Origin of the sequence: Evtepia sp. (assembly GCF_034090835.1) — a bacterium.
GTDB lineage: Bacteria > Bacillota > Clostridia > Oscillospirales > Oscillospiraceae > Evtepia.
In genome coordinates this window covers 1-55265 of sequence record NZ_JAXDRS010000050.1, presented here as the reverse complement: position 1 = coordinate 55265, position 55265 = coordinate 1, and the positions used below count along the sequence as shown (strand labels likewise).

The 55265-nt window shown below is 62.9% G+C and carries 53 protein-coding genes and 2 tRNA genes; 31 read left to right on the top strand and 24 right to left on the bottom strand.

Going from position 1 to position 55265, the window contains the following annotated elements:
• Positions 1–279: 279 nt before the first annotated feature.
• Positions 280–2865 carry a cation-translocating P-type ATPase gene (locus SOR61_RS09085; protein ID WP_320612339.1) on the top strand — a complete coding sequence of 862 codons (2586 nt, stop codon included), beginning with the start codon at positions 280–282 and terminating at the stop codon, positions 2863–2865.
• Between the two features lie 58 nt (positions 2866–2923).
• On the opposite strand, the gene SOR61_RS09080 is transcribed toward SOR61_RS09085, so the two are convergent.
• Genes SOR61_RS09080 through SOR61_RS09070 form a run of 3 tightly spaced genes read right to left on the bottom strand, consistent with a single transcriptional unit; the run spans position 2924 to position 6945 of the window.
• Positions 2924–4171 carry a competence/damage-inducible protein A gene (locus SOR61_RS09080; RefSeq protein ID WP_320612338.1) on the bottom strand — a complete coding sequence of 416 codons (1248 nt, stop codon included), beginning with the start codon at positions 4169–4171 and terminating at the stop codon, positions 2924–2926.
• The gene (thiI, locus tag SOR61_RS09075) at positions 4168–5376 is read right to left on the bottom strand and encodes a tRNA uracil 4-sulfurtransferase ThiI (RefSeq protein ID WP_320612337.1); all 1209 of its coding nucleotides are present in this window, start codon (positions 5374–5376) and stop codon (positions 4168–4170) included. The genes SOR61_RS09080 and thiI overlap by 4 nt, the downstream gene beginning before the upstream one ends.
• Positions 5377–5424: 48 nt before the next feature.
• Positions 5425–6945 carry a YifB family Mg chelatase-like AAA ATPase gene (locus SOR61_RS09070; RefSeq protein ID WP_320612336.1) on the bottom strand — a complete coding sequence of 507 codons (1521 nt, stop codon included), beginning with the start codon at positions 6943–6945 and terminating at the stop codon, positions 5425–5427.
• Between the two features lie 199 nt (positions 6946–7144).
• Here SOR61_RS09070 and SOR61_RS09065 point away from each other — a divergent pair, with 199 nt between their 5' ends.
• The gene (locus SOR61_RS09065; protein ID WP_320612335.1) at positions 7145–7996 is read left to right on the top strand and encodes a patatin family protein; all 852 of its coding nucleotides are present in this window, start codon (positions 7145–7147) and stop codon (positions 7994–7996) included.
• A gap of 11 nt (positions 7997–8007) precedes the next feature.
• Positions 8008–8886 (top strand): MaoC/PaaZ C-terminal domain-containing protein, encoded by an 879-nt coding sequence (locus tag SOR61_RS09060; RefSeq protein WP_320612334.1) that lies wholly within the window; start codon positions 8008–8010, stop codon positions 8884–8886.
• A gap of 60 nt (positions 8887–8946) precedes the next feature.
• On the opposite strand, the gene SOR61_RS09055 is transcribed toward SOR61_RS09060, so the two are convergent.
• The 6 genes from SOR61_RS09055 to SOR61_RS09030 form a co-directional block, all read right to left on the bottom strand.
• Positions 8947–9468 (bottom strand): GtrA family protein, encoded by a 522-nt coding sequence (locus tag SOR61_RS09055; protein WP_320612348.1) that lies wholly within the window; start codon positions 9466–9468, stop codon positions 8947–8949.
• A gap of 5 nt (positions 9469–9473) precedes the next feature.
• Entirely contained in the window at positions 9474–9896 is a 423-nt protein-coding gene (locus tag SOR61_RS09050) for a hypothetical protein (protein WP_320612333.1), read from the bottom strand.
• Positions 9897–10043: 147 nt separating this feature from the next.
• Positions 10044–11114 (bottom strand): 3-isopropylmalate dehydrogenase, encoded by a 1071-nt coding sequence (leuB, locus tag SOR61_RS09045; RefSeq protein ID WP_320612332.1) that lies wholly within the window; start codon positions 11112–11114, stop codon positions 10044–10046.
• Between the two features lie 5 nt (positions 11115–11119).
• Entirely contained in the window at positions 11120–11614 is a 495-nt protein-coding gene (gene leuD, locus SOR61_RS09040) for a 3-isopropylmalate dehydratase small subunit (RefSeq protein ID WP_320612331.1), read from the bottom strand.
• Positions 11615–11619: 5 nt separating this feature from the next.
• Complete coding sequence (gene leuC / locus SOR61_RS09035; RefSeq protein ID WP_320612330.1) at positions 11620–12879, bottom strand: 3-isopropylmalate dehydratase large subunit; 1260 nt, start codon at positions 12877–12879, stop codon at positions 11620–11622.
• 18 nt (positions 12880–12897) lie between these two features.
• Positions 12898–14586: a 2-isopropylmalate synthase gene (locus tag SOR61_RS09030; RefSeq protein ID WP_320612329.1), complete on the bottom strand. Its 1689-nt coding sequence runs from the start codon at positions 14584–14586 to the stop codon at positions 12898–12900.
• A 327-nt stretch (positions 14587–14913) separates the two neighbouring features.
• Here SOR61_RS09030 and SOR61_RS09025 point away from each other — a divergent pair, with 327 nt between their 5' ends.
• From SOR61_RS09025 to hisIE, 10 genes are read left to right on the top strand one after another with little or no spacing between them, the layout of a single operon-like run.
• The gene (locus SOR61_RS09025) at positions 14914–15069 is read left to right on the top strand and encodes a hypothetical protein (RefSeq protein WP_320612328.1); all 156 of its coding nucleotides are present in this window, start codon (positions 14914–14916) and stop codon (positions 15067–15069) included.
• A gap of 52 nt (positions 15070–15121) precedes the next feature.
• Complete coding sequence (locus SOR61_RS09020) at positions 15122–16240, top strand: ATP phosphoribosyltransferase regulatory subunit (RefSeq protein ID WP_320612327.1); 1119 nt, start codon at positions 15122–15124, stop codon at positions 16238–16240.
• Complete coding sequence (hisG, locus tag SOR61_RS09015) at positions 16237–16887, top strand: ATP phosphoribosyltransferase (RefSeq protein WP_320612326.1); 651 nt, start codon at positions 16237–16239, stop codon at positions 16885–16887. Before SOR61_RS09020 ends, hisG begins: the two co-directional genes overlap by 4 nt.
• Entirely contained in the window at positions 16884–18176 is a 1293-nt protein-coding gene (hisD, locus tag SOR61_RS09010; protein WP_320612325.1) for a histidinol dehydrogenase, read from the top strand. The genes hisG and hisD overlap by 4 nt, the downstream gene beginning before the upstream one ends.
• The gene (hisC, locus tag SOR61_RS09005) at positions 18173–19240 is read left to right on the top strand and encodes a histidinol-phosphate transaminase (protein WP_320612324.1); all 1068 of its coding nucleotides are present in this window, start codon (positions 18173–18175) and stop codon (positions 19238–19240) included. Before hisD ends, hisC begins: the two co-directional genes overlap by 4 nt.
• Entirely contained in the window at positions 19237–19821 is a 585-nt protein-coding gene (hisB, locus tag SOR61_RS09000) for an imidazoleglycerol-phosphate dehydratase HisB (protein ID WP_320612323.1), read from the top strand. Before hisC ends, hisB begins: the two co-directional genes overlap by 4 nt.
• A complete protein-coding gene (hisH, locus tag SOR61_RS08995) occupies positions 19818–20438 on the top strand; it encodes an imidazole glycerol phosphate synthase subunit HisH (protein WP_320612322.1) in 621 nt (206 codons plus the stop codon). The genes hisB and hisH overlap by 4 nt, the downstream gene beginning before the upstream one ends.
• A 1-nt stretch (position 20439) precedes the next feature.
• Positions 20440–21168 carry a 1-(5-phosphoribosyl)-5-[(5-phosphoribosylamino)methylideneamino]imidazole-4-carboxamide isomerase gene (gene hisA, locus SOR61_RS08990; protein ID WP_320612321.1) on the top strand — a complete coding sequence of 243 codons (729 nt, stop codon included), beginning with the start codon at positions 20440–20442 and terminating at the stop codon, positions 21166–21168.
• A complete protein-coding gene (gene hisF / locus SOR61_RS08985) occupies positions 21165–21920 on the top strand; it encodes an imidazole glycerol phosphate synthase subunit HisF (RefSeq protein WP_320612320.1) in 756 nt (251 codons plus the stop codon). Before hisA ends, hisF begins: the two co-directional genes overlap by 4 nt.
• 13 nt (positions 21921–21933) lie before the next feature.
• Complete coding sequence (gene hisIE, locus SOR61_RS08980) at positions 21934–22581, top strand: bifunctional phosphoribosyl-AMP cyclohydrolase/phosphoribosyl-ATP diphosphatase HisIE (protein ID WP_407066531.1); 648 nt, start codon at positions 21934–21936, stop codon at positions 22579–22581.
• 92 nt (positions 22582–22673) lie between these two features.
• Here hisIE and SOR61_RS08975 read toward each other — a convergent pair whose 3' ends face one another.
• Positions 22674–23765, bottom strand: coding sequence for a hypothetical protein (locus tag SOR61_RS08975; RefSeq protein ID WP_320612319.1), 1092 nt, complete (start codon positions 23763–23765; stop codon positions 22674–22676).
• 520 nt (positions 23766–24285) lie between these two features.
• Between SOR61_RS08975 and aroF the strand changes: the two genes are divergently transcribed.
• The 8 genes from aroF to aroQ are packed head-to-tail and all read left to right on the top strand — an operon-like array spanning position 24286 to position 32379.
• Positions 24286–25293, top strand: coding sequence for a 3-deoxy-7-phosphoheptulonate synthase (gene aroF / locus SOR61_RS08970; RefSeq protein ID WP_320612318.1), 1008 nt, complete (start codon positions 24286–24288; stop codon positions 25291–25293).
• Positions 25290–26126, top strand: a complete 837-nt coding sequence (locus tag SOR61_RS08965) for a prephenate dehydrogenase (RefSeq protein WP_320612317.1) — start codon at positions 25290–25292, stop codon at positions 26124–26126. Before aroF ends, SOR61_RS08965 begins: the two co-directional genes overlap by 4 nt.
• Entirely contained in the window at positions 26123–27181 is a 1059-nt protein-coding gene (gene aroB, locus SOR61_RS08960) for a 3-dehydroquinate synthase (protein ID WP_320612316.1), read from the top strand. Before SOR61_RS08965 ends, aroB begins: the two co-directional genes overlap by 4 nt.
• Positions 27178–28449 (top strand): 3-phosphoshikimate 1-carboxyvinyltransferase, encoded by a 1272-nt coding sequence (gene aroA / locus SOR61_RS08955; protein WP_320612315.1) that lies wholly within the window; start codon positions 27178–27180, stop codon positions 28447–28449. Before aroB ends, aroA begins: the two co-directional genes overlap by 4 nt.
• 16 nt (positions 28450–28465) lie before the next feature.
• Entirely contained in the window at positions 28466–29560 is a 1095-nt protein-coding gene (aroC, locus tag SOR61_RS08950; protein ID WP_320612314.1) for a chorismate synthase, read from the top strand.
• Between the two features lie 2 nt (positions 29561–29562).
• A complete protein-coding gene (gene pheA / locus SOR61_RS08945) occupies positions 29563–30708 on the top strand; it encodes a prephenate dehydratase (RefSeq protein ID WP_320612313.1) in 1146 nt (381 codons plus the stop codon).
• On the top strand, positions 30708–31940 hold the full coding sequence (locus SOR61_RS08940) for a shikimate kinase (RefSeq protein WP_320612312.1): 1233 nt from the start codon (positions 30708–30710) through the stop codon (positions 31938–31940). The genes pheA and SOR61_RS08940 overlap by 1 nt, the downstream gene beginning before the upstream one ends.
• On the top strand, positions 31921–32379 hold the full coding sequence (gene aroQ / locus SOR61_RS08935) for a type II 3-dehydroquinate dehydratase (protein WP_320612311.1): 459 nt from the start codon (positions 31921–31923) through the stop codon (positions 32377–32379). Before SOR61_RS08940 ends, aroQ begins: the two co-directional genes overlap by 20 nt.
• 28 nt (positions 32380–32407) lie before the next feature.
• Here aroQ and SOR61_RS08930 read toward each other — a convergent pair whose 3' ends face one another.
• The 4 genes from SOR61_RS08930 to SOR61_RS08915 form a co-directional block, all read right to left on the bottom strand.
• Entirely contained in the window at positions 32408–33013 is a 606-nt protein-coding gene (locus SOR61_RS08930) for a cytidylate kinase-like family protein (protein ID WP_320612310.1), read from the bottom strand.
• A 225-nt stretch (positions 33014–33238) separates the two neighbouring features.
• A complete protein-coding gene (locus tag SOR61_RS08925; RefSeq protein WP_320612309.1) occupies positions 33239–34249 on the bottom strand; it encodes a helix-turn-helix transcriptional regulator in 1011 nt (336 codons plus the stop codon).
• 149 nt (positions 34250–34398) lie between these two features.
• Positions 34399–34483 (bottom strand) — tRNA-Tyr (locus tag SOR61_RS08920).
• Positions 34484–34492: 9 nt separating this feature from the next.
• A tRNA-Thr gene (locus SOR61_RS08915) sits at positions 34493–34568 on the bottom strand.
• Positions 34569–34656: 88 nt separating this feature from the next.
• On the opposite strand from SOR61_RS08915, the gene SOR61_RS08910 reads away from it, so the two are divergent.
• From SOR61_RS08910 to SOR61_RS08870, 9 genes are all read left to right on the top strand, one after another.
• Complete coding sequence (locus SOR61_RS08910) at positions 34657–35049, top strand: hypothetical protein (protein ID WP_320612308.1); 393 nt, start codon at positions 34657–34659, stop codon at positions 35047–35049.
• Positions 35030–35404: a sigma-70 family RNA polymerase sigma factor gene (locus SOR61_RS08905; RefSeq protein WP_320612307.1), complete on the top strand. Its 375-nt coding sequence runs from the start codon at positions 35030–35032 to the stop codon at positions 35402–35404. Before SOR61_RS08910 ends, SOR61_RS08905 begins: the two co-directional genes overlap by 20 nt.
• Positions 35405–35463: 59 nt before the next feature.
• The gene (locus tag SOR61_RS08900) at positions 35464–36084 is read left to right on the top strand and encodes an HD domain-containing protein (protein WP_320612306.1); all 621 of its coding nucleotides are present in this window, start codon (positions 35464–35466) and stop codon (positions 36082–36084) included.
• A 319-nt stretch (positions 36085–36403) separates the two neighbouring features.
• Positions 36404–37264: a DUF2520 domain-containing protein gene (locus SOR61_RS08895; RefSeq protein ID WP_320612305.1), complete on the top strand. Its 861-nt coding sequence runs from the start codon at positions 36404–36406 to the stop codon at positions 37262–37264.
• Positions 37261–38142, top strand: a complete 882-nt coding sequence (gene panB, locus SOR61_RS08890) for a 3-methyl-2-oxobutanoate hydroxymethyltransferase (RefSeq protein WP_320612304.1) — start codon at positions 37261–37263, stop codon at positions 38140–38142. The genes SOR61_RS08895 and panB overlap by 4 nt, the downstream gene beginning before the upstream one ends.
• Before the next feature lie 10 nt (positions 38143–38152).
• Entirely contained in the window at positions 38153–39010 is an 858-nt protein-coding gene (panC, locus tag SOR61_RS08885) for a pantoate--beta-alanine ligase (RefSeq protein ID WP_320612303.1), read from the top strand.
• A 1-nt stretch (position 39011) separates the two neighbouring features.
• On the top strand, positions 39012–39407 hold the full coding sequence (gene panD / locus SOR61_RS08880; RefSeq protein ID WP_320612302.1) for an aspartate 1-decarboxylase: 396 nt from the start codon (positions 39012–39014) through the stop codon (positions 39405–39407).
• 33 nt (positions 39408–39440) lie between these two features.
• Positions 39441–40643 carry a bifunctional phosphopantothenoylcysteine decarboxylase/phosphopantothenate--cysteine ligase CoaBC gene (gene coaBC, locus SOR61_RS08875; RefSeq protein WP_320612301.1) on the top strand — a complete coding sequence of 401 codons (1203 nt, stop codon included), beginning with the start codon at positions 39441–39443 and terminating at the stop codon, positions 40641–40643.
• Positions 40644–40652: 9 nt separating this feature from the next.
• The gene (locus SOR61_RS08870; protein ID WP_320612300.1) at positions 40653–41438 is read left to right on the top strand and encodes a type III pantothenate kinase; all 786 of its coding nucleotides are present in this window, start codon (positions 40653–40655) and stop codon (positions 41436–41438) included.
• Between the two features lie 79 nt (positions 41439–41517).
• On the opposite strand, the gene ftsH is transcribed toward SOR61_RS08870, so the two are convergent.
• From ftsH to SOR61_RS08835, 7 genes are all read right to left on the bottom strand, one after another.
• Positions 41518–43539: an ATP-dependent zinc metalloprotease FtsH gene (gene ftsH / locus SOR61_RS08865; protein WP_320612299.1), complete on the bottom strand. Its 2022-nt coding sequence runs from the start codon at positions 43537–43539 to the stop codon at positions 41518–41520.
• Between the two features lie 42 nt (positions 43540–43581).
• Entirely contained in the window at positions 43582–44121 is a 540-nt protein-coding gene (hpt, locus tag SOR61_RS08860; protein ID WP_320612298.1) for a hypoxanthine phosphoribosyltransferase, read from the bottom strand.
• A gap of 7 nt (positions 44122–44128) precedes the next feature.
• Entirely contained in the window at positions 44129–45532 is a 1404-nt protein-coding gene (tilS, locus tag SOR61_RS08855; protein WP_320612297.1) for a tRNA lysidine(34) synthetase TilS, read from the bottom strand.
• Entirely contained in the window at positions 45516–46868 is a 1353-nt protein-coding gene (gene dnaB, locus SOR61_RS08850) for a replicative DNA helicase (RefSeq protein ID WP_320612296.1), read from the bottom strand. Before dnaB ends, tilS begins: the two co-directional genes overlap by 17 nt.
• Positions 46869–46911: 43 nt before the next feature.
• The gene (gene rplI, locus SOR61_RS08845) at positions 46912–47361 is read right to left on the bottom strand and encodes a 50S ribosomal protein L9 (protein WP_320612295.1); all 450 of its coding nucleotides are present in this window, start codon (positions 47359–47361) and stop codon (positions 46912–46914) included.
• 71 nt (positions 47362–47432) lie between these two features.
• Positions 47433–49430, bottom strand: coding sequence for a DHH family phosphoesterase (locus tag SOR61_RS08840; protein WP_320612294.1), 1998 nt, complete (start codon positions 49428–49430; stop codon positions 47433–47435).
• 99 nt (positions 49431–49529) lie between these two features.
• A complete protein-coding gene (locus tag SOR61_RS08835) occupies positions 49530–50447 on the bottom strand; it encodes a YihY/virulence factor BrkB family protein (protein WP_320612293.1) in 918 nt (305 codons plus the stop codon).
• Positions 50448–50464: 17 nt separating this feature from the next.
• Here SOR61_RS08835 and spoIIP point away from each other — a divergent pair, with 17 nt between their 5' ends.
• The gene (gene spoIIP / locus SOR61_RS08830; protein WP_320612292.1) at positions 50465–51469 is read left to right on the top strand and encodes a stage II sporulation protein P; all 1005 of its coding nucleotides are present in this window, start codon (positions 50465–50467) and stop codon (positions 51467–51469) included.
• Between the two features lie 58 nt (positions 51470–51527).
• Here spoIIP and SOR61_RS08825 read toward each other — a convergent pair whose 3' ends face one another.
• The 3 genes from SOR61_RS08825 to SOR61_RS08815 form a co-directional block, all read right to left on the bottom strand.
• Positions 51528–53309 carry a peptidoglycan DD-metalloendopeptidase family protein gene (locus tag SOR61_RS08825; protein WP_320612291.1) on the bottom strand — a complete coding sequence of 594 codons (1782 nt, stop codon included), beginning with the start codon at positions 53307–53309 and terminating at the stop codon, positions 51528–51530.
• Between the two features lie 45 nt (positions 53310–53354).
• The gene (gene pgeF / locus SOR61_RS08820) at positions 53355–54209 is read right to left on the bottom strand and encodes a peptidoglycan editing factor PgeF (RefSeq protein ID WP_320612290.1); all 855 of its coding nucleotides are present in this window, start codon (positions 54207–54209) and stop codon (positions 53355–53357) included.
• A gap of 35 nt (positions 54210–54244) precedes the next feature.
• The coding region (locus SOR61_RS08815) for an SEC-C metal-binding domain-containing protein (protein WP_320612289.1) at positions 54245–55265 on the bottom strand (1021 nt) is incomplete at its 5' end.

The following is a 55265-nucleotide window of genomic DNA, read 5'->3' as shown; positions in this document are numbered from 1 at the left end:
TCATTTAAAAAAGAATAGCAAGTATTTTGTCCTCCGGGGCGGAAGACCCGGGGAGGGAATCGCCTCTTGACAAGGGGGGAAAAATAGGATATGATGCCCCATAGAAAAAGGGAGTAGCTGCCACAGATATGTGGATCCGCGGCGTCAATACACGGGCCCTGCCCCGCTTCGGATTGAAATGGCGAGACTTTTGCAGCAATGCATGGGAGCATTGGCGCAAAAAGGCTCGCTTTTTTGCGTTTTGCCTCCTGTACCGTTAGGAAAGAAAGGACGAGGTGAATGGACAAGACGAAAGAGATCTGGCAGCAGAGCGCCGAAGAACTCCAGCAGAGCCTGGGGAGCACCCCCCAGGGCCTCACCGCTCAGGAGGCGGCCCGGCGGCTGGAGCAGTACGGTCCCAACGAACTGCGGGAAGGCGGGAAGAAAAGTCCCCTGCGGATCTTCCTGGAACAGTTTGCGGATTTCCTGGTGATCATCCTGATCCTGGCGGCGGTGGTGTCCGCTGTGCTGGGAGACGTGGAGAGCACCGTGGTCATCCTGGCGGTCATCACCATGAACGCCGTGCTGGGTACCGTGCAGACCTTGAAGGCCGCGGCCTCCTTGGACAGCCTAAAACAAATGTCAGCCCCCACAGCCAAAGTGCTGCGGGACGGTAACATTCTTCAGATCCCCGGCCGGGAGGTAGTGCCGGGGGACGTGGTGGTGCTGGAAGCCGGGGATGCCGTCTGCGCCGACGGCCGCCTGCTGGAGTGCGCCAGCCTGAAAACCGCTGAGAGCGCCCTCACCGGAGAGAGCCTCCCGGTGGAAAAAATCGTGGAGACCATCCCCGGAGACGCCCCCCTGGGCGACCGGAAGAACATGGTCTTTTCCGGCAGCTTCGTGACCTATGGCCGGGGCCGCTTCCTGGTGACCGGCACGGGGATGGAGACCGAGATGGGCAAGATCGCCACCCTGCTCAAGTCCACCTCCGAGAAAAAGACCCCCCTCCAGGTGAGCCTGGACCAGTTCGGCAAGAAACTCTCCATCGGCATCCTGGTGCTCTGCGCCATCCTCTTTGGCGTGAGCGTGCTGGTGCGGGGGGAGAACGTGATGAGCGCCTTCCTCTTTGCGGTGGCCCTGGCTGTGGCCGCCATCCCCGAGGCCCTCAGCTCCATCGTGACCATCGTGCTCTCCTTTGGTACCCGGAAGATGGCCAAGGAGCACGCCGTGATCCGAAAGCTCCAGGCCGTGGAAGGCCTGGGCAGCGTGTCGGTCATCTGCTCCGATAAGACCGGTACCCTCACCCAGAACAAGATGACCGTCCGCCAGCTCTATGTGGGCGGACGAGTGATCCCCGCCGGAGAGGCCAACTTCCATGATCCGGTACAGGAGCCCCTGCTGCGGGCCGCCCTGCTGTGCAGCGACGCCACCGTGAACGAAAAGGGAGAGATCGGTGACCCCACCGAGACCGCCCTGGTGCGTCTGGGCGAGACCTTCGGCACCGACGAAGAGGACGTGCGGGCCCGCTGGCCCCGTCTGGGAGAACTCCCCTTTGACTCCGACCGGAAGCTCATGTCCACCGTCCACCAGTTCTCCGGCGGCCTGATGCTCATGACCAAGGGCGCTGTGGATGTGCTGCTGGACCGGGCCGTGCTGGGTCCCGGCGAGCGGGAAGAGATCGAGAAGGTCAACCAGGACTTTTCCAACCAGGGCCTGCGGGTGCTGGCCTTTGCCTGCCGCCGCCTGACCTCCCCGGAGGTCACCCTGGAGGACGAAAACAACATGCTCTTCCTGGGCCTCATCGCCATGATGGACCCGCCCAGAGAGGAGTCCAAGGCGGCAGTGGCCGACTGTATTGCCGCCGGCATCCGTCCCATCATGATCACCGGCGACCACGTGGTGACCGCCTCTGCCATCGCCCGGGAGATCGGCATCCTGACCCCCGGCACCAAGGCAGTGGAGGGCGCTGTGGTGGAGACCATGACCGACGAACAGCTGCGGGAGTTTGTCCCGGACGTGTCGGTGTATGCCCGGGTGTCCCCTGAGCATAAGATCCGTATCGTCCGGGCCTGGCAGGACCGGGGCTGCCTGGTGGCCATGACCGGCGACGGCGTCAACGACGCCCCCGCCCTGAAACAGGCCGACATCGGTGTGGCCATGGGCATCACCGGAACCGAAGTGGCCAAGGACGCCGCCGGTATGGTCCTCACCGACGACAACTTCGCCACCATCGTGCAGGCGGTGAAGAACGGCCGGAACGTGTACGCCAACATCCGGCGGTCCATCCAGTTCCTTCTCTCCGGCAACATGGCGGGGATCATCACCGTGCTCTATGCCTCCCTGCTGAACCTGCCGGTCCCCTTTGCCGCAGTACACCTGCTCTTCATTAACCTGCTCACCGACTCCCTGCCCGCCATCGCCCTTGGCCTGGAGCCCCACAACGACCGGGTGATGCAGGAGAAGCCCCGGCCCCGCAGCGAGGGCATTCTGACCAAGCCCTTCCTGCTGAGCGTAGGCCTGGAGGGCCTGGTGATCGCAGCGGCTACCATCACGGCCTTCTACCTGGGCCTGAACTACGGCGGCCAGAGCGCCGGGGCCACCATGGCCTTTGCCACCCTGTGTCTGTCCCGTCTGTTCCACGGCTTTAACTGCAAGGCCGCAGAGCCGGTGCTCTTCACCAGGAAGTTCTGGAACAACAAACCCCTGCTGGGTGCCTTCCTGGTGGGTGCCCTGCTGCTGGCAGCGGCCCTTCTCATCCCGCCCCTGGAGCGGGTCATGCAGGCCGTGGCCCTGCCCCTGTCTCTGACGTTGGCCATCCCCGGCCTGGCCCTGGCCAACATGGTGGTCATCCAGATCTTGAAGGCCATTCGCACCAAACTGAAGTAAACCAAAAAATGGTGACCGGAATCTTCCGGTCACCATTTTTTTGATGCATGAGAAGGGGTTAGAGCAGGCCGGTCAAGTGGCGGCGGACCAGATCCAGAGCGGTCTGGGCGCTCTGGCGGCGGATGCGCTCCCGGCCCACCTTGCCGCCCCGGTACTCGGCTACGATGCACTTGTCCCCAAAGGCCAGGCCCAGATAGACCAGTCCCACGGGAGTGTTCCGGTCGTCGGAGTCCGGACCGGCAATGCCGGTGGAGGACAGGGCAATGTCACAGCCCAGGGCCTTCTTGGCGCCCCGGGCCATGGCCTCCGCCACCTGGCGGGAGACGGCACCGTACTGGTCAATGAGTTCCTGGGGGACCCCAAGGACAGAGGTTTTCACCCCGTCGGTGTAGCTGACGATGCCCCCCCGGAACACCTGGGAGGAGCCGGGCAGGTCGGTGAGAAGCTTGGCGATGAGACCGCCGGTGCAGGACTCGGCGGTACCCAAGGTGAGGCCCTTTTCCTTCAGCAGGTTCAGGCACACTTCTTTCAGAGAGGAGACATCCACCCCGATGACCTTGTCCCCCAGGATCTGTACCACCTGCCGCTCCACCGGGGCGATGAGGGCCAGGGCCTCCTCCTCGGTCTGGGCGTGGGCGGTGATACGAAACTCGGTGCCCGTAGGCTTGGCGTAGGGGGCCAGGGTGGGGTTTTGCAGGGTGTTCATGTAGTCCCGCAGCAGGGCCTCGGCGGCGGACTCGCCGATGCCGAAGGTCTTGACCGTCCGGGAGACAATGACCCCGTCGGACAGAGATTGCAGGTAGGGGACCGCCCGGTGACGGAACATCATTTCGCATTCCTTGGGGGGACCGGGGAGCATGATGACGTGGGTCCCCTGGGCCTCAAAGGCCACGCCGGGGGCGGTGCCCCAGTCGTTGTCCAGGACGGTGCACCCCTCAGGGAGCATGGCCTGCTGGTAGTTGTTCTCGGTGAGGGTGTGGCCCATGGCGGCGAACCGGTCCCGGATGCGCTGGGCGGAGGGCTCATGGAAGAAGAGCTCCTTGCCGAAGGCCTGGGCGATGGCCACCTTGGTCAGGTCGTCGCAGGTGGGGCCCAGACCGCCGGTGGTGATAATGATGTCCGCCCTCTGCCGGGCGATATCCACCGCCTGACGCACCCGCTGGGGGTTGTCTCCGACGACGGTGTGGTAATAGACGTTGATGCCCAGCTGGGAGAGCCCCTCGGAGATCATCTGGGCGTCGGTGTTGGCGATGTTGCCCAGGAGGAGCTCGGTGCCCACGGCGATGAGTTCAGCGGTGTGGCTCACGGCTCCAGCACCACCCTCTCAATGCCGGCGACGGCCTTTTCCACCAGGGTGTCGATGTCCAGCTTGGTCTCGGCCGCCTGAATTTCCTCCTGGGAGGGGGGGGTCTTGGGATGGCGGGGGGTGAAGACGGTGCAGCAATCCTCGTAGGGGAGGATGGAGGTCTCGAAGGTGCCGATCTTCCGGGCGATGCGGATGATCTCGTCCTTGTCCATGCCCACCACCGGGCGGAACACAGGCAGGGAAACCACCTGGCCGGTGACTGCCATGGCATCCATGGTCTGGCTGGCCACCTGGCCCAGGGACTCACCGGTGACCAGGCCGTGGGCGCCGATCCGGTGGGCCACCTGCTGGGAAATGCGCATCATGAACCGGCGCATGAGCAGGGTGAAGAGGGCCTCGGGGCAGCTGCGGCGGAGTTCTTCCTGGATCTCGGTAAAGGGGACCACGTGGACGGTGAGGCGGCCGCACCAGGGGGTGAGGAGCCGCGCCAGCTCCAGTACCTTCTCCTTGGCCTCAGGGGAGGTATAGGGATAGCTGAAGAAGTGGACCATCTCCAGGGCCACGCCCCGCTTGGCCATCATCCAGGAGGCCACAGGGCTGTCGATACCGCCGGAGAGCAGGGAAACCGCTCTGCCGCCCATGCCCACCGGCAGACCGCCGGCGCCGGGGGCGGGGTTGGCGTGGACGTAAGCAGCATAGTCCCGGACTTCCACGTGGACGGTGACTTCCGGGTTGTGCATATCCGGCTTTAAGTGGGGGAAGGCCTCGTCCAGCTCGCCGCCCACAAACTGGGACAGCTGGATGGAGGACAGGGGGAAGGCCTTGTCCGATCGCTTGGACTCCACCTTGAAGCTCTGGGCGGCCATGAGGTCGTCCCGGAGGTAGGTCTTGGCGGTCTCCAAAATGGCTTCGGGGGTCTTTTCACAGGCCTTGGCCCGGGAGACGCCCACGATGCCGAAGAGCTTCTGGAGGGTGTCGAAGGCCCCGTCCAGGTCGCAGCTCTCCTCCAGGGGCTCCACGTAGGTGATGGACTGGCGGGAGCGGATGCGGAACTTGCCGTACTTTTGCAGGCTGCGGCGGGCGTTGCCCATGAGGCGCTCCTCGAAGCCGTGGCGGTTCAGGCCCTTGAGGACCATTTCGCCCATTTTCATGAGGATGATCTCATCCCCTACCGGGGGAGCAGCGGGTTTTTTCTGGTTGGACATGGTAATACGATTCCTTTCGTTGGAAATGAACGCCTGATGGCAGGCGGCTTAGGGTTGGAAATAGGCAGACTCCCGATACTGGATGGCTTCCGCCAGGTGGTGCGGGGCGATGGCTTCGCTGCCGTCCAGGTCGGCAATGGTCCGGGCGACCCGCAGGATGCGGTCATAGCTCCGGGCGGTGAGGCCCATATGGGTGTAGGCCCCCTTCATGAGGGTCTGGCCTTCCTGGTCCAGGGCGCAGAAGCGGCGCAGCTCCTCCTGGCCCATGTGGGCGTTGCAGGAGGGTCCCTGGGGACCGAAGCGCTGCCGCTGGATGTCCCGGGCTTTTACCACTCTGGCCCGGATGGCGGCGGAGGATTCCCCGGGGGAGCGGTCGGAAAGATTCTCGAACTCCAGCGGGGGGACCTCGGCGAAGAGGTCGATCCGGTCCAGCAGGGGGCCGGAGAGTTTGCCCAGGTAGCGTTTCACCTCGCCCGGAGAACAGCGGCACCGGCCGGAGGGGTGGCCGTACCACCCGCACTTGCAGGGGTTCATGGCGCACACCAGCATGAAGCGGCTGGGATAGGTCTCCGCTGCCGCAGAGCGCACCAGGGAGATCTGTCCCTCTTCCAGGGGCTGGCGGAGGACTTCCAGCACATCCTTGTGGAACTCCGGCAGCTCATCCAGAAAGAGGACACCGTTGTGGGCCAGGGAGATCTCTCCCGGCTTGGGATAGGGATTGCCGCCTCCGGCCATCCCTACGGAAGAGATGGTGTGGTGAGGGGACCGGAAGGGCCGGTGGGTGAGTAAGGGCCGGTCCTTGGTGGTGAGCCCCATGACCGAGTGGATCTGGGTGGACGCCAGGGCCTCCTCCCGGGAGAGGGGAGGCAGAATGGAGGGCAGCCGCCGGGCCAGCATACTCTTGCCCGAGCCGGGCGGGCCGATCATGGCGGCGTTGTGGCCGCCGGCGGCGGCGATCTCCAGGGCGCGCTTTACCTGTTCCTGCCCCCGGACCTCAGAAAAGTCGGGCAGAGAGAGGTCCTCCTCCTGCCCTGACCAGGAGGGCGCAGGGGAGAGGGGCGCCTTACCGGAGAGATGGGCAGCCAGCTGGTCCACGGTCTCCACCGGGTAGACCGTCAGGCCCTGGGCCAGGGTGGCCTCGGGGGCGCTGTCTGCCGGGACAAAGAGGGTTTTGATCCCGGCCTTCTGGGCGGCCAGGGCCATGGGGAGCATCCCCAGCACCGGGCGGAGGGTGCCGGACAGGGAGAGCTCTCCCACAAAGGCACAGTCCTCCTCGGTGGCTTCCAGCTGGCCGGAGGCCACCAGTACCCCCACCAGAATGGGCAGGTCGTACACGGTGCCGGACTTCCGCAGATTTGCTGGGGCCAGGTTCACAGTGATCCGACCCAGAGGGAAGGTGTAGCCGCTGTTTTTTACCGCAGCTCGGACCCGTTCCCGGGCCTCCTTCACGGCGGTGTCCGGCAGGCCCACAATGTCAAAGGCGGGCAGCCCGCTGGCGAGGTCGCACTCGGCGGTGACCTCATACCCGTAAAGTCCCTGTAACCCCAGGGAACGCACCTTATACAGCATGGGCAGACCTCCTTTGGGACCCGTGAAATGTCATACAAAATAATAATGCCACAAATCCCCCACAGAGGCAAGAGGGGGGAACGTTCTCCCGGCGGCTTTCTTTACAAAAGAGGCCGGGGGTGGTAGGATAAGCCCAAGGATACCCGCCGGGTCTGGCGGACGAAAGGCGGTCCGCCGCCGGAGGAAAGGAGCAGAACCTGTGAAGCACGGATTGGTTTTGGAAGGGGGCGCCATGCGGGGGTTGTTTACCGCTGGCGTTACCGATGTGATGATGGAGGAAGGGCTCACCTTTGACGGAGCGGTAGGGGTGTCTGCCGGGGCCGTGTTTGGCTGCAACTACAAGTCGAACCAGCCGGGGCGGGTGCTGCGGTACAACCTGCGCTTCTGCAAGGACCCTCGGTATTGCAGTATGCGCTCCTGGGCCAAGACAGGAGACCTTTTCGGAGCGGACTTCTGCTACCGGGAGATCCCAGACCACCTGGATCCCTTTGACCGGGAAGCCTATCGCAGCAACCCCATGGACTTCTATGTGGTGGGCACCGACGTGGCCACCGGCCGGCCGGTGTACCACAACTGTACCCAGGGCGATCAGGAGGATATGGACTGGTTCCGGGGCTCGGCCTCCATGCCCATGGCCTCCCGGGTGGTGGAGGTGGGGGGCTACCGTCTGCTGGACGGCGGCATCAGCGACTCCATCCCCCTGCGGTACCTGGAATCCCAGGGGTATGAGAAAAACGTGGTGGTCCTCACCCAGCCCATAGGCTATGTGAAGAAAAGGAACAAGGGCCTCCCGCTCATGCGGCGGGTGTTGAAGCAGTACCCCCAGGTGGTGGAGGCCATGGCCCGGCGGCATGAGATGTACAATGAGATCACCGCCTACGTCCGGGAACAGGAGCGGCGGGGCCGGGTGTTTGTGATCCGGCCGGAGGCAGCCCTGGACATCAGCCGGGTGGAGCACGACCGGGAGAAGATCCAGAAGGCCTATGACCACGGCCGGACGGTGGCCCGGAAACGCCTGGCGGCGCTGAAAGAATTTTTACAGGATCGATAAAGGAGAGCACCATGACAAGAGAGGAACAACTGAAGGGACTGGCCACCTCCTGGCGGACCATGCCCTACACCTGGCGGGACTGCGCCCTGTACGCCCTGGCAGTGGGGGCGGACGGAGAGGAGCCCCAGTACACCTATGAGAAGGCCATGCAGTGTGTCCCCACCTTTGGGGCCACCCCTTACTGGGGGACTGTGAACGTAAGCCCCCGCATCCCCCGGCCCATGTCGGTGCCGGTGCTGGTGGAGGAGGCCTTGCAGCCGGAAAAATCCTATGTGAATCTGGACTATGAGTTTGTGTATCACCGGCCCATTGACCCGGTGAAGGGGAGCTTCGTCTACCGGGATGTGCTCACCGGTCTCTTTGACCGGGGGGAAGGCCGGGGCATGGCGGTACGCTCCCAGGTGGACGTATATGACGAGGGGGGCAACCTCCTCTGCGAGAACCGGTGCACCACCCTCTTCCCCACCCTGGGCGGCTACGGCGGGACCCCCATGGAGCGGCGGCCCAGTCTCATTCCCGAGGGGGAGCCGGACTACGTGGCCAAGGACCACATCGGCAAGGCCCAGCACCTGCTGTACCGCCTCACCGGCGACACCAACCTGGTGCACGTGGACAAAGACGTGGCCCGGAGCCGGGGGCTGGAGGGCCCCTTCGTCCACGACCTGTGCGCCTTCGGCTATGTGTGCCGGCTGAGCATCCGCACCCTCTTCCCTGGGCAGCCCCAGCGGCTGCGGCGGATGTACGCGGCCATGAAAACCGTCCTGTATCCTGACACCCCGGTGGAGCTCCACCTGTGGCAGCTGGCCCCGGGAAAGGCTGCCTTCCGGCTGGTGAACGCTGCCACCGGCAAGGCCATCCTGGACAAGGGCGAGCTGGAGTGGGACGCATAAAACCCCATAGAAACGACGAAAAAACGGGGAGACCGCGGAAGCGGTCTTCCCGTTTTGGGTTTACCAGGCGTGGGTATGGGAATGGTCCGAGTAGAGGATGATCTTTCGGGCGAAGAAGTTCCAGAAGAACACCAGGATGCTGCTGATGACCTTGGAGGTCATGAAGTACAGCTGTACATGGCTGGTCAGCCAGAACATGAGCGCAGTGGTCAGAAGCAGACCGCTGGCTGCAATGCCTGCGAACACGGCAATCTCGATGACGGGACGAACATCCGGGCCAAGGTTGCGGAAGGCAAAGAACTTGGTGAGCAGGAAGTTGCAGGTCATGCCCGCCAGGAAGGAGAGGGCAGAGGCAGAGAGGTAGTGGAGCCCCAGCATCTCCAGGAAAAACAGGAGGAAGTAGTCCACCAGAAAAGAGGAGACCCCTGTGATCACATAGCGGAAGAGCTGGGTGATGGTGTTCTGGGTGCAGGCCAGGAAGAGGCCGTGGCCGTTTCCCGTGCGCAGCAGGGTCCAGAACTCAATGGCATCCTTGATGGTGTGCTCCCGGAGGGGGATCTTTTTCAGAGAGAAGCGGCCCATGAGGATCACCGGCTCTCCTTGGCCGCTTTTTCCTTCCGGGACTGTTCCAGTACCAGGTCTCTGGGGGGGACGTCCCCCTGATAGAAGAGTCCCATGTCATAGAAGAGGTCCAGCCGGATCTCTCCCCAGCGGGGACTGGGGTAGTTGCCCCGCATCCAGGTGTATTGTTTATGGATCTCCCGGCTCAGGAAATTTTCCACCAGGTCCATGGAGGACATATGGCCGTACTCATGGTTGGTGAACTGATCCAGGCACCCTTTCAGGAAGGGGGCCAGCTCCGGGTCCTGGGCGGCCAGCCGGGCCAGGGCGTCGTCCAGATAGAGGTCCGGGAAGGGGAAGTCCGAGTTATCGGCGTATCCGTAGTCCCGGGTCCAGTCGGGTTGGTTGGGATCGGCCTGCCAGAGGGCGGCGGGTTGAAAGAGTTCCATAGCAGATACCTCCATGGTCAGAGTAAGCGTCTTCCAGCGGCGCTGCTGTAGTTGGGTATTTATTATACTGGATACGGCAAAAAAAGTAAAGGGAAGGCCTGCCAAAAGGCGGGGCCTTCCCTGTTTGCGTCTGGAAAAGAGAGGGGCTCAGATCTCCCCGGCGATGCAGCGGCCCATTTCCTGGGTGCCCACCAGGGTGCCCTCCCCGGTGTAGAGGTCGGGGGTGCGGTAGCCCTTGGCCAGCACAGCCTTTACGGCGGCTTCGATGGTGTCGGCTTCGGCGCTCAGGCCGAAGGTGTACCGAAGCATCATGGCCACGGACAGAATGGTAGCGGTGGGGTTGGCCTTGTCCTGACCGGCCAGGTCGGGGGCGGAGCCGTGGATGGGCTCATACATGCCGAAGTTGCCCTGGGCCAGGGAGGCGGAGGGCAGCATCCCGATGGAGCCGGTGATCTGGCTGGCCTCGTCGGAGAGGATGTCACCGAAGATGTTGCTGGTGACGATCACGTCAAACTGGCGGGGATTGCGCACCAGTTGCATGGCGGCGTTGTCCACGTAGAGATGATCCAGGGTGACCTCGGGGTAATCCTTGGCCACTTCGGTCACCACCCGCCGCCACAGACGGGAGGAGTCCAGGACGTTTGCCTTGTCCACGCTGGTGACGTGCTTGTTCCGCTTCATGGCCATGTCAAAGGCCACCTTGGCGATCCGGCGGACCTCACCCTCGGAATACTGTTCCACGTCGTAGGCGGCAGGGCCCATGTCGGTGTCCCGGGTGCCCCGGTCACCGAAGTAGATGCCGCCGGTGAGCTCCCGCACCACCACGATGTCCAGACCGCCGGACAGAATCTCGGGCTTCAGGGGGGAGGCGTCGGCCAGCTCTTCAAAGATCATGGCAGGGCGCAGGTTGGCGAAGAGGCCCAGCTCCTTGCGGATGCCCAGGAGGGCCCGCTCCGGACGCTGGTCACCGGGGAGATTGTCCCACTTCCAGCCGCCCACAGCACCCAGCAGCACAGCGTCGGAGGCCTTGCACACGTCAATGGTCTCCTGGGGCAGGCAGTTGCCGGTGGCGTCAATGGCGCAGCCGCCGGCCAGCACCTTGGTGCAGTGGAAGGTGTGGCCGAACTTCTTTCCTACGGTCTCCAGGACCAGCAGGGCCTGGTCCACGATGTCGGGGCCGATCCCATCCCCGGGAATGACAGCAATGCGGTATTCCATGGTGGTCAGCCCTCCTGTCTGCTCTTGATGGAGGCCATGAGGCCGCCGGCCTGGATGATCTCCTTGATGAAGGCGGGGAAGGGGTTGGCCTGGTAGGTCTCGTTCTTGGTCACGTTGGTGATGAGACCGGTGTCAAAGTCGATGGCCACCTCGTCGCAGGCCTCGATCTTTTCGCTGGCCTCGGGACACTCCAGAATGGCCAGGCCGATGTTGATGGCGTTGCGGTAGAAGATCCGGGCGAAGGTCTTGGCGATAACGCAGGAGATGCCGGACTCCTTGATGACCATGGGAGCGTGCTCACGGGAGGAGCCGCAGCCGAAGTTGAAGCCGCCGACCATCACGTCGCCGCTCTTCACCACCTTCACAAAGTTGGTGTCGATGTCTTCCATGCAGTGGGTGGCCAGTTCCTTCTTGTCGGCGATGTTCAGGTAACGGGCGGGGATGATGACGTCGGTATCCACGTTGTCCCCGTATTTATGGACAAATCCTTTTGCATTCATGAGGATCACACCTTTCTCGGGTCAGAAATTTTGCCTGCGATGGCAGAGGCAGCGGCCACGGCGGGGCTGGCCAGGTAGATTTCAGAGGTGATGCCGCCCATGCGGCCCACGAAGTTGCGGTTGGTGGTGGCCACGCACTTTTCGCCGTTGGCCATGACGCCCATGTGACCGCCCAGGCAGGGGCCGCAGGTGGGGGTGGAGACGGCGCAGCCGGCTTCGATGAAGGTGGACATATAGCCCAGCTCGATGCAGTCCTTAAAGACCTGCTGGGTGGCGGGCATGACGATGCAGCGGACGTGGCCGGCGACCTTCTTGCCCTTGAGGATCTCGGCGGCGGTGGCCATGTCTTCCAGACGGCCGTTGGTGCAGGAGCCGATGACCACCTGGTCGATCTTGATGTCGCCCACCTGGGAGATGGGACGGGCGTTTTCGGGCAGGTGGGGGAAGGCCACGGTGGGCTCGATCTGGCTCAGGTCGATCTCGATGGTGCGGACATACTCTGCGTCGGGGTCAGCCTCGTAAGCGGTGTAGGGACGGTTTACCCGGCCCTCCATGTAGTCCCGGGTGATCTGGTCCACGGGGAAGATGCCGTTCTTGGCGCCAGCCTCGATGGACATGTTGGCGATGCACAGCCGGTCGTCCATGGAGAGGGAGGAGACGCCCTCGCCGCAGTACTCCAGGCTCTGGTATAGGGCGCCGTCCACGCCGATCATGCCGATCAGGTGGAGGATCACGTCCTTACCGCTGACCCGGGGCTGGAGCTTGCCGGTGAGCTTGACCTGGATGGCCTCGGGGACCTTGAACCAGGTCTCGCCGGTGGCCATGGCGGCAGCCATGTCCGTGGAGCCTACGCCGGTGGAGAAGGCGCCCAGAGCACCGTAGGTGCAGGTGTGGGAGTCGGCGCCGATGATGCATTCTCCGGCGGCCACCAGGCCCTTTTCCGGCAGCAGGGCGTGCTCCACACCCATCTGGCCCACGTCATAGAAGTTGTCCAGGTCGAAGCGCTGGGCAAAGGTGCGGCACTGCAGGCATTGCTCGGCGGCCTTGATGTCCTTGTTGGGGGTGAAGTGGTCCATGACCATGGAGATCTTGCTCTTGTCAAAGACCCCGGTGAACCCTTCCTTTTCAAACTCCCGGATGGCCACGGGAGAGGTGATGTCGTTGCCCAGGACCATATCCAGCTTGGCCCGGATGAGCTGCCCCGCCTTGACTTCCGGCAGACCGGCGTGGGCGGCGAGGATCTTTTGCGTCATAGTCATTCCCATAGGAAAAAACCTCCTCAGTTAATTTTCTACAAAGTGTTTCACCCGGTTTTCCCGGTTGACGGCGGTGAGAAGGGCGTAAACAGAGGCCATGGTGATGTCGCTGTCCACGCCAACGCCCCAGAAGAGATCTCCCTCGTCGTCGGCGATGAGCACGTAGGCGGAGGCCATGGAGTCGGAGTCGGTCTCCAGGGCGTGCTCCTCATAGTCCACGAACTTGTAGCTGATGTCGGGGTTGGCGATCTTCAGGGCGTTGCTCACAGCGTCCAGGGGGCCGTTGCCCCGGGCGCTGAGGTAATAGATCTTGCCGGCGATGGCCAGGGTGAGGTCGGCCACGGTGCTGCCCTCTTCCCGGACCCAGGAGATCTCCTCCAGGGCGATGGGAGCGTCCACGTTCTGATACTCCTGGGTGAAGGCGGTGAGGATCTCGGCGGGGGTGAGCTCCTTGTGGGCGTGGTCGGAGATCTCCTTGATGAAGTAGCCCACCTCGGCGGCCATTTCCTTGGGCAGGTCGTAGCCGAAGTTGTGCTCCAGGATATAGGAGATGCCGCCCTTGCCGGACTGGCTGTTGATGCGGATGACGTCGGTCTCGTACTCCCGGTTCACGTCGTGGGGGTCCAGAGGCAGGTAGGGGACGGTCCAGTAGGCCTCGTCCCGCTCCTGGCGGAACTTCATGCCCTTGGCGATGGCATCCTGGTGGGAGCCGGAGAAGGCGGCAAAGACCAGGTGGCCGGAGTAGGGCTGGCGGTAGGAGACAGACATGCCGGTGAGCTTTTCATAGAACTCCACAATGGCGGGCATGTCAGAAAAGTCCAGGTTGGGGTCTACGCCGTGGGTGAAGAGGTTCATGCCCAGGGTGACGATGTCCACGTTGCCGGTGCGCTCGCCGTTGCCGAAGAGGGTGCCTTCCACCCGCTGGCCGCCGGCCAGCACGCCCAGCTCGGCGGCGGCGATGGCGGTGCCCCGGTCGTTGTGGGGGTGGAGGGAGACGATCACGTTCTCCCGGCAGTGGAGGTGCTTGCTCATGTACTCGATCTGCTGGGCGTAGACGTGGGGCATGGACATCTCCACCGTGGAGGGAAGGTTGATGATGACCTTCCGCTCGGGGCGGGGCTGCCAGACGTCAATGACGGCGTTGCAGATCCGCAGGGCGAACTCCACTTCGGTGCCGGTGAAGCTCTCCGGGGAGTACTCAAAGCGGAAGTTGGTCTCGGGCATCTTGTCGGCGTAGTCGTTAAAGAGCCTGGCCCCCTGGATGGCGATGTCCACGATCTCGTCCTCGCTCATGCGGAAGACCTGCTGCCGCTGGGCGAAGGAGGTGGAGTTGTACAGGTGGACCACTACGTTTTTGGCCCCCTGGATGGCGGCAAAGGTCTTTTCAATGATATGGGGACGGGACTGGGTGAGCACCTGGATGGTCACGTCGTCGGGGATGAGGTCCTGCTCGATGATGGTGCGCAGGAACTCATACTCAGTCTCGGAGGCGGCGGGGAAGCCCACCTCGATCTCTTTGAAGCCCAGCTTCAGCAGGAACTGGTAAAAAGCGATCTTTTCCTCCAGGTTCATGGGGGTGATGAGGGCCTGGTTGCCGTCCCGCAGGTCCACGCTGCACCAGTCAGGGGCCTGGGTGATGCGGTCCTTCTTGGCCCACTCCATGCAGGTTTCCGGAGGCATATAGTAACCGGGGCGATATTTCTCGAAGTTTTTCATAGTCGTGGCAGTCCTTTCGTTCAGTGTAGGGGCGGCTGCGCCGCCGCAAATCCTTCCGTTGGAGGGCTGATGGAGGAAACAAAAAAGCCTTCGTCTCCCCATCATAAAGAGACGAAGGCTGAAACAGCATCCGCGGTACCACTCTTATTGGCGTCCAACAACGCCCACTCAAATAGCTCACGCTCCGGGGTGAGACGCCAACTCGCTCCATACGGCCTTGCACCAGACGGCCGCTCTCTGGGATGGAAACGGAAGAGGCATATTCCCTTCATTGCATGTCAATATTCCATTGACATACAGCATAGCGGATAGGAGGCGGGTTTGTCAATGGATAGAGAGAAAAAATTTTGCACAAAACCGTGGGGCAAAAATCCGGCAGAGCCCACAGAATGCGGAGACGGCTTTGGGTTGCGTTTTTCGCCGGGGCCTTTTATCATGGAAAATGAGAAAAGAAGAAAAAAAGTCTTTACTTTATTGCGGTAGAGTGATAATATACTAAACAATCGAAAGGTGACCGATGAAAGGAGACCAGACCATGGAGTTTGATTGGACCATCCTCCGCAGCGGCGAGCAGACCATTTACCGCCTGCGCGGATTATACGAGCGGTACGGCTACCGCCGGTTTAAAATGAGTAAGTTTGAGGAGTATGACCTGTATGTCCGCAACAAGGACTTCCTGGTCAGCGACCGGATGATCACCTTCACCGACGCCCGGGGCATCCTCATGGCCTTAAAGCCCGACGTGACCCTGTCCATCATCAAGAACACCCGGGAGGACGAGGCCGGGCCCCGGAAGGTTTACTACAACGAGACGGTCTACCGCACCGGCAAGGGAGACGAGACCTTCCAGGAGGTCATGCAGACCGGCCTGGAGTGCATCGGCAGCCTGGACCTCTACCACATTTATGAGGTCATCGCCCTGGCGGTGCAGAGCCTGCAGTCCATCAGCCCCGACTATGTGCTGGACGTATCCCACATGGGTCTGGTGTCCGGGTTCATGGAGGCTGCCGGCGTGCCGGAGGAGGCCTATCCCACGGTGCTGGAGGCCGTCCGGGAGAAGAACCTGGCGGCCCTGGGGGCCTTCTGCCAGGACAGCGGCATGAGCGGCACGGTCCGGGCGCTGCTGGAAAAGCTGGTGACCACCTACGGCACCATGGAGACCGTGCTGGAAGAGCTGGCTCCCCTGTGCGTGGGCGGCAAAAAGACCCGGGAGGCCTGGGAGCAGCTGAACAGCCTGTGCACCCTGCTGAAGGCCAACGGCCTGGCCCAGCAGGTGTACCTGGACTTCTCCGTGGAAGGAGACATGGACTATTACAGCGGCATCGTCTTCCGGGGATTTTTGAAAAATCTCTCCGCAGGGGTGCTCTCTGGAGGACAATATGATAAAATGGTGGAAAAGATGGGCAAGCGCTGCGGCGCCATCGGCTTTGCCATCTATCTGGATGAGCTGGAGCGGTTGGACCCGGTCCAGTCCCAGTGGGACGCGGATGTGCTGGTGCGCTATGACCAGGAGACCGACTTGGGGCTGCTCACGAGAGAGCTGGCCCGGTTGGCGGAGAGCGGCAAGCGGGCCCTGGCCCGGATGGAATCCGGCGGGGACCTGCGGGTGCAGGAGACCATCGACCTGAGAGGAAAGGGAGGGACACAGGCATGAAAGAGTTTCTCAACATAGCGCTGCCCAAGGGGCGGCTGGGAGAGCGGGTCTACGCCATGTTCGCTCAGGCGGGCTTCCCCTGCGAGGAGCTGCTGGACCCCAAGCGGAAGCTGATCTTTGAGAACCCCGAGGCAGGTGTCCGCTATTTCTGGGTCAAACCCTCTGACGTACCGGTGTACGTAGAGCGAGGGGCTGCCGACGTGGGTGTGGCCGGGAAGGACATCCTGCTGGAATACGAGCCCGACCTCTACGAGCTGCTGGACCTGAACGTGGGCAAGTGCCGGATGTGCGTGGCCGCCAAGAACGGCTTCCGGGATAACCTGGACCGGACCCTCCGGGTGGCCACCGAGTTCCCCCACATCACCCGCAAGTTTTACAGCGCCCGCAGCCGGGATATTGACATCGTCCGCCTCCATGGCTCCATTGAGATCGCCCCCATCTTAGGACTCACCGACGTGATCGTGGACATTGTGGAAACAGGAACCACCCTCCGGGAGAACGACCTCTCCCCGGTGGAGACCATCGTTCCCATCAGCGCCCGCCTCATCGCCAACAAAGTGAGCTTCAAGTTTAAGCACGACGCCATTGAGACCCTGTACCAGGGCCTGAAGGAACAGGTGGCGGCTAAGGAAGAAGGGAACGTATGATTCGCATTTTAAAGGAAGCAGAGACCGCCCGCAGCGAGATCTTCGCCCGGGAAGACCCGGTGGAGAACGTAGAAGGGCCGGTTCGTGAGATCATCGCGCAGGTGAGAGTCCAGGGCGACGCAGCCCTGAAAGCCTATACCAAAGAGTTTGACGGGGTGGAGATCTCCTCGGTGGAGGTAGGCCCCGGCGCCATTGACGAGGGGTTCCGCAACGCCGATCCCCTCCTGGTAGAGATCCTCTACCGGGCAGCGGAACGGGTGGCGGCCTTCCACCAGCACCAGGTACGCAACAGCTTCCTGGTCAACGACGAGGACGGCATCCTCATGGGCCAGAAGGTGGTTCCCCTGGAGCGGGTGGGGCTGTACGTCCCCGGCGGCACCGCCGCTTACCCCTCCAGCGTCCTTATGAACTGCATCCCCGCCAAGCTGGCCGGGGTGAAGGAGATCTGCATGGTGACCCCCCCGGGGAAGGACGGGAAGATCCCCCCCAACATTCTGGCCGCTGCCCGCATCTGCGGCGTGGACCGGGTGTTCCGGGTAGGCGGCGCCCAGGCGGTGGCCGCCCTGGCCTACGGCACCGAGAGCATTCCCCGGGTAGATAAGATCGTGGGTCCGGGCAACCAGTACGTGGCCGAGGCCAAGAAGCAGGTCTTTGGTCAGGTGGGCATCGACATGGTGGCCGGCCCCAGCGAGATCTTGGTCATCGCCGACGACAAGAACAACCCCCAGATCGTGGCAGCGGACCTTCTGAGCCAGGCCGAGCACGACAAGAACGCCTCCGCCGTGCTGGTGACCGACAGCGAGGAGCTGGCTCTGGCCGTGCAGGCAGCCATTGAGGAGCAGCTGCCCCAGCTGCGGCGGCAGGAGATCGCCCGGGCCTCCATCGACAACAACGGCAAGATCATCGTGGCCAAGAGCCTGGAGACCGGCATCGAGATCACCAACGAGATCGCCCCGGAGCACCTGGAAGTGTGCGTGGAGAATCCCTTTGACTACCTGGATCAGATCAAGAACGCCGGGTCGGTCTTTTTGGGCCGGAACTGCCCCGAGGCCCTGGGAGACTACTTCGCCGGGCCCAACCACACCCTGCCCACCAGCGGCACGGCACGGTTCTCCAGTCCTCTCTCCGTGGACGACTTTGTGAAGAAGTATCAGTACACCTACTACACCGAAGCGGCGCTGGCCAAAGCCCAGCAGACGGTGTCCAACTTTGCCAAGAAAGAGGGCCTCACCGGCCATGCCCGCAGCGTGGATATCCGGTTTGACCCCAAGATAAAGGAAAGCAAATGAGCGGATTTATGAACAGCCGGTACGCCTCTCTGGAGGCGTACACCCCCGGGGAGCAGCCCCGGGACAAGCAGTACATCAAGCTGAACACCAACGAGTCCCCTTATCCCCCCTCCCCCCAGGTGCTGGAGGCTCTCCAGCGCCAGGACGTGGCGGACCTGCGGCTCTACTCCGACCCGGAGGGCCTGCGGCTGCGGGAAAAGCTGGGGGCGCTGTACGGGCTGACAGCGGGCAACGTCTTTCTCTCCAACGGCTCGGACGACATTCTGAACTTTGCCTTCATGGCCTTTGGAGAGGACGGGGCGGTGTTCCCTGGCCTGACCTACAGCTTCTACCCGGTGTTCGCCAACCTCCACAAGGTCCCCTTTGAGACGGTTCCCCTGCGGGAGGACTTCACCGTGCCGGTGGAGGAGATGAAGGGCCGGGGCAAGCTCACCGTGCTGGCAAACCCCAACGCCCCCACCGGAATTGCCCTTCCTCTGGCGGAAGTGGAGGAGATCGTGGCCTCCAACCGGGACCACGTGGTGGTGATCGACGAGGCGTATGTGGACTTCGGCGGCCAGTCGGCGGCCAGCCTGGTGGAGAAATACGACAACCTGCTGGTGGTCATGACCTATTCCAAGTCCCGGTCTATGGCCGGGGCCCGTCTGGGCTTTGCCCTGGCCAGCCGGGGGATCATCCAAGATCTGGAGACCCTGAAATACTCCACGAACCCCTATAACGTCAACCGCCTGACCCTGAAGCTGGGGGAGGCGGCGGTGGATTCCGACGGCTACTTCCGGGAAAACGCCCAAAAGATCATGGAGACCCGGACCTACACCGCCGCCCAGCTGCGGGAGCTGGGCTTTACCATGCCGGACTCCAAGGCCAACTTCCTCTTCGTGCGCCGGGAGGGACTGGACGGCGAGACCCTGTACCGGAAGCTCAAGGAACGGGGCATCCTCATCCGTCACTTCTCTGACCCCAGGATCGCCCAGTACAACCGGGTGACCATCGGCACCCGGGAGGAGATGGAAGCCTTCCTGGGAGAAGTTCGGGCGATTTTAGAGGAGGAGGGACTCCCATGAGAACAGCGGAAATCAACCGGGAAACCAGCGAGACCAAGATCAGCCTCACCCTGGGCCTGGACGGCCCGGTGGACTACGACATCCACACCGGGGTGGGCTTTCTGGACCACATGCTCACCGGCTTTGCCCGGCACGGGGGCTTCTCCCTGCGGGTGGCCTGCGCCGGAGACACCTGGGTGGACGACCACCACACCACGGAGGATGTGGGCATCTGCCTGGGGGACGCCTTCGCCCAGGCACTGGGCGATATGCGAGGCATCAACCGTTTTGGCCACAGCATTCTGCCCATGGATGAGGCCCTGATGCTGGCAGCGGTGGACCTGTCCGGCCGGGGGATGCTCTGCTGGGACGTGACCCTGCCCACGGAAAAGGTGGGGAGCTTTGACACCGAGCTGGTGAAAGAGTTCTGGACGGCCTTTGCCCGCCGGGCGGGCTGCACCCTCCACCTGCGGCAGCTGGCGGGGGAGAACAGCCACCACATGATCGAGGGCCTGTTCAAGGCGGCGGCGCGGAGCCTGCGCCAGGCAGTGGCCCTCACGGGAACCAATGAAATTCCCTCTACGAAAGGAATGTTGGTATGATTGCAGTCATTGACTACGGCGTGGGAAACCTCTTTTCCCTCTGCCGTTCTCTGGAGGCCATCGGGCAGAAGCCGGTGGTCACCGGCGACCCGGAGGAGCTCCGCCGGGCCGATAAACTCTTTCTCCCCGGGGTGGGAGCCTTCGCCGACGCAGCGGACAAACTGCGGCAGAACGGCCTGGACCAGGTGATCCGGGAGGAAGCTGCCAAGGGTAAGCCCCTCATGGGCATCTGCCTTGGTATGCAGCTGCTCTTTGAAGAGAGCCATGAGTTTGGCCGCTGGGAGGGCCTGGGGCTCATCCCCGGCAAGGTAGTCCCCATGGAGGGGGTCATCCCTCAGGACTACAAGGTGCCCCACATCGGCTGGAACCAGCTGCACTTCCCCAAGGGGGAGCGCCATCCTCTCTTGAAAACCGTAGGGGACGGGGAATGCGTTTACTTTGTCCACTCTTTCTACGCTGCTGACTGTGACGACGCTGTGATCGCCACGGCGGAGTACGGCGCAGAGCTCACCGCAGCGGTGGCCAAAGGGAACGTCATGGGCTGTCAGTTCCACCCGGAGAAGAGCGGCCAGGTGGGCCTGGATATTTTAAAGACGTTCTGCGAGGGGAGATGGTAAGATGATTATTTTTCCTGCCATTGACCTCTTTGGCGGTCAGGCGGTCCGCCTCTACCAGGGGGACTACAACCAGATGACCGTCTACGACCCGGACCCCATGAACACGGTACGGAAGTTCCAGGAGGCCGGGGCTACCCACCTGCATCTGGTGGACCTGGAAGGGGCCAAGACCGGCCAAACCACGAACCTGCCCACCATTTCCCGCCTGGCAGCGGTGCCCGGTCTCTTCATTGAGGTGGGCGGCGGCATCCGCACCATGGACACGGTCCGGCAGTATCTGGAGGCCGGGGCCAGCCGGGTGATCCTGGGAACTGCCGCGGTCACCGACCCGGGCTTCACCGCCCGGGCGGTGGCGGAGTACGGGGAGAAGATCGCCGTAGGCGCCGACCTGAAGGACGGAAAAGTGGCCATCAAGGGCTGGCTGGAGACCAGCCAGGACACCTGGGAGGTCTTTTTGGAAAAGATGCAGAAGCTGGGGGTCCGGACCATCATCTGCACGGACATCTCCCGGGACGGGGCCATGCGGGGCACCAACCGGGACCTGTACCGGACCCTGGCCCAGCGGTTCTCCATGGATATCATTGCCTCCGGCGGGGTGTCCTCCCTGGAGGACATTCGGGCGCTGAAGGCGGCGGGGGCCGCCGGGGCGATCATCGGCAAGGCCTACTACACCGACGCCATTGACCTGGCCCAGGCCATTGCCGCAGCGGAAGGAGAGGACGCGCCATGATTACCAAACGCATCATCCCCTGCCTGGACGTGAAGAACGGCCGGGTGGTGAAGGGGGTCAACTTTGAGGGGCTCAGCGACGTGAGCTCCCCTGTGGCTCTGGCCGAGTACTACACCAAAAGCGGGGCGGACGAGCTGGTGTTCTACGACATCACTGCCTCTGCCGAGGGCCGGAGCCTCTTTACCGACATCCTGCGGGAGACCGCCAGCCGGGTGTTTATTCCCCTGACCGTAGGGGGCGGCATCAACACCCTGGAGGACTTTGACCGGGTGCTCAAGTGCGGGGCCGACAAGGTCAGCGTCAACTCCGGGGCCATCCGCAACCCCGACCTCATCCGGGAGGCCGCCCTGCGGTACGGCAGTCAGTGCGTGGTCCTCTCCGCGGACATTAAGCGGGTGGATGGCCAGTTCCGGGTCTTCGGCCGGGGCGGCCGGGACGACACCGGCATGGAGGCCATCGCATGGATCAAGCGCTGCGTGGACCTGGGCGCCGGGGAGATCGTGGTAAACTCCATCGACACCGACGGGGTCAAGGGCGGCTTTGACCTGGAGATGCTGGAAGCGGTGTGCAGCGCCGTGAAGGTCCCGGTGATCGCCTCCGGCGGCGCCGGGAAGAAGGAGGACTTTACCCGCCTCTTCCAGACCCTGCCCGGGGTGGACGCGGGCCTGGCTGCTTCGGTGTTCCACTTTGGGGAAATTACCATCCCCGACCTGAAGGCAGAGCTGCGGAAGAACGGAATTCTGGTACGATAAGGAGGGACGACCCGTGATCGATTTGGATCAGGTTAAGTTTGACGAAAAAGGTCTGGTCCCCGCCATTGTGGTGGACGGGACCAGCGGCCAGGTGCTCACCCTGGCCTATATGAACCGGGAGAGCCTGGAGATCTCCATCAAGGAGGAGCGCACCTGCTTCTGGAGCCGCTCCCGGCAGGAACTGTGGCGGAAGGGCGAGACCTCCGGGGCAGTGCAGCACATCATCGACATCACCGCCGACTGCGACTACGACGCCCTGGTGGTGCGGGTCAACAAGGAAGGCCCCGCCTGCCACACCGGCGCGGAGTCCTGCTTCCACAACCTGCTGTGGGAGAGCGAGGAGAACAGCGCCTTCTCTCTGGAAGGGCTCATGGAGATGCTCCAGGGGCGGAAGGATTCCCCCAAGGAGGGGTCCTACACCTCTTACCTCTTTGATAAGGGCATTGACAAGATCCTGAAAAAGGTGGGTGAGGAATCTACTGAGGTCATCATCGCCGGCAAGGCCGAGGACAAGAAGGAGACCGTGTACGAGATCGCCGACCTGGCCTACCACGTGATGGTCCTCATGCTCCAGCTGGGCATCTCTCTGGACGACGTGCGGAAGGAACTGGCCTCCCGCCACGTGATCGACAAAAAGGTGAAGCAGGAGAAAATGACCTGACGGCACCCAAACGTAGAAACAATAAGGACCCGGGCATGGCCAACGCCATGCCCGGGTCTTGTTTATTTTGCGAAAGGGTTCGGTGCAGCGGCTTACCCCTTGTCCGGGGCCTTGGGGATGGCCCAGGGCTCCATGAGCTTGGAGAGCTCGCCTTTGTAGTCGATATCCCAGAGGAAGGTGTGTTCCTGGCTGGGAAGGGTGCCCTGGGGGAAGGAGAGGCGGATGCAGTCTGGGAAGAAGATGATATAGTCTGGCCGGAAGGCCTTCTCCATCTCCTCCCGGAGGGTGGGATCGGAGACGGTGGAAATGTCCAGAAGCCGGGAGCCCAGCTCCTCCTTGGGACAGGTGAAGAGAGAGGTGATATCGATCTGCTCTCCGGTGTTCCGGTCAAAGACGGCGCTGGTTTGCTGCTCGTAGGAGGTTTTCCCGTCGATGGGGAAGGTCACCACAGTCTGGAAGCAGAGCAGGGTGTCGTTGGAGGCAGTGGGGACCACTGCCTGGGCCAGATAGTAGGGGAAGGCCTTGGGGTCCTTCGTCTGGCGATAGGCCTCATAGGCCTGTTCCAGCTGGGCGGGCAGGTCGTACAGAGGGCCCTGCTCCTGATAGTAGGCCGAGACCGCCTTCTGGGCGGCGGGGGTTATGTCCTCGAAGCAGTCGCTCTGGGCGTTGGAGGTATTCTCGGGCCCTTGGGTGTCTCCACACACCAGCAGCTCGGTGCCGTCCTCCAGAGCGTAGCCGGTGGCTCTGGTGTACTGCCAGAGGGTCAGGGTGGTGCCGTCTTTCAGGGTGGTGGTTTTGTCGGTGCGGTAGCCGGTGATGATCACTTCTGTGGCCTCATAGGCCTTGACCTCAGTCCCATCTAAGGTGACCTTGGAAGAGCTGGCGGGGTTGTAGGTCACGGTTACAGCCACGTCCTGGATCAGACCGTCGACGAAATCCAGGGGGTCCAGATCGTTCAGAGGGGACAGGAAGTCGGTCAGGTTGGAGATCAGGATGGCCACGGGCTTCTTCTGTTCGGTGGCCGGATTGGGCTCCACCAGGAAGGCAGAGACCCCGCCGCCCTCCTTGGTCTGGGTGGCGGTGACTTTGCCTGCGATTTCCCCTGCATTGCCGCCGGCGCAGGCAGACAGGAGAAGCAGGAGGAAGGCGCAGCAGAGGAAAAGAGAAAGGGTTCGTTTTTTCATGGGGGTCCCTCCTTGTTAAGAATACTATGGTTTACAGGATGAAGGTAATTAAAGTATATCATAAATGCCGGGATGATTCTATCAGAAACGATAAATTCCCTGCGCTTTTTGTAGGAGAAGACGGGTTTTCCTTGCGAAATTGGAGAGAGGGTTGGTATACTGAAGATGGTCTCCGCTCCGAAGACACAGAAAAGAAGTAAAAACTTATGAAGTTAAAATGCTTAAATTATACTTGACGGATGGGAAGAAGCGTGTTACAATGAGGCCAACCAAAAGGAAGGAATGGGCCGCCATGAAACATCTGACCAAAAAAGAGCATAGCGCAGCCATCTTCACCTACTATTACTTTATGAACGGCAAGGGAATAAAGTAATGGCAATTTGTGCTGGAGAAAAAGCCCCTTCTTTTTGAGGTAAGAAAGATTGTGACGCGCCACGCAGATTCCGTTCTGTGTGGCGTTTCTTGTATGGATTGGTTCCGCCCCGGAACGGGTGCGAAAGGCAGGAAAGGAGATATTACCATGATTGCAGTACTGAAACCCGGCGCTTCCCCGGAGCGCACAGAGCACCTGATCCACTGGCTGGAAGAGCAGAACCTGGGAGTCCACGTTTCCCATGGTGAGATGCACACCGTGCTGGGCCTCATCGGCAACACGGATAAGGTGGATATGGAGATGCTCCAGAGCCTGGACATTGTAGAAAAGGTCACCCGGGTGTCTGACCCCTTCAAGGCGGTGAACCGGAAGTTCCACCCCGACGACACGGTCATCCGGGTGGGTCCGGCGGTGATCGGCGGGGGCAACTTCGCCCTCATTGCCGGCCCCTGCTCGGTGGAGACCGAAGCACAGATCACCTTCGTAGCCCAGGAGGTGAAGAAGGCGGGCGCTGCCTTCCTGCGGGGAGGCGCCTTCAAGCCCCGCACCTCTCCCTACGACTTCCAGGGCCTGGGAGAAGAGGGCATCCGCCTGCTGCTGGAGGCCAAGAAGGCCACGGGCCTGCCCATCGTTACTGAGCTTATGGACATCCGCACCCTGCCCCTCTTCGAAGAGGTGGACGTGATCCAGGTGGGCGCCCGGAACACCCAGAACTTCGACATGCTCAAGGAGCTGGGTAAGACCGACAAGCCCATCCTCCTGAAGCGGGGCCTGGCAGGCACCATCAAGGAGCTGCTCATGAGCGCAGAGTACATCATGGCCAGCGGCAACGAGAACGTGATCCTCTGCGAGCGGGGCATCCGCACTTATGAGTCCACCTACACCCGGAACACCCTGGACCTGTCGGTGGTGCCGGTGCTCAAGGGCCTGACCCACCTGCCTGTGGTGGTGGACCCCAGCCACGCCACCGGCCACGCCAACCTGGTGGAGCCCATGGCCCTGGCTGCCGCTGCCGCCGGAGCAGATGGCATCATGATCGAGGTCCACAACGACCCGCCCCATGCCCTGTGCGACGGCGCTCAGTCCCTCACCCCTGACCAGTTCGCCCAAACCGCCCGGAAGATCTTCAAGATTCGGGAGGCGATGGCAGAATGACCGTAGGCATCATCGGCCTGGGCCTCATTGGCGGGTCCCTGGCCAAGGCCTTCCGCCGGGAGGAAGGCATCACCGTGCTGGGCTGGGACGCAGACCCCTCCATCACGGAGTTTGCCCAGCTGGCCCAGGCCATCCATGGCCCTCTCACCCGGGAGAACCTGCCGTCCCTGGACCTGCTCCTGCTGGCCACCTATCCCGAGGCGGTGGTGGAGCACATGGAGAAGCTGGCTCCCTTGCTGGCGAAGCACACCATGGTGATCGACTGCGCCGGCACCAAGGAGAAGGTGTGCCAGGGGGTCTTCCCCCTGGCGGAGCAGTATGGCTTCCGCTTCCTGGGGGGCCACCCCATGGCGGGGACCCACAACTCCGGCTTCAAGTACAGCAGGGCGGACCTCTTTGACGGGGCCCCCATGGTGCTGGTGCCCCCCCGCTTTGACGATATCCGCCTGCTGGACGAGGCCAAGACCCTCTTAAAGCCGGTGGGCTTCGGGCGGGTGTCCATCACCACCGCCGAGGAGCACGACAAACGGATCGCCTTCACCTCGCAGATGGCCCATATCGTCTCCAACGCTTATATTAAGAGCCCCACCGCCCGGACCCACGAGGGATTTTCTGCCGGCAGCTACAAGGACCTGACCCGGGTTGCCTGGCTGAACCCGGACATGTGGGCGGAGCTCTTTTTGGAAAACCGGGACAACCTGCTCTTTGAGCTGGACACCCTCATGGAGCATCTGGCCCAGTACCGCGCAGCCATTGCCGGGGAAGATTTTCCTGCCCTGCGGCAACTGCTGGAGGAGGGCCGCCGGATCAAGGAGGAGGTAGACGGACGATGACCACAGTAACCGTAAAGGCCTCCCGGACCTATGACGTTACCATTGGGCGGGGCCTGCTGGCCCAGGTGGGAAAAGAGGCGGCCCGGCTGCTAAAGGGCCGGTCCGCCGCCGTCGTCACCGACAGCAACGTAGCCCCCCTCTACCTGGACCGGGTGAAGGACGCCCTGGAAGGGGAAGGATTCCGGGTGTGTACCTTCGTTTTCCCCGCCGGAGAGGCCTCGAAGAACGGGGCCACCTATCTGAACCTGCTGGAGTTTCTGGCCCGGGAACAGATCACCCGCACTGACGGCCTGGTGGCGTTGGGCGGCGGCGTGGTGGGAGACCTGACCGGCTTTGCCGCGGACACCTTCCTCCGGGGCATCGGCTTTCTCCAGCTGCCCACCACCCTGCTGGCGGCGGTGGATGCCTCCGTGGGGGGCAAGACCGCCATTGACCTGCAAGGGGGCAAGAACCTGGCCGGGGCCTTTTACCAGCCCCTGGGAGTCCTCTGCGACCTGGACACCCTGGATACCCTCCCGCCGGAGACCTTCGCCGACGGCTGCGCGGAGGTCATCAAGTACGGGATGATCGGAGGCCCGGACCTGCTGGCCAAGCTGGAGCAGGGCACCTTCCGTCAGGACCCGGAGGAGATCGTGGCCCGGTGCATCGCCATGAAGCGGGACCTGGTGGAGCAGGATGAGTTTGACACCGGGGCCCGGCAGCTTTTGAACCTGGGCCACACCATCGGCCACGGCATTGAGGCGTGCAGCGGCTATACTCTGTCCCACGGCAAGGCAGTGGCCATCGGCATGGCCCTGGTGACCGGCGGAGCGGCGGCTTTCGGCCTCTGCCCGGCAGAGGTGCTGCCCCGGCTGAAACGCCTGCTCCAACGCTACGACCTGCCGGTGGAGACCGCCTACTCCTCCGCAGAACTCTACGAAAAGACCCTGTCCGACAAGAAGCGGACCGGGGATACCATCCAGCTGGTGGTGCCTACGGCCTGGGGCCGGAGCGTCCTGCACCGGGTCCCGGTGCGCCAGCTGGAAGACTGGATTACAAAGGGGGCAGCCCAATGAACGTGACCATTTCGCCCGGCCCGGTGTCGGGCACCTGTCAGGCCATCCCCTCCAAGTCGGCGGCTCACCGGCTGCTGATCTGCGCCGCCCAGGCCCGGACACCTACCACGGTGGTGTGCAGCGGGACCTCTCAGGACATCACCGCCACCTTGCGGTGCCTGACGGGCCTGGGGGCAGAGATCAGCGGCCAGGAAGAGGGATACTTGGTGCATCCCATCCCTCGGCCTCTGGGAGAGAAGCCCTGCCTGCTTCCCTGCGGAGAGAGCGGGTCCACCCTGCGTTTTCTCCTGCCGGTGGCCGGGGCCTTGGGTGCCTCTGCCGTCTTCCCCATGGAAGGACGGCTGGGCCAGCGGCCCATGGGGCCCCTGGAAGAAGCCCTCACCCAAGGGGGCTGCACCATCAAGCGTACCGCCGGGGGGAAGCAGCTGGCCATTCAGGGCCAGCTCCGGCCGGGGGACTACACCCTGCCGGGGGATGTGTCCTCCCAGTTCATCTCCGGCCTGCTCTTCGCCCTGCCCCTGCTGCCGGGAGAGAGCCGTCTGCATGTGCAGGGTCCCCTGGAATCGGCTGGCTACATTGACCTGACTTTGGACGCCCTCAAGACCTTTGGGGTCCGGCCCGTTCCTACCCAGGACGGCTGGATCATTGCCCCCGGAGGCTACACCAGCCCCGGCACGGTGACCGTGGAAGGGGACTGGTCCAACGCCGCCCCCTGGCTCTGTATGGGGGCCCTGGGGGGCAGCGGCGTCACCGTGACCGGGGTAGAGAAAGCCTCCCTGCAAGGAGACCGGGGCATTGCCCAGGTGCTGGCCCGGATGGGAGCCCAGGTGGACTGGAAGGAGAAGGCGATCCGCACCGCGCCGGGCACCGGACAGCCCACAGAAATCGACGCCCGGGATATTCCCGACCTGGTGCCGGTGCTGGCCGCAGCCGCCGCAGGCCTGCCTGGGGTGACCCGGATCACCGGGGCGGCCCGGCTGCGCCTGAAAGAATCGGACCGGCTGGAGACCACCGCCCGCACCCTGAACGCCCTGGGCGGTCAGGTCGAGCAGCGGGAGGATGGGCTGGTGATCACCGGCGGCCACTCGCTGACCGGCGGGACTGTGGACGCCGCCGGAGACCACCGGATCGTCATGGCGGCGGCGGTGGCCTCGGTGCTCTGCCAGGGACAAGTGACGGTCACCGGAGCCCAGGCGGTGGACAAGTCCTACCCTGCCTTCTGGGATCACCTGGAGGCCATGGGAAAGACCGTGACCCGCCAGCCGTAAGAAGGGGAGGAGCAGTATGAGCAGCATCTATTACGGTCGCCTGACCGTTTCTATCTTTGGCCAGTCCCACGCCCCGGCCATCGGGGTGACTATGGACGGCCTGCCCGCCGGGGAGGCGGTGGATCTGGACGAGTTACAGGCCTTTTTGGCCCGCCGGGCCCCGGGGAGCGGGGTCTGGTCCACCACCCGGAAGGAAGGGGATGTCCCGGAGATCCTTTCGGGCCTCTCGGAAGGGTACACCTGCGGGTCTCCCCTCACCGCCATCATCCGCAACACCAACACCCGGTCGGGCGACTACGCCAACCTGCGGGATATTCCCCGCCCGGGCCACGCAGACTACACCGCCCAGAAGAAGTACGGCGGCTTTCAGGACGCCGCCGGAGGGGGCCACTTCTCCGGCCGTCTTACCGCCCCCCTGTGCATCGCCGGGGGGATCTGCAAGCAGATCCTGGCCCGGCAGGGCATCCAGGTAGGGGCCCATATTGCCGCCATCGGCGGCATCCCTGACCGGCCCTATGACCCGGTGGCCCTCCAGCCGGAGGACCTGCTGTCCCCTGGCCAGAGCCGGTTTCCGGTGAACGACCCCCAAGCGGGGCAGGCCATGCAGGAGGCCATCGCCCAGGCCCGGGCGGACCTGGACTCCCTGGGTGGGGTCATTGAATGCGGGGTCACGGGCCTGCCTGCCGGGCTGGGGGACCCCATGCTGGACGGCATGGAGAACCGGATCGCCCGGCTGATCTTTGCCATCCCGGCGGTGAAAGGCCTGGAGTTTGGGGCGGGGTTTGCCGTCGCCCATCTCCGAGGCAGCGAAAACAACGATCCCTTTTATATGGAGGGGGACCAGGTGCGCACCCGCACCAACCACGCCGGCGGTATCCTGGGAGGGATCACCAGCGGAATGCCTTTGGTGTTCCGGGCGGCGGTGAAGCCCACTCCCTCCATCGGAACGCCCCAGGAGAGCGTCAGCCTCTCCCGGGGAGAGGGGACTACGCTGGTCATCAAGGGCCGCCATGACCCCTGTATCGTCCCCCGGGCAGTCCCCTGTGTGGAGGCTGCCGCCGCCATTGCCATTTACGACGCTCTGCTGGAGCAGAAGGAAAGGAGCCGATAACCATGCAGTTAGAAGACCTGAGAAAACAGATCGACGAGATAGACCAGACCCTGGTCCAAGCCTTCGCCCAGCGGATGCAGGTGGTGGCCCAGGTGAGCAAGACCAAGCAGGAACAGGGGCTGCCTGTGCTGGACCCTGCCCGGGAGCGGCAGAAGCTGGCGGACATCGCCGCCCAGCTCCCCCCGGAGATGGAGCAGTATGGCTACGCCCTGTGGTCCATCCTCTTTGAGGTGAGCCGGAGCTACCAGAGCTCTCTGCGGCCCCAGCCCTCTCCTCTGCGCCAGGAGATCGCAGCCAGCATGGACCAGACCCCCAATCTCTTCCCTCCCTCTGCCACAGTGGCTTGCCAGGGGGTGGAGGGCGCCTACTCCCAGCTGGCCTGTGAAAAGCTTTTCAAGCACCCCCAGGTGATGTATTTCGGCAGCTTCGACAGCGTGTTCTCCGCCATTGAGAATGGCTTCTGCCAGTACGGTGTCCTCCCCCTGGAGAACAGCACCGCCGGATCGGTGAAGCAGGTCTACGACCTGATGCTTCGCCACAGCTTCAAGATCGTCCGTTCCACCCGCCTGAAGGTGGACCACAACCTGGTGGCCAAGAAGGGCACCAAGCTGGAGGATGTGAAGGAAATTTTCTCCCACCCCCAGGCCATCAGCCAGTGCAGCAGCTTCCTGGAAAAGCTGGGTAAGGACGTGAAGGTGACCCCCTGTGAGAACACCGCCGCTGCCGCCGAAGCGGTGGACCAGTCCCAGAGGACCGATGTGGCGGCCATTGCCTCCTACAACTGCGTGGCCCTCTACGGCCTGGAGCGGCTGGCCGCAGACATCCAGGACCGGAGCAACAACTACACCCGGTTCATCTGCATCTCCAAGAAGCTGGAGATCTACCCCGGCGCAGATAAGACCAGCCTTATGATGGTGCTGCCCCACCGTCCGGGCGCTCTGTACCAGGTGCTGGCCCGGTTCTACACCCTGGGCCTGAACCTCATCAAGCTGGAGAGCCGCCCCCTGCCTGACCGGGAGTTCGAGTTCATGTTCTATTTCGACCTGGAGACCTCGGTCTACTCCGAGGAGTTCATCCGGATGATCGACGACCTGAGTACCATCAGCCAGGAATTCCAGTACCTGGGCAGCTACAGTGAGGTGATTTGATGCGATGCGGACTGCTGGGGGAAAAGCTGGGACACAGCTATTCTCCGGAACTCCACGCCTTCTTTGGCGACTATGACTACGAGCTCTTTGAGGTCGCCCCGGATGCCCTGGGTGACTTTCTCCGGGAGCGGGATTTCCACGGGATCAACGTAACCATTCCCTACAAGACCACCGTGACCGCCATCTGTGACCAGCTCACCCCGGCGGCCCAGGAGATCGGCAGCGTGAACACGGTGGTGAAGGCCCCGGGCGGACGCCTGCTGGGGGACAACACTGACGCAGCAGGCTTTGAAGGCATGGTCTGGAAGAGCCGTATGGGGGTCCGGGGCCGGAAGTGCCTGGTGCTGGGCTCCGGCGGCGCCAGCCTCACGGTGCAGTATGTGCTGCGGAAGCTGGGCGCCCGGGAAGTGGTGGTGATCTCCCGGAGCGGAGAGAACAACTACGACAACCTCTCCCGCCACAAGGATGCGGAGATTCTGGTGAACACCACCCCTGTGGGCATGTATCCCCACACTGCGGCCTCCCCGGTGGACCTGCGGGACTTTCCCCAGTGCCAGGGCGTGCTGGACCTTATCTATAACCCCGCCCGCACCGCCCTCATGCAGCAGGCGGAGGCCTTGAAGATCCCCACTCTGGGCGGCCTCTACATGCTGGCTGAGCAGGCCCGGTGTGCGGCCCAGATCTTCACCGGGACGACCATCCCTGCCATCCGCACCAAGGAGGCTTACAGCGCCCTGCGCCGGAGCAAGGAGAACCGCATCCTCATCGGGATGCCCGGCTGCGGCAAGAGCACCGTGGGCAAGGAGCTGGCCCGTCTGCTGGACCGGCCTTTCGTCGACTGCGACAAGGAGCTGGAACGGGTGCTGCAAATGCCGGTAGGCGACTACATCACCCGGTATGGAGAGAGCGCCTTCCGGGCCCAGGAGACCAGCCTGCTGGCAGCCCTGGGGAAGGAGTCCGGCCTGGTGATCGCCACCGGCGGCGGCTGCGTTACCCGTCCGGAGAACTACCCGGCGCTCCACCAGAACGGGGTCATGTTCTTCCTGGAGCGGGAGCTGTCCAAGCTGCCCAAGAAGGGCCGTCCTCTCTCCCTGCGGGGGAACCTGCAGGATATGTACACCATCCGCCTGCCCATGTACCGCCGGTTTGCGGACATCACCGTGGCCAACGACGCCGCCCCGGAAACGGTGGCCAAGACCCTGGAGAAAGCCTATGAACATTTTAGTGATTAACGGCCCCAACCTGAACCTGCTGGGCATCCGGGAGCCCGACCTCTACGGCAAGCAGGACTACAAGGCTCTGGTGAAGCTGGTGGAAGACACCTGCGCCCAGGAAGGGATCGGGGTGGAGGTCTTCCAGTCCAACCATGAGGGTGTCCTGGTGGATAAGATCCAGGCGGCCCTGGGAACGGTGGACGGCATCGTCATTAACCCCGCCGCCTACACCCACACCAGCGTGGCCATCCTGGACGCCCTGAAGGCAGTGGCCCTGCCGGCGGTGGAGGTCCACATCTCCGACGTCTCCCAGCGGGAGGAGTTCCGCCAGGTGTCCTACGCCGGGCGGGCCTGCATCAAAACCTACATGGGCCTGGGCCTGGAGGGGTATCGCCAGGCCATCCTCTACCTGAAAGAGTTTCTGAAACAGAACGAAAAAAGCGGCACAGAAGCATGAGCTTCTGTGCCGCTTGGCGTATTTGGGATTATGCCTCCTCGGCCTTGGCGATCCGGGCGCGGATGTACTGCTCCAGAAAGTCGATGGTACCGTCGATCCCCAGGCGGGAGGAGTTGATCAGCAGATCATAGGTGTCGGCCTCGCCCCACTTGGCGGGGGAGTACTCGTTGTGGTAAGAGCTGCGGTTCTTGTCGTGCTTGCGCAGGTAATCCATGGCCTCGCTCTCGGAGAACTGGTACAGGCTCTGGAGATAGGCCAGGCGGGCGTCCAGGTCGCCGGAGATGAACAGGGAGATGAGACCGGGGTAGGCCTGGAGAGCGTACTCGGCGCAGCGGCCCACCACCACGAAGGAGGCGCCGGACTCTGCCTTGTCCCGCAGGAAGGCAAACTGCATCCCGGCCAGACCGTCCTGGGCGGAGTTGCTCAGACCACGGATGCGCCGGGAGAGAAGCCGGTTTTTGGAGGTTTCCTCATACTTGCGCAGCAGGTTCTCATCCAGGTCCCGGCTTTCGGCGATCTCCGTGAGGATATTTTTATCATACAGGGGCAGGGAAAAGCGCTGGGCCAAGGCTTCTGCAATTTTATGGCCGCCGCTGCCGGTCTCCCGGCTCAGGGAAATCATCAACTGCTTCATGGCTAAGCTCTCCTTTCAACTGATCTCGTTTATTATCGCAAAGTGGCGAAAGAAAATCAATGGCTGGGACAGAAAAAAGGATAATTTTTCCTTCTATGCACTTGTCCGGAAAAAAGGAGGCAGGGCGGAAAGGAGAACGGCGGTGTCGTTGACAGGAGGACAAAGCCTGTGCTATCCTCATGTCTGTAGAACAAATGTTCTACTATCAAGTGATATGTTTCGTTCTTACTGTGGGCCGGTGACCAGGGCGCGGTAGGGGGAGATCACAGCGTCGTATCCCGGCTGCGCCCGGAGGAAGGCGTAGTCCGGGTCCTGCTGGAGCTGGTCCAGCAGGGGGCGCAGGAGAAGGGGTAGGGTCTCCTCTGTCTCGTTCTTGCGGGGCAGGTGGCGGTAGAGGGCAGGGACCCATGGGTGGGAGAGGCTGTGCAGCAGCCGGTCCAGCAGCGTCAGGGCCTTGGGGCCGTCCTTTTGGACCATGGCCAGCTGCAAAGGGGCGGACAGGGCTGCGTAGTCCGAGAGGCCCAGGGCGGCGGCGGTGTTTTCTGCGGCCTGGCAGAACACCTGGGCCTGTTCCTGGTCCCCTTCCTCCAAAGACAGGTCCAACAGGTGGAGCAGAAGGGTCTCCAGGCTGTGAGCCCGGGAGAAGAGCTCCTGTTCCAGCAGGGTCCAGGCCTCCTCCTGCCGGCCTTGCTTCCGCCGCAGAGAGGCGGTGAGCTCCCCTCTCTGGGGGTGGGAGGGGGAGAGATGGGTCAGCCACCTCTCGGCCTCTTCGGTGTCTCCCTGGTGGATACACCGGGCAGCCATGCGGCAGGCGGAGGCCTCCCGAATTTGTGGGTCGGCGCTCCCGGCGCAGCGCTGGTACAGCTGAAAGGCGGTCTCCTGCAGGGGCGGCCGGGTATCGCCGGAAGCAAAGAGAACGTCCAGCCCTTCCAGCATACCGGCTACGCTGTAAGCCAGCCGGTCGTTGTTGGGAAAGTCCCGGAGTTTGTCCTGGGCCAGGGTGTTGAGAAATGCCCCGATCTCCTGGTCGCTGAGATCCTCCTGGAAGGAGAGCAACGTGTTTAGGTCCACCCCTAAGGTACGGGCCAGCACCGGCAGCAGGGTGATATCCGGGTAGTTGAGTCCCTTTTCCCACTTGTTCACTGCCGGAGCAGAGACCCCCAGCCGCTGGGCCAGGGCCTCCTGGGTCAGGCCAAGGGCCTGACGGCGGGTCCGGATGACGTCGTTTATCTTCATAGCAGTCCCTCCTTTTTCTTCATGATAGCAGAGGCGGGAAGGGGCCACAAGAGAGAAGGACGACAGAAAACCGCCCGGAGATTAACGGCTGGTTAATTTGGGCGGCAAAAAAATAAAACGGCGATCTTTTTCAAGATCACCGTTTTACTTGGTGGAGGAGGATGGATTCGAACCATCGAAGTCGTCGACAACAGATTTACAGTCTGCCCCCTTTGGCCACTCGGGAACTCCTCCATATGTAATTGGAGCTGGTGGACGGACTCGAACCCCCGACCTGCTGATTACAAATCAGCTGCTCTACCAACTGAGCTACACCAGCGTGAGCACTCATCCGCAGCGAAGATTAGTCTAACAGAAGGTAGTAAATTTGTCAATAGATTTTTGAAAAAAAAGAGAGATTTTTTTCAGTGACGAGACAATGGTACCCCTACCGGGACAAGCAGCGGGACCAGCCCCGCTTTTTTTGCGCCGGGTGTGGGGAGGAACAGTACAGCTACGACGGCGAAGCGGTCCCAGGGTTATGCCTGGAATGCGGCCGCCGGGCCAGGAAACGGGAGGAGGATGCAATGACGTTACGGGAGATGTCAGTGGAGTACCGTGCCCAGGTGCAGGTGCTGAGGGAGAGGATCCAGGAGCTGGAGCAGGCGCAGGCGGCGTCCGGCGACCCGGGAGAGCGGAGCCGGCTGGAGGGGCGCATCCAGCTGCTCACCACCATCTGGCGGGAGACCCGGGACCAGGCGGTGCTGCTGGAGCGGTATTATGAGAGGGGGTATCGGCGCAATGGCAGGTACACGATATAGAAGAGGGATGGGCTACGCCGCAGACATGGCGGTGTACGCCCGCCTCATGGCCGAGGACAACCGGGAAGAGCTGCAGAAGATGCAGGAAGTGCTGCTGCGGGCCCTGCGGGAGGACGTGACGCCCCGGCAGCGGCAGGTGCTGTTCCTGTACTACGAGCAGGGGCTTACCATGCGGGAGATCGGTGCGCTCCTGGGGATCGACCGGACCACCGTCTCCCGCACTATGAAGCGGGGGGAGCAGCGGCTGCGGCGGTGTCTGCGGTATGGGAGCGCAGGGGTACCGCCCATTCCTGAGCCCCCGGCCCACAGGGCCGGGGGCTCAGTGCGGAAAGAAAAAAGCCGCCCGGTGGATTGACAAGGGAGAGGGCGGGTAGGATAATAGGAACATTAGAAACCAAGAAGGGGGATGAGCCCATGCCGGAGAACAGAGTTCTGATGCTTTTGGAGGCAGGAGACTGGGGCGAGGACCAGAAGAGGATCGAGGGCCTCAAAGAGTGGAAACAGTATCCCCAGCTGCTGGAGGCCTACCGTACCCTGAACCAGGAGGCCCTGTACAAGAGCCGGGTCCACGGCAGCGGACATATCCACCGGGTCCTGCTGTTTGCGGCGCTGATCGGCTGGCAGGAAGGGCTGGGAGAAGAGGACCTGCGCCAGTATTTCCAGATGGCCAGCTACCACGACGTGGGGCGGACCTTCGACGGGTTTGACATCTACCACGGGGCCCGGTCGGCCCTGCGGCTGGAGGCCCTCACCGGTCAGACCGGGGAGCGGCTCAAGGAGATGCAGGCGGCGGTGAGCGCCCACTCCCGCCCGGACCGGGATATGGAGACCCTGGTGCGCTCCTACGAGCCCCTGGACCTGGACCACGCCCTGGAGATGACCCGGCTGCTGAAGGACGCAGACAACCTGGACCGGGTCCGGCTGGGGGACCTGAAGGTTCGGTTCCTGCGGCACGACAGTGCCCGGGACCTGGCGGAGTTTGCCAGACGCCTGTTCCGCCTGGACCAGGAGATGAAAAAGCGCCTCCTGCGCTGACCCGTGGAGAAGAAAAGAGAAAGCTGTCGCACCAAAGGTGCGGCAGCTTTTTTGATGTTTTTGTGGAAAAGGGAGAAATTTGGAAAAGAATTTCGAGCAAAACGACGAGCAAATGGGAAAAAGAGTGCTTTACATTTGGAGAGGCCAATGGTACAATAGCCGCGTTGTGGCTGGCCTGACCGGAGAGGCTCCGGCAGTCTGGCCCCAAGCGGATGGTATTCCAGGTAGGAAACTGTACCGGCATATTCTTTGTGAGCCCACGTTCTGAGGAACCAGAAAGCAGCCGCGTCCCCTGGCCCGGGAAAGGCAAGGTGATACGATGCGTATTGGATTCATTGGAGCAGGAAAGGTAGGCTTCTCGCTGGGTAAATTCTTTGCCCAGGGCGGCATTCCGGTGACCGGCTATTACAGCAGGCATCGAGGATCGGCCCAGGAAGCAGCGCACTTTACAGGAACGAAACCCTACACCGCCCTTGAGGCGTTGGTTCGGGACAGTGACGCGCTACTCTTTACGGTTCCAGACGGAGCCATCTCCTCGGTGTTTGCACAGGTGAGGGAGATGGGGCTTGCAGGAAAACAAATTTGTCATTGCAGCGGCGCTATGACCGCCTGGGAAGCCTTTCCCGGGGGGGAGACTTTTGGCGCCTACTACTATTCGATCCACCCGCTGTTCCCCATAAGCGACCGTTACATCGCTTACCGGGAATTGCCGGGTGCTTTTTTCTGTCTGGAGGGAGAGGGTCCCCACCTGCCCTGGTGGGAAACCACCCTCACCGGGCTGGGAGCTCAGGTCAAACGAATCCCCTCGGAGGGGAAGGTGGGCTATCACGCCGCCTGCGCCATCGCCAGCAATCTGGTGTGCGCCCTGGCAGCGGAGAGCCTGGCCCTGCTGGAGGCCTGCGGCTTTTCCCAGGAACAGGGGCTGGCTGCGCTGGCTCCCCTCATGCAGGCCAACCTCACTCACCTGCTGAAGAAAGGGCCGGTAGAAGCCCTGACGGGAGCGGTAGAGCGGGGGGACCGGGAGACCGTGGCCAAACATCTGGCCTGTCTGCCGGACGAGAATGCCCGGACCCTGTACCGGACGGCCTCCCTGCGCCTGGTGTCTCTGGCCCAGAAAAAGCATCCGGAGCAATCCTATCAATCCATGTACGACATCTTGAAGGAAGGATTGAACCCATGAAACAGAACACAGTCGCGACCCTGGCCGCTATGAAGGCCAGGGGTGAGCGGATTTCTCAGCTGACCTGCTACGACTACACCACCGCCCGCCTCATGGACGACGCCGGGGTCAACATGATCCTGGTGGGCGACAGCCTGGGCATGACCATGCAGGGCTATGCGGACACCCTCCCGGTCACCGTGGAGGAGATGATCATTTACGGCCGCAGCGTGGCCCGGGGCTGCCGGAACACCTTTGTGGTGCTGGATATGCCCTTTATGAGCTATCAGATCTCTCCCCAGCAGGCGCTGGAGACCGCCGGGCGCATGATGAAGGAAGCCCAGGTGGACGCCGTGAAGCTGGAAGGGGGCAGGACGGTGGCCGACCAGATCCGCGCCATCACCGACGCAGGTATCCCCGTGGTGGGCCACGTGGGCATGACCCCCCAGTCCTACCACGCCTTTGGCGGCTTTAAGGTCCAGGGTAAGGAAGAGGACAGCGCCCGGCGGGTGCTGGAGGATGCCCTGGCAGTCCAGGAGGCCGGTGCCTTTGCGGTGGTGCTGGAGTGTGTGCCCCCCAAGCTGGCGGCCCTCATCTCCCGGACCCTGGACATTATCACCATCGGCATCGGCGCCGGGGAAGGCTGCGACGGTCAGGTGCTGGTCTACCAGGATATGCTGGGCATGACCGGAGACCGGGTACCCAAGTTTGTGAAGCGCTTTGCTGAGGCAGGGCAGCTCATGCAGGAGGCCTTCCGGGCCTACGACAGCCAGGTGAAGTCCGGTGCCTTCCCGGCAGCGGAGCACGCTTATGGCAAGAGCGACTGCGCCGACGAGATCCTGGCCCGCCTGGAAGAGGAACAGGCCGGGAGCAATTGGAAACTTTGTTCTGTGATGTGAGGGAAAGAAAATGATAAAAGCAGAAACCATAGCAGAGGTCCGGGCCCAGGTCCGGGCATGGAAACAGCAGGGCCTCACCGTGGGCCTGGTGCCCACCATGGGCTACCTCCACGAGGGCCACGCCAGCCTGGTGGACCGGGCGGTGGCCCAGTGCGACCGGGTGGTGGTGTCCGACTTTGTGAACCCCACCCAGTTTGGCCCCGGCGAGGACCTGGAGGCCTATCCCCGTGATTTTGACCGGGACTGCGCCCTGCTGGAAGCCCACGGCTGCCATCTGGTCTTCCACCCTTCGGTGGAAGAGATGTATGCCCCCGGGGCAGCCACCTATGTGGAGATCCAGTCGGAGATGCCCCGGCAGCTGTGCGGCCAGACCCGGCCCATCCACTTCCGCGGGGTGTGCACGGTGGTCTCCAAGCTCTTTCACATCGTGACCCCGGATAAGGCCTTCTTCGGCCAGAAGGATGCCCAGCAGCTGGCCATCATCCGCCGGATGGTCCGGGACCTGTCCTATGGCATCGAGATCGTGGGCTGTCCCATCGTCCGGGAGGAGGACGGCCTGGCCAAGTCCTCCCGCAACACCTACCTGAACCCCCAGGAGCGGCAGGCCGCTCTGGTGCTGTCTCAGGCAGTGGCGCTGGGCCAGAAGATGGCCCAGGAGGGAGAGACCGATGCAGAGAAGATCGTGGGCGCTATGCGCGCCCATATCGAGAAGGAGCCTTTGGCCCGGATCGATTATGTCTCTGCTGTGGACGGCGAGACCATGGAGCCGGTCCGGGAGATGAAGGGCCTGGTCCTGGTGGCCATGGCCGTATACATCGGAAAGACCCGGCTGATCGACAACTTTGAAGTGGGAAGGGAGGCTGTCTGACATGACGCTGGAGATGCTGAAAGGAAAGATCCACCGGGCAACGGTGGTGCAGGCGGAGTTAAACTATGTAGGGTCCATCACTGTGGACCAGGACCTGCTGGACGCCTCCGGGATCCTGGAGTACGAAAAAGTCCAGATCGTGGACATCGACAACGGCAGCCGGTTTGAGACCTACACCATTGCCGGGGAGCGGGGGTCCGGGATGATCTGCCTCAACGGGGCAGCCGCCCGCTGCGTCAGCGTGGGGGATAAGATCATCATTATGGCCTACGCCCAGATGACCCCGGAAGAGGTGAAGGGGGACTATCACCCCAACGTGGTGTTTGTGGACGAGCAGAACCACGTGGCCCGGGTGACCACCTATGAAAAGCACGGCTTACTGAAAGATATGACCTAACCGCTGCGGCGGAGAGATGGGAGCGACAGAAGAATGGAAAACCTGAAGGGAAAATGTGTATTGCTGGGGGTCACAGGGGGCATCGCCGCCTACAAGATGACCCATGTGGCCAGCGCCTTGCAGAAGGCGGGGGCGGAGGTCCATGTGATCATGACCCGCAACGCCACGGAGTTTATTACTCCCCTGACCTTTGAGACCTTGACCAACCACCGGTGCGTGGTGGATACCTTTGACCGGGACTTCCAGTATGATGTGACCCACATCTCTCTGGCCAAGGCAGCGGACCTGATCCTGGTGGCCCCGGCCACCGCCAACGTGATCGCCAAGCTGGCCCACGGGATCGCCGACGATATGCTCACCACGGTGGTGCTGGCGGCTCGGTGCCGGAAGCTGGTGGCCCCGGCCATGAACACCGCCATGCTGGAAAACCCCATCACCCAGGACAACATTCAGCTGCTGCGGAAGTATGGCTTCGGCATTGTTGAGCCCTCCAGCGGCCTGCTGGCCTGCAAGGATGTGGGCAGCGGCAAGCTTCCGGAGCCCGAGGTCCTGCTGGACCACGTGGCCCGGGAGATCGCCCGGGAGAAGAGCCTGGCAGGGGTGCGGGTGACCGTCACCGCCGGCCCCACCCAGGAGTCTCTGGACCCGGTGCGCTACCTGACCAACCACAGCACCGGCCGTATGGGCTACGCCATCGCCCGGGAAGCTATGCTCCGGGGCGCCCAGGTGGAGCTCATCTCCGGGCCGGTGGATATCCCCCCGGTGCCCTTTGTGGAGACCCGGCCGGTGACTACGGCGGCGGACATGCTCCGGGCCATTCAGGACGCCCTGCCCCACACGGACATCCTCATTAAAGCGGCGGCGGTGGCGGACTATCGCCCGGCCACGGTGGCAGACAACAAGATGAAGAAGTCCGACCGGGACCTGAGCATCCCCCTGGAGCGGACGGTGGATATTCTGGGCTGGGTGGCAGAGCACCGGCACCCCGGCCTGTATGTATGCGGCTTTTCCATGGAGACCCAGAACATGGTGGAAAACTCCCAGGGCAAGCTGGAGCGGAAGAAACTGGACATGATCGTGGCCAACAACCTGAAGGTAGAGGGGGCGGGCTTTGGGGTCAAGACCAATGTGGTGACCCTCATCACCAAGGACCAGGTGAAGCAGTTGCCCCTCATGGGCAAAGATCAGGTGGCTGCGCAGCTATTGGATGAGATCCAGCGGCGTCGTAGAGGATAAGGTGAGGAAATGATTCTGACCATTGACATTGGAAACACCACGGTAGCCCTGGGCTGTCTGGAGCGGGAGGGGGAGAACTACGCCATCCGCTACGCAGGCAAGATGTCCACCCTGCCCGCCTGGGGCGCGGCGGACTATTTGCAGACCATGCGCCGGATGCTGAAAAAGGCCGGCGTGGGGACTGAAGCCCTGGAAGGGGCGGTGCTGTCCAGCGTGGTCCCCTGCCTGGTGGCTCCTCTGCGGTGCTGCGTCCGGGCTATGCTGGGCAAGGAGCCGGTGGTCATCACTTCCCAGAGCGACACCGGACTGTCCTATCAGGTGCCCGACCCCCAGCGGGTGGGGCTGGACCGGCTGGTGGACTCAGCCTGGGTGGCCAATCGCTTCCCGCTGCCGGCGGTGACGGTGGATATGGGAACTGCCACCACCTTTAACGTGCTGGATGAAGGGGCACAGTTTTTAGGGGGAATCATCGCCCCCGGTTTGCAGACCGCCCTGGGCGCCCTGAGTGATCGGGCTGCCCAGCTGCCGGAGGTGGAACTGGTGACTCCGGGCTACGTGATCGGCCGGAACACAGAGGAATGTATGCTCTCCGGCGCTGTGGCCGGGGCGGCTGCCATGATCGACGGCATGGTGGCCCGCATTGAGCGGGAACTGGGAAAGCCTGTGACCCTGGTGATGACCGGGGGACTGGCCCGCCACGTGGAGAGCCTGTGCAGCCATCCCCATGTGTACGATCCCCATCTGCTGTCCAAGGGCCTGGCCCTGCTGTACGAGCGAAACTGCCCCCAGTCTTAAGAAATGAAAAAGAGACCCCATTGGGTTCCAGCGGAACCCAATGGGGTCTCTTTTTTTGCTTTGTATTGGTGGGACAGGCTTAGAAGGGATCAGGAGGATTGTCGTTGCGCTTGGCCTCCTGCGTTTGCTGTTCCTCAGCTTCCTGGAGCCGACGGGCAGCTTCCGCTTCCCGCTCTGCCTGGAGCCGGGCCTGCTCCTGGGCCTTTTCCTCGGCCTCTTTGCTCCGCTTAATCCGGATCTCTTCCTTCCGCTGCTCCAGTGCCTCGGGAGGACCAAAGACCAGGGTGAAGTCCTCGGCGGACATGGTCTCAAACTCCAGCAGATACTGGGCGGTGCGCTCTAGGGCGTCCATGTTCTGGGAGAGGATCTCCTTACAGCGGGCGTAGGCGGCGTCCAGAATGGCCTTGATCTCCTCGTCGATGAGACCAGCCACCTCTTCCGAGTAGGACCGGGACTGGGTCATGCTCCGGCCGATAAAGACCTCCTGGTCGCTGTCGTAGGAGATGGCGCCCAGACGGTCGCTCATGCCGTACTTCATCACCATGCTCCGGGCGATGGCGGTGGCGGTTTGCAGGTCGTTGGAAGCGCCGGTGGAGATGTCGCCCAACACCAGCTCCTCGGCTACCCGGCCGCCCAGACAGGTGCAGATCCGCTCCTGCAGCTCCCGGCGGGACTGGTACATCCGGTCCTCCTCCGGCAGGGAGATGGTCATGCCGCCGGCAGGACCTCTGGGGATGATGGTGATCTGATGGACCGGGTCCTGGGTCTCCAGCTCATGGATGACCACGGCGTGACCGGCCTCGTGATAAGCGGTGAGTTTTTTGGCCAGGGGGGGCACCACCCGGCTCTTTTTCTCTGGTCCGGCGATGACCTTCAGCATGGCCTCGTGGAGGGTGTCCATGCGGATGAAGGGACGGCCCTGACGGGCGGAGAGAAGGGCTGCTTCGTTGAGCAGGTTCTCCAGGTCGGCGCCGGTGAAGCCCACGGTAGCCTGGGCCACGGTGTGCAGGTCCACATCTTCTGCCAGGGGTTTGTTCCGGGCGTGGACCCGGAGGATCTCCTCACGGCCCTTGATGTCGGGCAGGCCCACGTAGATCTGGCGGTCAAACCGGCCGGGCCGCAGCAGGGCCGGGTCCAGAATATCGGCGCGGTTGGTGGCGGCCAGGACGATCACCCCTTCGTTGGAGGCGAAGCCGTCCATTTCCACCAGCAGCTGGTTCAGGGTCTGCTCCCGTTCGTCGTGTCCGCCGCCCAGGCCGGTGCCTCTCTGGCGGCCTACGGCGTCGATCTCGTCGATGAACACGATGGCAGGGGCGCTCTTCTTGGCCTGCTCGAAGAGGTCGCGGACACGGGAGGCGCCCACGCCTACATACAGCTCCACAAAGTCGGAGCCGGAGATGGACAGGTACTGGCACCCGGCTTCTCCGGCCACGGCCCGGGCCAGCAGGGTTTTACCGGTGCCCGGAGGGCCCACCAGCAGGATGCCCTTGGGGATCCGGGCGCCCAGCTGGGTGAACTGGGCGGGCTGGCGGAGAAAGTCCACCACTTCGGACAGCTCTTCCTTTTCCTCGTCGGCCCCGGCCACGTCGTCAAAGGTGACCGAACGGCCGGACTCGGCCAGAGTCCTGGCCTTGGCCTTGCCGAACTGGGAGGCGGAGGGCCCGCCCCCGCCCTGCATCTTCCGCAGGAAGAGGAAGTACCACAGAAGGGCCATGATCCCCAGGACCACCACCCAGGTGAGGATGGTGCTCATCCAGGCGGGGGAGGGACTGTCCGGGTATTCGTAGTCGGAAATGACCCCGTCGCGGTACTGCTGCACCACGATGTCGTTGAAGTCTTGGTAGAAGAGGTCAAAGTTATAGAGGGAATAGGTGATGACCTTGTTGCCGTCTTTGGGCTCTTTCAGGGTGAGGGTCAGGGTGTTATGGTCGTCTACCTTAACGGTCTCCACCTGCTTGGCCTCGAAGAGGGAGCGAATGTCAGCGTAGGAATAATCGGTGCGGCTGGTGGCGTCCCGGAAAATACTGCTGGCGAAAAAGACCAGCAGCAGCAGACAGATGATGAGCACCAGCCCGCGGACAGGGTTTGTGTTTTTGTTCAAAATGGAACCAACTCCTTTTGAGACGATTGGGGGTCCGGGGATTTATTCGTAGACGCTGGGGGAAAGGATGCCGATGTAGGGCAGCTGACGGTAGCGCTGGTCATAGTCCAGGCCGCAGCCCACCACGAAGGCGTCGGGAATCTTGAAGCCCACGTAGTCCGCCTCGATGGGGCGGGTCCGCCGGTCGGGCTTATCCAGCATGACGCAGAGCTTCAGGGAGGCGGGGGTTCTGGTCTTCAGCTCCGCCACCAGCTTGGACAGGGTGTTGCCGGTGTCCAGAATGTCCTCCACCAGAATGACGTCCCGGCCGGCGATGTCCTCGGAGAGATCCAGCCGGATATTCACCAGACCGGAGCTGGTGGTGCCGGAGCCGTAGGAGGAGGCGGACATAAAGTCCAGGGTCAGGGGGAGGTCAATGTGCCGCACCAGGTCGGCCATAAAGATGAAGGAACCCCGGAGGATCCCCACCACCAGGGGGGACTTGCCTTCATAGTCTTTGGTGATCTGTGCGGCCATCTCCCGGGTCCGGGCGGCGATCTCTTCCTGGGTGAAGAGGATTTGCTGCATGTCCTGTTCCATCATGATCGTTTCAGGTCCTTTCCTCGTTCTTTGGTTCTTGTTTGGGTGGGGTGATGCGAAGGGAGAGGGCGGGCTCGCCGGGGACAGCCAGGCGGCTCTCCTGAGGGCCCAGCCCTGCGGCGGCCAGAAGGCCGCGGGAATCCGTCAGGACGGGAAGGGAATCCCGGAGCTGACGGGGAATTTTCTCGTCAATGTACCATTTTTTCAGGGGTTTTTCCGGTCGTCCGGGCAGGCGGAGGCGGTCTCCGGTCTGTCGGGGCCGGACGGTCAGGGGAAAGGTCACCGCTGACCGGGAAAGCCAGCAGGCCCAGGGTCCCTGCGCCGGAGCAGGGGGGCAGGGCAGCTGCCGGAGGGTGAGGGTCCAGCCGTGGGAGAGGACACAGGTCCCCTCCTCCCGGAGGGTCAGAGGGGAGAAGGCTGGACATTCCGGGGGAGAAAGGGTCAGACGCAATGCGTCATAAGTCCGCGCGGCCTCCAGCCCCCGGGGCAGGGAGAGACGCGCGGAGGGATGGGACTGCCCCGCCAGGTCCAGAATGGCCTGCAAATGGACGGCAGCGATCTGGTGCCGCCCCAGACGGGCCAGGGCGTGCTTGACGGCACGAACTGCCACCGGTCGGGGAAGGCTCGCCAGGGTTTGGGCAGAAAGAGACAGACAGGGGCCCTCCTGGGTAGCCTCCCCAAGGGCTTCCTCCGCCAGCTGGTCCAGATAGTCCCGGTCCTCCCGGAGATGGGAGAGGCTGGCGGCCAGGGTGGAGGAGAAGGCGGGGTTCAGCCCCCGCAGCACAGGCATGACCTCCTGTCGGATGCGGTTGCGGGCGTAGGAGAGATCCTGGTTGGAGCTGTCCTCCACATGGGGGATGTTACGCCGGGTGAGATAGGCGTCGATGGCCTGGCGGGGGGTGGTGAGCAAGGGACGGATCAGGAAGCCCCGCCTGGGGGGGATGCCCGTGAGACCGTCCAGCCCGGTGCCCCGCACCAGATGAAGGAGAATGGTTTCTCCGTTGTCGTCGGCGTTGTGGGCGGTGGCCACGGCCTGGGCGCCCTGGGCCTTGGCGGTTTCCAGCAGGAAATCATAGCGCATGGCCCGTGCGGTCTCCTCAATGCCCTGTTTCCGCCGCCGGGCTTCCCCGGCCACGTCTCCCCGGCCCAGAATACAGGGAATCCCTCGGTCCCGGCAGTAGCCGGCCACAAAGGCCTCGTCCCGCTGGGCTTCCTCCCCGCGGAGCTGGTGGTTGTAGTGGGCGGCCAGCACGGTGAGCTGCCGCTCCGGCGCCAGATCCAGGAGAAGGGAGAGCAGGGCCATGGAGTCGCCCCCGCCGGACAGGGCGCACAGCACTGTGGTCCCCGGAGGGAGCATGTGGTGCTGGTCGGCAAAGGCGATCACCTGAGAGAGAAGCTCAGTAGGGTTCTTCATAGGTGCGCTCCACAGAGGAGAAGGCGGTGAACTCGGGCAGCCACTGGAGGGGAATGGTGGTGGTCTCGCCCCGGCGGTTTTTGGCGATGATGCACTCCGCCTGGTTCCGCTTCTCGCTGTCCTTATTATAGTAGTCGTCCCGGTACAGGAACATGACAACGTCGGCGTCCTGCTCGATGGCGCCGGACTCTCGCAGGTCGGAGAGCATGGGGCGTTTGTCCGAGCGGCTCTCGTTGGCACGGGAGAGCTGGGAGAGGCAGAGGACGGGGACGTGGAGTTCTTTGGCCATGATCTTCAGGGCGCGGCTGATATCAGCCACCACCTGCTGGCGGTTTTCCCCGGCGTAGCGGGTGCCGCTGCCGGAGGACTGCATGAGCTGGAGGTAGTCAATGATGACCAGCCCCAGGTTCTCCATTCTCCGGCACTTGGCGTTCATGTCTGCTACAGACAGGGAGGGGTTGTCGTCGATGTAGATGTTGGTATGGGCCAGGGCGGTGGAAGCCACGGTGACCTTATCCCAGTCGTCTGGGGATAGCTTGCCGGTCATGAGCTTTTTGTTGTCCAGGAAGGCTTCGCTGGAAATAAGGCGGGTGGCCAGCTGCTCCCGGCTCATTTCCAGGGAGAAGAAGACCACGCTCTTGCCAGAAAATTTGCCTGCGTGGAGCAGGACATTCAGAGCGAAAGAGGTTTTGCCCATACCGGGCCGGGCGGCCAGAAGGACCAGTTCCGACGGGTGGAATCCCGTGAGGGTACGGTCCAGGTCGCCGAAACCGGTGGCCATGCCGGGTACGTCGGACCCTGCCATGGACAGTTCCTGGAGCCGGTCGAACACATCCACCAGGATCTTGGACAGGGGCTCCAGCCCCTGGGCGCTGCGGCCCTGGCGGATGGCATAGATCCGCTGCTCGGCCAGGTCCAGGACGGCCTGGGCGGTCTCGCCTCCCTCCTGCACCAGAGTGGTGAGGTCTCGGGCGGTCTCGGAGATCCGCCGCAGCAGGGCTTTGTCCTTGACGATGCGGACGTACTCCTTGACGTTGGCTGCGGTGGGGGTGATCTCCATGAGCTGGAGCAGATAGTTCCGGGAGGTGTTCTCGTCGTAGACCCCCCGGAGCTTCATCTGGTCCAGTACGGTGACCGGATCGATGGTGGCGGAGAAGTTGAACATTCCGTAGATGGTCTCGTAGATCTCCTGATTGGTTTTCAGGTAGAAGTCCTCCCCGGTGAGGGACTCGATCACGTCGGGGATACACCGGGCGTCAATGAGCATGGCGCCCAGCACCGACTGCTCCGCCTCCACACTGTGGGGGAACTGCCGCAGCAGCAGAGATTCATCCATGGAAGTGGTCACCACCTTTCGCTCTATGGGTTAGGGAGGGGGATCAGCCTTCTTCGCTGACTTCTACTTTAATGGTGCCGGTGATTTCATAGCCCAGCTTGCACTTGAGCTCGTAAGTGCCGAAACTCTTGATGGGTTCGTCCTGTACGATCTTGGCCTTGGCGATGGTGAGGTTGCACTGGGCCTGGAGTGCGTCGGAGATCTCCTTGCTGGTGACAGCGCCGAAGAGGCGGCCGCCGGAACCGGCCTTGGCAGAGATCTTCACGGTGACGTTCTTCAGCTGGTCAGCGATGGCTCTGGCCTCTGCCTTTTCGGCTTCCATCTGGGCCTTCTTGGCCTTGTCCTGCATGATCATCTTGTTCATGTTGTCGGCGTTGGCGGGGACAGCCAGCTTCTTGGGGAAGAGGAAGTTCCGGGCGTAGCCGTCGGAGACATTGACCATCTGGCCGCGCTTGCCCTGGCCTTTTACGTCCTGCTGTAAGATTACTTTCATGGGTAGTACCTCCAAAGATTCATCGTATTGTAATGGGGATCGCGGAACCTCCTGCACGGGTGCGGGAGGGGTCAGGCTTCTTCAAAGTAGCGGTCAATGGCGGCCTTCAGCAGGGGGAGCACGGACTCCGGCGCCTTGCCGGGGAACTGGGCCCCTGCGGTGGCGGCGTTGCCGCCGCCGCCCAGCATTTCGCTGATGACCTGCACGTTGACGTTACTATTGGAGCGGGCGGAGAGGCAGGCCTGGCCCTCTTCGGGGAAGAGGACGAAGGAGGCCTCGATGCCGGCGATATTCAGCAGCTCGTCGGCAGCCTGGCCGGCAATGGCCCGGCCCACCCGTTTGTCTGTGGTGGTGATGGCAAAGGTTTTGCGGTAGGGCTGGGCGCCCTGGATGATTTTGAACTTGGCCACCGTGTCCTCCAGGTTGGTCTGGAAGAACTTGTTGACCTCGGCGGTGTCTGCTCCGGCCTTCCGCAGGAAGGCGGCGGTCTCAAAGGTCCGGCTGCCGGTGCGCATGGTAAAGGCCTTGGTATCCAGCACGATGCCGGAGAGAAGGGCTTCCGCCTCTTCCCGCTTCAGGTCCCCGTTGTCCAGAATGTGCTGGACCAGCTCGGTGACCAGTTCGCTGGCGGAGGAGGCATAGGGATCGTGGAAGCTGAGGGCAGGTTTCTCGATGTAGGAGGCGGCCCGCCGGTGGTGGTCGATGACCACGATGCGCGCCCCGGAGTTGAGAAGGTCGGGAGCCTGGGTCTGCTCGGGCCGGTTGGTGTCCACCACCACCACGATGGTGTTGGGCCCGGCCAGATGGAGGGCGTCCTCGGCGGAGATAAAGACGTTTTTGTAGTCCGGCAGCTGGGCCAGACGCCGGGTCTGTTCCTCGGCGGGGTAGGGGGAGGGGGCTTTGACCGCTTTCACAGAGACGCCCAGCTTTCGGGCGATGGCGCAGATCCCGGCCACGGCCCCCAGAACATCCAGGTCAGGGAACTTATGGCCCATGACGATGACCTGCTGGGTGGAGGCCAGCAGCTCCGCCAGGGCGGAGGCCACCACCCGGCTCTTGACCTTGGTGCGGCGCTCGGTCTCCTTGGACCGGCCGCCGATGAAGGAGAAGTCGGCCCCGTCCTTGATGACCACCTGGTCACCGCCCCGGCTCAGGGCCATATCCAGGGCCAGGGAGGCGAACTGGAAGAGCTGGCGGGGGTTCTCTGCGTTGCGGCCGATGCCGATGGAGAGGGTGGCCACCACGCCGTTGGGGCTCTGGACCTGGCGGATCTCATCCAGAATGGAGAACTTGCGCCGATAGAAGTCCTGGAGCTTGCCTGCTTCCATGAGGAAGAGGTAGAGGTCCCGGTCGTAGCGGCAGAGCATCCCCTGGGCGGGGTCCAGCCAGGCAGACAGGCGGTTGTTGATCTCTGTGCGCATGGCGGAGCGTTCGCTCTCGCCCAGGCCCCGGCCCAGATCCTCGTAGTTGTCCACCTGGAGGATGGCCAGCACCGGGCGGGTGGCCTGGAAGGACTCCGCCACCTGGGCATACTCGGTGATGTCCACCCAGTAGGTAGTGGCCAGGAACTCGCCGTCTCCCCCGGTGCTCACCAGGTTGCCGAAGACCAGGTACTGCTGGTCGCCCACAGGGACCGGGTCGGGGCTGTAGGTGTCCCCGTCCAGCAGCCACTGGGTCTGGAAGGAGGGGACCAGGGTAGAGAGCTTGGTCTCAAAGAGGTGGTCCCGGTCGCCGGTGAGATGAAGGAACCGCTCGTTGCTCCAGATGATGTCGTCGGTGTCCGGCCGGAAGATCACGATGGGCAGAGGGGAAGAGATCATGGTCCGCCGGGAGGCGGTATCCACGTGGTTGCTGATGTGGTCCAGATAGTCCAGCACTTCGTTTCTTCTCCGGGTGATCCCGGCGTGGAGATAGAGATAGAGTACGATCACAGCGGCGATCTCCGCCAGGGAGAGCCAGATGTTGAACACAGCGGTGAGCGCGGCAAACAGCAGGCAGGCGAAGAAGAAGACGCGAAAGCCCGTTTTTGTGAGACGGGACAAAGCTTTACTAAACGTTTGTGGACGCATGATGGCACCCTCCTTCGCAGCTGTGGGCTGCGAACATAATCGAAAAAGGCAAAATCATAGATAGTACATTATACCACAACTGAAACAGGGATACAAGCGTTAGTGGGGGCGCACCCCTTTTCGCCAGCTTTTGTACCACACGCTGGTAAAGACCACCCCCAGAAAGAGGATCTGCCCGCAAAGGTAGAGCCAGATGAGCAGGACGATCAGGGAGACCAGGGAGCCATACACCAGAGAGTAGCGGGAGGAGAGGCTGATGAACCAGGAAAAGACCGCAGAGGAGACCACCAGCGCCAGGGAGGAGACAAAGGTGCTCAGCAGCACAGGGATCCTGGGGGTCCCCAGAGGGGCGGCCATGTTCAAAACCCCTAAGAGGAAAAGGAAGAAGATGGAGAACAGCAGCACATACCGGGACCAGGACCAGAGGCTCAGCAGCCGGTGGAGCACAGGGAAACGGTCCGCCAGCGCAGCCAGCGTCCTCTGGCCGGTGGCCACTACGATGACCGACAGGTCAATGGTGAGCAGCAGGCCGAAGGGGAAGAGGATGCTGGAGACCAGGCCCCGGACCAGGGACAGGGAGATGTCCTCGTACATATCCACGATGACCCGGGTGATGGTGCGGAAGGCGGCCGCAGAGGAAAACCAGCAGCCGGCCAGACCGGCGATGAAGAGGGCGGGGGACTGGTTCAGGGAGATGTAGCGCAGGTAACCCTCGATCATGTCCACGGCGGCGGTGGGCAGAACAGGCTTGAGCTGTTCGGCCAGACTGACTGCGTCAATGTGGACCAGACCCAGAATGTAGGAGGCGCAGATGAGCACCGGAAAGACGGTGAGCAGCACAAAGTAAGCCAGCCCGGCGGCGGCCTGGGGAACGCGCCGGCTGAAGTAGAGGGTAAGGGCCTCCCGGAAGAAGGAGACGATGGGAAATGTCCAAAACTTTTTCAGGGTAAGACCTCCTTTCTGGGAGTGGGGCGGGAAGGTTCTGAATGTATGGTATGCGGCATAGGGTAAAGGCATACGGGAGTGTGATGCCAATGAAAAAACCAGGAAGAATTCGGGCCATCGGCCGGGGCCTGCGCCGGGGGACCGCTTTTTTGCTGGCCCTCCTGGGGGTGTGGATGGCGGGGGCGGCCCTGGTGTCCCAGTGGGCGTCGGGGACCGGACCGCTTCTGTCCCTGAGCCAGAAGCCGGCGGCCTCGCCCGAGGAGGCGTCGGAGGAGCAGGATCTGGAGGCGGTGACCCCGGATAAGATCCAGGAAAAGACCATCTCCGGGGGCGGCACCGGTTATGTCAATGCCCAGGGTGTCTCTCTCTTTAACCGGACGAGCAAGACCGTGGACCTGGAGGCGGTGGCCCAGGGAGGCAGCAGCCTTGCCTTTGGAAAGGCGGAGGACGGGCCCCAGATCCTGATCATGCACACCCACGGCACCGAGTCCTATGCCCGGGACGGCACGGAGCCTTACACAGAGACAGGAACGGCCCGCACCACGGACACCAATTATAATATGATCCGGGTGGGAGACGAGATCGCACGCATCTTCACGGAGATGGGGCTGAACGTGGTCCATGACAAGACCCTCTATGACTACCCCGCCTACAACGGGGCTTATGACCGGTCCCGGGCGGGGATCGAGGCCATGCTGGCCCAGTACCCCACCATTCAAATGGTGCTGGACGTACATCGGGACGACCTGGTGGGCAGCGACGGTACCATTTATAAGCCGGTGCTGCAGATCGACGGGGTCAAGACCGCCCAGGTGATGCTGGTGGTGGGCAGCGACGACGCCGGCGCCCAGTTCCCTGACTGGCCGGAGCACCTGGCCCTGGCCATGGGGCTCCAGCAGCAGATGAATGCCCTGTGGCCGGGTCTGGCCCGGCCCATTACGCTGCGGACCGCCCGGTTTAACCAGCAGCTCACCAAGGGGTCCCTGCTGGTGGAAGTGGGAGGGCACGGAAACACCCTGGAGGAAGCCCTGGCCGGGGCCCGCCTCTTTGCCCGGGTGGCGGGCAAGACACTGTTGGAACGGGTGGCCCGGTGAGGGCCAAAAGGAGCCGGATCACGGGGTGTGATCCGGCTCCTTTGTCATAGAAGAAGGGTCAGGGCTCTGACGCTGGCTGGGAGAGCGGAACATCCCCGGTGTTTAGCTGGGTGTCATCGGATGCTTCCGGTGGTTCCGGCTGGGGGTCCTCCGGCTCTTCCGGCGGTGTGGGCGGGGGAACAGGCTGCTCGGGCTCCGTAGGCGGCGCCGGGGGTTCCGGCTTCTGGACGGGCGCTTCCGGCTCCTCCTGGGGCAGGTTCTGGTTGGGGGCGTTGTTTTCCCCGGGGAGGTAGAGCAGCGGGTCGATGGGGCTGTTGTTATACCGGACCTCAAAGTGACAGTGGGGGCCGGTGGAGCGTCCGGTGGAGCCCACTGCGGCGATGGGCTGGCCCTGGGTGACGGTGTCGCCCTGGCGGACCAGCAGCTTGGAGCAGTGGCCGTAGTAGGTCAAAAAGCCGTTGTGGTGGTCCAGAATGACCAGGTTGCCGTAGGTGCCCTTTTCTCCGGCGAAGAGGACGGTGGCGTCGGCAGCGGCGTTGATGGCCGTGCCCTGGGGGGCGGCGATGTCCAGGCCCCGGTGGAAATTATTCTCCCCGAAGATGAACCGGTAACCAAACTGAGAGGTGATGGTGCCCTTCACCGGCCAGAGGAACATGCAGTCCTCCGGCAGCTCCGGCATGGGCTGGGTGCCCATGCCCACGATGAGGGGGGTGGGCTCGGAGACGGTCACGGCGCTCAGGTCGTTGCTGGCCACGGGCACGCCGCAGCGCTTCACCACCCGGGCCAGGACAGACTGCTCCCCGGCCTCCCCTTCCTGGATGATCCGCTGCTGGCCGGTGAACATGGTGTCGTCCGGCTGGGTCTGGATCTCAGGGGTGACGGCCCGGGAGAGGTTCATTTCCTCCACGGTGGAGACCATGAGAAGGGGGCAGGACTGCTCGATGGTGAGGGTGAGGCCGGGCTCCAGAGGGGTCTCGGAGGCGGCAGCCACCAGGGCTTCCAGGGCCTGGGCTTCCTTTTCCCGGGCTTCCTGCTCTGTTTTCTGGGTCTCGTCTCCGGCCAGGTCGGTGGCGTTCTGGGTGTCAGATTCCCCCATGGACAGGCCGGACTTCTCCAGGTGGGCCTTCCGCTGGGCCTCCAGGTCCAGGTCAGGGTTCAGCTCCTGGAAGCGCTCGGGGGTCATGGCAAAGGTCTCCGTCAGAGACTCCACCGTATCCCCCTCCTGGGTGGTGTAGGGGAAGGTGCGGGGCGTCTCCTGGAGCAGGATGGCTGCGATCTGCTCGGCCGTGGCCACGCCGGTGGAGGCGGGGAGGTACTGATAGCGGATGTCCACCTGGTTCTCGATCCGCAGGGACCGGGTCTCCGGGGTGGTGTACCGCTGGGTCACCAGGTTCAGGGCCTGGTTCAAAATGTCGGCGCTCTCTGCGGCGGCCATTACGGTGCCGTCGATGGAGAGGGTGTAGACGTGTTCCAGCTCGGGGATGATCTCCATGATGGAGTCGGTGACACCGGGCAGGGATTCCACCGCATCCCGGGAGGCCAGGGTGGTGCGGACGGTTACATCCTGATTGAAGGAATAGGGTGTGTTGAGGATCTGCGAGGTGCGGACCTCTGCCTGGGTGACGGCGGCCTGGTAGGTCTCTTCGTCCTGGAAGAAGGTCACCAGACGGCCCTGGGCGTCCACTGTGTAACAGAGGGTACAGGAGGTCGCCAGCACAGCGGCGGTGAGGACCACGCCGCTGAGACAGAGGAAGGGGAGACTGGAGCGGATGGGATGACGGACGCTGTCAGTCTCCTGCTTTTGCCGAAAGAGGGCAAGCTTGCGTTTGAGTTGCTGCATACGGGAATGCTCCGAAGTTCCGCGCACGGGGAAATGCCTCCTTTTTTATCGTTCGGCGCTTCCCTCCCGGGGGAGGGAAAGGGATGAGGGACGTAGCTGGATCATAGCGGCCTGGTTCCCCCGCTGGTCGCCCATTTTCCGGTGGGACCAGTAGAGTTCAGGGTGGCAGGCGGTGCAGAGGGGGAGGGTATCGATGTGGTCTTGGGTGAGGCCGGCGGTACGGAGCTGCCAGGCCAGGATGCCTTTCAGGTCTACGGAGAACTTTCCGTTCCCCAGGGAAGAGAGGTAGGGGGTGACGCCGCTGCCCCAGCGGGCGGTCATGGCGGAGGGGACATCGTCGTGGGTCTCAAAACAGCAGGGGCCAATGCCGGGACCGATGGCCGCCAGGATGGACTCCTTTTTGCAGCCGTAGAGGTCAGCCATTTTTTCCGCTGCCTGGGGCGCGATGCCCAGGGCGGTGCCCCGCCAGCCGGAATGGACGGCGGCGATGACCTTCTGCTCCGGGTCGTAGAGCAGGACCGGGATGCAGTCGGCGTAATAGATGGTGAGGCAGAGGCCGGGGTCGTTGGTGATGAGACCGTCGGCGTCGTAGGGGATGGGGTCCAGCAGGTCGGGGAGGATATCCTCCCGGGAGGCCACCCGAATGGTGTCCTCATGGACCTGATGGGTCATCACCAGGCTGTTGGGATCGGTACCCACGGCGGCGCAGAAGCGGCGGTAGTTTTCCCGGACCGCGGCGGGATCGTCGTGGCGGGACAGACCCAGGTTGAGCTGGGCGCAGGGGCCGGTGCTGACGCCGCCCAGACGGGTGGCGAAGCCGTGGGCCACACCGCCGGCCGCGGTGAAGGCGTCGGCGGTGTGGAAGATGACGTTTTGCTTGGACTGTTTGGTAAAAGCCATAGACACCTCACAAGAATGGTCTGAGAGAGGGGGGATCACTGAGCGGCCTTATCCTTCAGATAGCAGCACTTCTTGTACTTCTTGCCGCTGCCGCAGGGGCAGGGGTCGTTGGGACCGACTTTGATGGTCTTGCGCACGGGGGTCTTTTTCAGGGTCTCGTCGCTGCCGCCGGACTCTCCGGTGACTTTGGCCACCCGCTCCCGGCGCACTTCGTTGGTCTGGACCCGGGCCAGGATGATCCGGCGGATGGTCTCCTCCTGGATGGCCTGGATCATGCCCTCGAACATCTCAAAGCCTTCCTTTTTATAGGCGTCCACGGGGTTGGTCTGGGCGTAGGCCCGCAGCTGGATGCCCTTCTTCAGCTCTTCCATGGCGTCGATGTGGTCCATCCAGTATTCGTCTACCACCCGGAGCATCATGACACGCTCCAGCTCCCGCATGAGCTCTTCGCCCAGGGAAGCTTCCTTGGCCTCGTAGATCTCCAGGGCCTTGGCCTCGATCTCCTCCACCAGGGCCTTGGGGGCCTTATGGGACAGCTCTTCGTCGGTGTACTGGAATTGATCCGGAGCAAAGAAGAGGCCGTGGTAGGGTTCGGTGGCCATCTGGAAGGACTCGGCGGTCAGGTGCTTGTGCTCGCCCAGGTGGCCGTGGATGGAGGAATCGATCCAGCGGTTTATCATGTTGCGGACGAAGGGCCCCATGTTCTCCCCATCCAGCACCTGGCGGCGCTGCTTGTAGATGACCTCACGCTGGACGTTCATCACGTCGTCGTACTCCAGGGTGTTCTTTCGGGCCTGGAAGTTCTTGGACTCCACCTTCTTCTGGGCGTTTTCGATGGCGCCGGAGAGGATCTTGGCGTCGATGGGGGTGTCCTCGTCGATCTTCAGGGTCTCCATCATGCTCTGCATCCGCTCGGAGCCGAACAGACGCATGATGTCGTCCTCCAGGGACAGGTAGAAACGGCTTTCGCCGGGGTCGCCCTGACGGCCGGAACGGCCCCGCAGCTGGTTGTCGATCCGGCGGGACTCATGGCGCTCGGTGCCCAGGATGAAGAGG

What these genes read in the sequence shown, in the direction of transcription:
- SOR61_RS09085 (WP_320612339.1), top strand. Translation starts at nt 280, where the DNA reads ATGGACAAGACGAAAGAGATCTGGCAGCAGAGCGCCGAAGAACTCCAG.
- thiI (WP_320612337.1), bottom strand. Translation starts at nt 5,376, where the DNA reads ATGTCCAACCAGAAAAAACCCGCTGCTCCCCCGGTAGGGGATGAGATC.
- SOR61_RS09070 (WP_320612336.1), bottom strand. Translation starts at nt 6,945, where the DNA reads ATGCTGTATAAGGTGCGTTCCCTGGGGTTACAGGGACTTTACGGGTAT.
- SOR61_RS09060 (WP_320612334.1), top strand. Translation starts at nt 8,008, where the DNA reads ATGACAAGAGAGGAACAACTGAAGGGACTGGCCACCTCCTGGCGGACC.
- SOR61_RS09055 (WP_320612348.1), bottom strand. Translation starts at nt 9,468, where the DNA reads ATGGGCCGCTTCTCTCTGAAAAAGATCCCCCTCCGGGAGCACACCATC.
- SOR61_RS09050 (WP_320612333.1), bottom strand. Translation starts at nt 9,896, where the DNA reads ATGGAACTCTTTCAACCCGCCGCCCTCTGGCAGGCCGATCCCAACCAA.
- leuB (WP_320612332.1), bottom strand. Translation starts at nt 11,114, where the DNA reads ATGGAATACCGCATTGCTGTCATTCCCGGGGATGGGATCGGCCCCGAC.
- leuD (WP_320612331.1), bottom strand. Translation starts at nt 11,614, where the DNA reads ATGAATGCAAAAGGATTTGTCCATAAATACGGGGACAACGTGGATACC.
- leuC (WP_320612330.1), bottom strand. Translation starts at nt 12,879, where the DNA reads ATGGGAATGACTATGACGCAAAAGATCCTCGCCGCCCACGCCGGTCTG.
- SOR61_RS09030 (WP_320612329.1), bottom strand. Translation starts at nt 14,586, where the DNA reads ATGAAAAACTTCGAGAAATATCGCCCCGGTTACTATATGCCTCCGGAA.
- SOR61_RS09025 (WP_320612328.1), top strand. Translation starts at nt 14,914, where the DNA reads ATGGATAGAGAGAAAAAATTTTGCACAAAACCGTGGGGCAAAAATCCG.
- SOR61_RS09020 (WP_320612327.1), top strand. Translation starts at nt 15,122, where the DNA reads ATGGAGTTTGATTGGACCATCCTCCGCAGCGGCGAGCAGACCATTTAC.
- hisG (WP_320612326.1), top strand. Translation starts at nt 16,237, where the DNA reads ATGAAAGAGTTTCTCAACATAGCGCTGCCCAAGGGGCGGCTGGGAGAG.
- hisD (WP_320612325.1), top strand. Translation starts at nt 16,884, where the DNA reads ATGATTCGCATTTTAAAGGAAGCAGAGACCGCCCGCAGCGAGATCTTC.
- hisC (WP_320612324.1), top strand. Translation starts at nt 18,173, where the DNA reads ATGAGCGGATTTATGAACAGCCGGTACGCCTCTCTGGAGGCGTACACC.
- hisB (WP_320612323.1), top strand. Translation starts at nt 19,237, where the DNA reads ATGAGAACAGCGGAAATCAACCGGGAAACCAGCGAGACCAAGATCAGC.
- hisH (WP_320612322.1), top strand. Translation starts at nt 19,818, where the DNA reads ATGATTGCAGTCATTGACTACGGCGTGGGAAACCTCTTTTCCCTCTGC.
- hisA (WP_320612321.1), top strand. Translation starts at nt 20,440, where the DNA reads ATGATTATTTTTCCTGCCATTGACCTCTTTGGCGGTCAGGCGGTCCGC.
- hisF (WP_320612320.1), top strand. Translation starts at nt 21,165, where the DNA reads ATGATTACCAAACGCATCATCCCCTGCCTGGACGTGAAGAACGGCCGG.
- SOR61_RS08975 (WP_320612319.1), bottom strand. Translation starts at nt 23,765, where the DNA reads ATGAAAAAACGAACCCTTTCTCTTTTCCTCTGCTGCGCCTTCCTCCTG.
- aroF (WP_320612318.1), top strand. Translation starts at nt 24,286, where the DNA reads ATGATTGCAGTACTGAAACCCGGCGCTTCCCCGGAGCGCACAGAGCAC.
- SOR61_RS08965 (WP_320612317.1), top strand. Translation starts at nt 25,290, where the DNA reads ATGACCGTAGGCATCATCGGCCTGGGCCTCATTGGCGGGTCCCTGGCC.
- aroB (WP_320612316.1), top strand. Translation starts at nt 26,123, where the DNA reads ATGACCACAGTAACCGTAAAGGCCTCCCGGACCTATGACGTTACCATT.
- aroA (WP_320612315.1), top strand. Translation starts at nt 27,178, where the DNA reads ATGAACGTGACCATTTCGCCCGGCCCGGTGTCGGGCACCTGTCAGGCC.
- aroC (WP_320612314.1), top strand. Translation starts at nt 28,466, where the DNA reads ATGAGCAGCATCTATTACGGTCGCCTGACCGTTTCTATCTTTGGCCAG.
- pheA (WP_320612313.1), top strand. Translation starts at nt 29,563, where the DNA reads ATGCAGTTAGAAGACCTGAGAAAACAGATCGACGAGATAGACCAGACC.
- SOR61_RS08940 (WP_320612312.1), top strand. Translation starts at nt 30,708, where the DNA reads ATGCGATGCGGACTGCTGGGGGAAAAGCTGGGACACAGCTATTCTCCG.
- aroQ (WP_320612311.1), top strand. Translation starts at nt 31,921, where the DNA reads ATGAACATTTTAGTGATTAACGGCCCCAACCTGAACCTGCTGGGCATC.
- SOR61_RS08930 (WP_320612310.1), bottom strand. Translation starts at nt 33,013, where the DNA reads ATGAAGCAGTTGATGATTTCCCTGAGCCGGGAGACCGGCAGCGGCGGC.
- SOR61_RS08925 (WP_320612309.1), bottom strand. Translation starts at nt 34,249, where the DNA reads ATGAAGATAAACGACGTCATCCGGACCCGCCGTCAGGCCCTTGGCCTG.
- SOR61_RS08905 (WP_320612307.1), top strand. Translation starts at nt 35,030, where the DNA reads ATGGCAGGTACACGATATAGAAGAGGGATGGGCTACGCCGCAGACATG.
- SOR61_RS08900 (WP_320612306.1), top strand. Translation starts at nt 35,464, where the DNA reads ATGCCGGAGAACAGAGTTCTGATGCTTTTGGAGGCAGGAGACTGGGGC.
- SOR61_RS08895 (WP_320612305.1), top strand. Translation starts at nt 36,404, where the DNA reads ATGCGTATTGGATTCATTGGAGCAGGAAAGGTAGGCTTCTCGCTGGGT.
- panB (WP_320612304.1), top strand. Translation starts at nt 37,261, where the DNA reads ATGAAACAGAACACAGTCGCGACCCTGGCCGCTATGAAGGCCAGGGGT.
- panC (WP_320612303.1), top strand. Translation starts at nt 38,153, where the DNA reads ATGATAAAAGCAGAAACCATAGCAGAGGTCCGGGCCCAGGTCCGGGCA.
- panD (WP_320612302.1), top strand. Translation starts at nt 39,012, where the DNA reads ATGACGCTGGAGATGCTGAAAGGAAAGATCCACCGGGCAACGGTGGTG.
- coaBC (WP_320612301.1), top strand. Translation starts at nt 39,441, where the DNA reads ATGGAAAACCTGAAGGGAAAATGTGTATTGCTGGGGGTCACAGGGGGC.
- SOR61_RS08870 (WP_320612300.1), top strand. Translation starts at nt 40,653, where the DNA reads ATGATTCTGACCATTGACATTGGAAACACCACGGTAGCCCTGGGCTGT.
- hpt (WP_320612298.1), bottom strand. Translation starts at nt 44,121, where the DNA reads ATGATGGAACAGGACATGCAGCAAATCCTCTTCACCCAGGAAGAGATC.
- tilS (WP_320612297.1), bottom strand. Translation starts at nt 45,532, where the DNA reads ATGAAGAACCCTACTGAGCTTCTCTCTCAGGTGATCGCCTTTGCCGAC.
- dnaB (WP_320612296.1), bottom strand. Translation starts at nt 46,868, where the DNA reads ATGGATGAATCTCTGCTGCTGCGGCAGTTCCCCCACAGTGTGGAGGCG.
- rplI (WP_320612295.1), bottom strand. Translation starts at nt 47,361, where the DNA reads ATGAAAGTAATCTTACAGCAGGACGTAAAAGGCCAGGGCAAGCGCGGC.
- SOR61_RS08840 (WP_320612294.1), bottom strand. Translation starts at nt 49,430, where the DNA reads ATGCGTCCACAAACGTTTAGTAAAGCTTTGTCCCGTCTCACAAAAACG.
- SOR61_RS08835 (WP_320612293.1), bottom strand. Translation starts at nt 50,447, where the DNA reads ATGCCTTTACCCTATGCCGCATACCATACATTCAGAACCTTCCCGCCC.
- spoIIP (WP_320612292.1), top strand. Translation starts at nt 50,465, where the DNA reads ATGAAAAAACCAGGAAGAATTCGGGCCATCGGCCGGGGCCTGCGCCGG.
- SOR61_RS08825 (WP_320612291.1), bottom strand. Translation starts at nt 53,309, where the DNA reads ATGCAGCAACTCAAACGCAAGCTTGCCCTCTTTCGGCAAAAGCAGGAG.
- pgeF (WP_320612290.1), bottom strand. Translation starts at nt 54,209, where the DNA reads ATGGCTTTTACCAAACAGTCCAAGCAAAACGTCATCTTCCACACCGCC.